This is a genomic window from Streptomyces sp. NPDC015661 (genome assembly GCF_043077765.1).
Taxonomy (GTDB): Bacteria; Actinomycetota; Actinomycetes; order Streptomycetales; family Streptomycetaceae; genus Streptomyces.
Map to the genome: position 1 here is coordinate 515186 of NZ_JBIBST010000005.1, position 57324 is coordinate 572509.

The following is a 57324-nucleotide window of genomic DNA, read 5'->3' on the forward strand; positions in this document are numbered from 1 at the left end:
CATGAAGGGCTCGCCCACCGCGCAGCTCCACTTCGACGGGGTGCGGGTGGCGGACGACCGGCGTCTCGGCGCGGAGGGGCAGGGCTTCACGATCGCGCTCGACGCCCTGGACTCGGGGCGGCTCGGCATCGCAGCCTGTGCCGTGGGCCTGGCGCAGGCGGCTCTGGACGAGGCCGTCGCCTACGCGCGGGGGCGTCGCCAGTTCGGCCGGCCGATCGCCGACTTCCAGGGGCTCCGCTTCCTGCTCGCCGACATGGCGACCCGGATCGAGGCCGGCCGGGCGCTGTACCTGGAGGCGGCGCGGCTCAGGGACGAGGGGCGGGCCTTCGGCCGGTGCGCGGCGATGGCCAAGCTCTTCTGCACGGATGCCGCCATGCAGGTCACGACCGACGCGGTGCAGGTGCTCGGCGGATACGGCTACACGGCGGACTTTCCCGTGGAGCGGTATCTGCGCGAGGCGAAGATGCTCCAGATCGTCGAGGGGACCAATCAGATCCAGCGCGTGGTCATCGCCCGTCACCTGGTCGGACCAGAATCCCGCTGACGCGCACGGTGCGGTCCGCCCATACCGGCCCGGCGGCGAGCCGGGTCCACTCCTGGTCGCGGTGGCCGGGCAGGGTGCGGCCCTGGCTCGCCCAGAGGGAGAGCACGTCCCGGTAGATGGGCGGGTCGGCGGGGACGGGGGGTTTCACCTGCGCCGGTCCTCCCGCCTGTCCCTGCGTCGGTACGGGGACCGGGACGGGCACGGGGACGGGCACGGGTACGGGGGGCGGTGCGGGTGCCTGCGTCTGCATCTGTGTCTGCGTCTGTGCGGGCGACGGCACCGGCACGGGTCCCTGTGCGTGCGTCTGTGCGTGCGCCTGTGCCTGTGCCGCCGATGGCGCCGTCGACGGCGCCATCGGCTGAGGAACCGATTCTTCGCCGCGCGGTTCGGCCTGCCGGTGCCGACCGTAACCGCTGGGAGTGGTGTACAGCGTGGTCATGCCCGGACCAACGCGCCCCGGCTGCCGTGGTCACCGCCGAGGGGATTCGAGCGGCAGTTCGCCCGGTACCCGGTGCACGACTCTGGCCCCTCGGGCGGGAACTGACGTACCGTCAGATCCCACTTGCCGATCAGGAGGTCAGCCGTGGACGACGACCGGCCCGTCGCGCTCGACGAATACCCCGTGCACCAGGCACCGCTCTCGATGAAGCACCACGTCAGCGGCGACCGAAACGCCTACGACCGGTGCATCTTCCACGTCTTCGACCACGAAGGCCGAGCCCTGCTCATCGCCGGTCTCGGCGTCTACCCCAACACCGGCGTCGTCGACGCCTACGCCACCCTGCGCACCGGCGACCGGCTGCACGCCGTCCGCGCCTCGGACGCCCTCGGCGACGACCGGATGCGCCTCTCCGTCGGCCCGCTGACCATCACCGTCGACGAACCCCTCAAGCGCCTCTCCCTGACCTGCGCGGCCGATCCCGACGACCCCGACGGGCTCTCCTTCGAGCTCACCTGGACCGGCGACTTCCCCACCGTCTGGGAGCCCCACCACACCCAGCGCCACGGGGGCAGGCTCACCCTCGAAGGCCGCCGCTTCGTCCAGGCCGGGCACTGCACGGGCACCATCAGGGCCGGCGGCGAGGAGTTCACCGTCACGGCGGGGGAGTGGACCGGTACGCGCGACCGCAGCTGGGGCGTCCGCCCCATCCCCGGCGAGGAACCCGGCCGCGCCGCCGAGTTCCGCCCCGAGGGCTTCCACTGGCTCTGGATCCCGATGCGCTTCGAGGACCGCTTCCTCATGGTCATCGCCCAGGAGGACGCCGACGGCTACCGCAGCCTCAACGAGGCCCTGCTCGTACGGAACGGCCGCCGCGACACCCAGCTCGGCTGGCCCCGCACCGAGATCACGTACCGACCCGGCACCCGCCACCCCGAACGGGCCGTCGTCCACCTCACCGACCCGGCCGGGAAGCCCCTGGAGATCGGCGTCGAGATCCTCGCCTCCTCCCCGCTCGCCGTCGGCGCCGGCTACCCGCCCGCCACCGACTGGCAGCACGGCACCTGGCAGGGCCGCGGCTGGACCGACCGCCGCGCCTACGACCTCTCCGACCCCGCGGCCCACCCCATGGCCGCCTACGGCGTCACCGACCACGCGGCCCGCTTCACCCTCGACGGCCGCACCGGCTACGGCATCTTCGAGCACGGCTCCTTCGGCCGCCACGACCCCAGCGGTTTCGCCGACCACACCTCGACAGCCAACTGAGGAGGCCGATGTGGGCACCGCCCAGCGCCCCCGCACCACCACCCGTGACCCCGAGGAGCTCGGCCGGCGGCTCACCGCCTGGCTGGACCGGCACCTGCCCGGGGCCAGGGTCGACGGCCTCGCCGTCCCCGGCTCCAACGGCATGTCCAGCGAGACCCTGCTCTTCGACCTCGACCACCCGGACGCCCCCGTGCGCGGCTGCGCCCTGCGGCTGGCCGCCGACCCCGCCGCGTACACCGTCTTCCCGGTCTACGACATGGCGCGCCAGCACCGGGTGATGCGCCTCGTCGGCGAGCACACCGACGTCCCCGTGCCGCGCGTGCTCTGGCTGGAGGAGGACCCGGAACCGCTCGGCGCGCCCTTCTTCGTGATGGCCCGCGCCGAGGGCCGCGTCCCGCCGGACGTCATGCCCTACACGTACGAGGGGAACTGGCTGCACGCCGCCACCGACGCCGAACGCGCCCACCTGGAGGCCGAGTCCGTCTCCGTACTGGCCAGGCTGCACGACCAGTTCCCCGCGAAGGAAGCCGAGTTCCTGCTCCAGGACGGGGCCGGAAGCCCGCTGCGCCGTCACGTCGACGCCCAACGCGCCTACTACGCCTGGGTGGTGGAGGGCCTCGCGCCCTCGCCGCTCATCGAGTCGGCCTTCGACTGGCTGGAGGAGCACTGGCCGGCCGACGAGGGCCCCGCCGTCCTCGGCTGGGGCGACGCCCGCATCGGGAACATCGTCTACGACGGGTTCACGCCCGCCGCCGTCCTCGACTGGGAGATGGCGTCGTACGTCCCGCGCGAGGTCGACCTCGGCTGGACCGTCTACCTGCACCGCTTCTTCCAGGACCTGACCGTCGCCTTCGGCCAGCCCGGCCTCCCGGACTTCCTGCGGCGCGACGCGATCGAGCGGCGGTACGCGGAACTGACCGGGCACACCCCGCGCGACATGGAGTTCCACACGCTCTACGCGGCCCTGCGGCACGCGATCGTGATGCTCAGGATCGCGTACCGCCAGGCCCACTTCGGTGAGGTCGAGGTGCCCGGTGACCCGGACGGGCTGATCCTGCACCACGCCACGCTCGCGGCGATGGTGCGGGGAAGCTACTGGTAGCCGGACGGCTCAGGCCGCGCGCCGCATCTGCGGCACCCGGATCGGACGCGAGCCCGGACCGCCGACGTGCGAGAAAGGCTGCGTGCGCCAGTCGAGGCCCTGGGGGAGCGTCAGGAGCAGCGCGGTGTCCTGCTCCTGCACGCCCAGGCCGTCGTCGGCGGGGCGGGCCTCGGAGGCGGCGAGGCCCGTGCCCGGGCAGACCGTCAGGACGAAGGGGTTCCACGGCGTCGGGCAGAGGGCGTGCTCCGGCAGCGCGTCCTCGTCCGCGAGCAGCGCGATCGGCTGCACGCACTCCGGGCAGACGACCCGGAACATCTCAAAGGTGTCGTACGCGTCGAGCTCGTCGGACGTGTCGACCGAATCAACAGGCTCCTGCATTGGGAATCTCCCCCTCGGCTGGGTCGGCCGGATCTGTGCGGCCTCGACCACAGCAAGCACTTCCCATGCGGAACTCCGCATAACCGTGAGGCGAGACTTCGGGCCCGGCGCAAACCTGTGGCGTTCGTCACATGCCTGTCGCAGGTGCCCCGTGACAGCCCATAGCGCCCTATATGGGCCGCCCCCGGCCGTGCCCGATTCCCTCCGGGGTCATAGGGTCACCGCATGGAGGAGCTGGATCGTCAGATCGTGGAGTTGCTCGTCAAGGACGGGCGCATGAGCTACACCGACCTGGGCAAGGCCACCGGCCTGTCCACGTCGGCGGTGCATCAGCGCGTCCGCCGCCTGGAGCAGCGCGGTGTCATCCGCGGCTATGCCGCCGTCGTCGACCCGGAGGCCGTGGGCCTGCCGCTCACCGCGTTCATCTCGGTCAAACCCTTCGATCCCAGCGCCCCGGACGACACCCCCGACCGGCTCGCCGACATCCCGGAGATCGAGGCCTGCCACAGCGTCGCGGGTGACGAGAACTACATCCTCAAGGTCCGCGTCGCCACCCCGCTGGAGCTGGAGCACCTGCTCACCCGCATCCGCTCCCAGGCCGGCGTCTCCAGCCGCACGACCGTCGTCCTGTCCACGCCGTACGAGGCCAGGCCGCCGCGCATCTGACACGTCGGGACCCTCTCGGGGGACCTGCCGGACAAACCGGGTCCCGGCAGGTCCTAGCCTGGTGGGCATGAGTGAGTCCATGCCTCCTGCGTCTCCCGGCGACCACCGCACCGTGCTGCTGCGCGGTGGAGAGGTCCACAGCCCCGCCGATCCCTTCGCCACCGCCATGGTGGTGGAGCGCGGGCACGTCGCCTGGGTGGGCTCGGAGGGCGCGGCCGACGCCTTCGCGTCCGGCGTGGACGAGGTCGTCGACCTGGAGGGCGCGCTCGTCACCCCGGCCTTCGTCGACGCGCACGTGCACACCACCGCCACCGGTTTCGCCCTCACCGGGCTCGACCTGTCCTCCGCCGCGTCGCTCGCCGAGGCCGCGGAGCTGATCCGGGCCCACGCCGCCGCCCGCCCCGAGGACCGCATCCTCATCGGCCACGGCTGGGACGCCTCCCGCTGGCCCGAGCGCCGTCCGCTCACCCGCGCCGAGCTCGACGAGCTCACCGGCGGCCGCCCGCTCTACCTGACCCGGATCGACGTCCACTCGGCCGTCGTCACCACCGCCCTCCTCGACCTCGTGCCCGGCGTCCGCGACCTCGACGGCTTCCACGACGGGCAGCGGCCGCTCACCGGCGACGCCCACCACGCCGTGCGCGCGGCCGCCTTCGCCGCCGTGTCGCCGCAGCAGCGCACCGAGGCCCAGCGCGCCGCCAGGCTCAAGGCCGCGTCCCTCGGCATCGGCACCCTCCACGAGTGCGGCGGACCGCAGATCTCCTCCGAGGAGGACTTCACCGGGCTCCTGGACCTCGCGCGCGAGGAGGCCGGGCCCAGGGTCGTCGGCTACTGGGCCGACCTCGACGTCGAGCGGGCGCGGGCCCTGGGCGCCCTCGGCGCGGCCGGCGACCTCTTCGCCGACGGCTCGCTCGGCTCCCACACGGCCTGCCTCCACGAGCCGTACGCCGACCACACCGGGCACCGCGGCTCGGCCCACCTGGACGCGGCCACCATCGCCCTGCACGTCGTCGCCTGCACCGAGGCGGGCCTCCAGGCCGGTTTCCACGCCATCGGCGACGCCGCGGTGACCGCCGTCGTCGAGGGCGTCAGGGCCGCCGCCGAGAAGCTCGGCCTGGCCCGTGTCCGGGCCGCCCGGCACCGCGTCGAGCACGTCGAGATGCTCACCCCCGAGACGATCGCCGCGTTCGCCGAGCTGGGCCTCACCGCCTCCGTCCAGCCCGCCTTCGACGCCCTCTGGGGCGGCGAGGAGGGGATGTACGCCGACCGGCTCGGCGCCGAGCGGGCCCGCACCCTCAACCCGTACGCGGCGCTCCTGCGCGCCGGTGTGCCGCTGGCCTTCGGCTCCGACAGTCCGGTCACCCCGCTCGACCCCTGGGGCACCGTCCGGGCCGCCGCCTTCCACCGGACCCCCGAGCACCGGATCTCCGCCCGCGCCGCCTTCACCGCCCACACCCGGGGCGGCTGGCGGGCCGTGGGCCGGGACGACGCGGGGACGCTGGTCCCCGGCGCCCCCGCCGACTACGCGGTCTGGCGCACCGAGGAGCTCGTCGTCCAGGCGCCCGACGACCGGGTCGCCCGCTGGTCCACCGACCCCCGGTCCGGAACGCCCGGTCTGCCCGATCTGTCGCCCGGTGTCGAACTCCCCGTCTGCCTGCGCACGGTGGTGTACGGGCAGACCGTGTTCGTACGGCCGAACGAGTGATGTGGGGACATTCCGCACCCCGTACCGCGGTCCCGCACGCTTGTCCCCGACCTGCGGATCTTCCCCTCCGGCCTGGGCTTTTGGGGAGTCTTCGCAGGTCAAGCGGGTGTTGACAGTCGCCGGTCGGGGACGGGTAGGTTCACGGCGTCCACCACAGGACGTCCGACCGGACCGCACCTCCACGCCGTAGCCGAACGCCGCCCGCGCCTCGGCCGCGAGGGAAGGTTTCTCCGGCGGAAGGTGCGACCCGGGTGGGGCCCGGACGTTCAGTAGACAACGGCTCTCGGTCGACCCGCAGCCAGCGGATCCCAGGTCGGACCGAAGGACGCCGGGCCCCGCACCGCACGTCACCCGGGGTGCGCCCCACGGGACCCGCCGCCTCACCCGTCCCACCCGACCCCGCCGCGCCGGAGCACTCCGGGGACCTCGCTATGGTGGGGGCCTGCGTATGTATCCGAAGGGGCAGTAGTGAACGACGGTGGCCAGAGGCGTTACGGCCCGCTCGGCAAGGCCTTGGTGATCATTCCGACCTACAACGAGGCGGAGAACATCAAGCCGATCGTCGCGCGGGTGCGGGAAGCCGTACCCGAGGCGCACGTTCTCGTCGCCGACGACAACAGCCCCGACGGCACGGGCAAGTTCGCGGACGAGATCGCGTCCGAGGACGACCATGTGCACGTCCTCCACCGCAAGGGCAAGGAGGGGCTCGGCGCCGCCTACCTCGCCGGCTTCCGGTGGGGCATCGAGCAGGGCTACGGCGTCCTCGTCGAGATGGACGCCGACGGCTCCCACCAGCCCGAGGAGCTCCCGCGGCTGCTCACCGCCCTCAAGGGCGCGGACCTGGTCCTCGGCTCCCGCTGGGTGCCGGGCGGCCGCATCGTGAACTGGCCGAAGTCCCGCGAGTTCATCTCCCGGGGCGGCAGCCTCTACTCGCGCGTGATGCTCGACGTGCCGATCCGCGACGTCACCGGCGGCTACCGGGCCTTCCGCAAGGAGACCCTGGAGGGCCTGGGCCTGGAGGACGTGGCCTCGGCCGGCTACTGCTTCCAGGTCGACCTGGCGCGCCGCGCGATCGCCGCCGGCTTCCATGTCGTCGAGGTCCCGATCACCTTCGTGGAGCGCGAGATCGGCGACTCGAAGATGAGCCGCAACATCGTCGTCGAGGCGCTGTGGCGGGTCACCGGCTGGGGCCTCACGGCGCGCGCGGAGAAGGTCGGCAAGCTGCTCGGCCGCAAGTCCTCCTGACCTCCGTCAGGGCCGCGTACTGATCTTTCCTTTACGACGTTCCGGCGGGGCGCCAGGCACACTGGGCACCATGACGACCGGCGCACCGCCTCCCCTCGCCCCGAAGCGCTCACGCGCGCGTACGTACCTTCCTCTCGGCGCCGCCGCCTGGCTGGTCCTGGAGATCTGGCTGCTCACGGTGGTGGCCAACGCTGCGGGCGGGCTGACCGTCCTCGCCCTGCTCGTCGGCGGCGCCGTGCTCGGTGCCGCCGTCGTCAAGCGGGCGGGCCGCCGTGCCTTCCGCAACCTCACCTCGACCTTCCAGCAGGCCCAGGCGGCCGCGCAGACGGGCGTGGCGCCCTCGCCCGCCGACCGGGCCGGCGCGGACGACCGCAACGGCTTCCTGATGCTGGGCGGCCTGCTCCTGATGATCCCCGGCCTGCTCTCGGACGCGGCCGGCCTGCTCCTGCTGATCCCGCAGGTCCGCTCGTTCCTCGGGCGGTACGCGGAGAAGGCCGTCGAGCGCCGGATGGGCGCCGCGCCTCCCGGCAGCCTCCAGGACGCCTTCCAGCAGGCCCGTATCCACCGGCCCGACGGCAAGGTGGTCCAGGGTGAGGTCATCCGCGAGGACGCGCCCCAGGGCCCGCGCCGGGCCGACGAGCAGCGCCCGCCCCTGATGCCCTGACCTCACCCCTGCCCCGGAGCTTTCCCGGCAAGGCTCCGGGGCAGCTGTGTCCCCGAGCTTTCCCAGGAAGGCTCCGGGGCGGCTGTGTCCCGCTTCGCGGTCGCGGGAAACGTTCCGGGCACGCGGGACAGGCACGTGGAACGCCGCGGGGCCCGGTACACGATGTGTGTACCGGGCCCCGCGGCGTTGTGCTCGTGCGGCGGACCGCTAGGCCGACTTGCGGCTGTCGCGCGGATGCACGGCGATGTTCATGGCGCCGGAGCGCAGGACGGCCAGCCTCTCGGCGAGGACCTCCTCCAGCTCCTCGCGGGTGCGCCGCTCCATGAGCATGTCCCAGTGCGTACGCGCAGGCTTGCCCTTCTTCTCCTCAGGTCCGTCCCCGTCCACCAGGAGTGCCTGGATTCCGCAGACCTTGCACTCCCACTCCGGCGGAATCTCCGCCTCGACCGAGAAGGGCATCTCAAAACGATGTCCCTTCTCGCATGCGTACTCCACCGCCTGGCGCGGGGCCAGATCGATGCCGCGGTCGGTCTCGTAGCTCGTCACCACGAGGCGCGTGCCGCGAAGAGCTCGCTCACTCATGAATCGTGCCTCCCGGGCTTGTCGCCCACAGGACAGGTGTCGCTGTCGTCGTTATCCGGTCAACGTCCGGTCGGCGGTAAAGATTCCCGTGCCGGGTCATGCGTCGCCCGTCGTGCCGCCCCTTGTTGTACCCACCAGTGCCCGTTTTGTCACATCTGACGGCAGATGTGACCCGGTGTCTTCACCAAAGCAGCACGCAGTAACGGTCCGCCTGGCAGGCCAAACGCGTACACTACCGCCCTTTCACCGCCACGTCTAAATACGGTCGGGTATCGGGTTCCCCGCGGCCTCCACCGCACGCCGGACGGGGACCCGGGCGAGCAGCGTGAAACCGACGGCGAAGAAGATCACCAGGGAGATGATGGCATCCCGGTAGCTTCCGGTCAGCTGATACGCGAGACCGAACACGAGCGGACCCAGCCAGCTGAGCCCGCGGTCGCTCATCTCGTACGCCGAGAAGTACTCCGCCTCCTTGCCGCGCGGCACCAGATGCGAGAACAGCGAGCGCGACAGGGCCTGGCTGCCGCCCAGGACGAGGCCGATCGCGGCCGCCAGGCAGAAGAAGAACACCGGAGAGTCTGCCGGCAGGAAGTAGCCCGCCGCCAGGATCAGCGTCCAGACCGCCAGCGAGGCCAGAATCGTCTGCTTGGCGCCGTACACCCGGGCGAGTCGCCCCATCCCCAGGGCGCCCGCCACCGCGAGCACCTGGACGAGGAGGACGGCCGTGATCAGCGTCGTCTGGTCCAGACCCAGCTCCTCGGAGCCGTACACGGAGGCCTGGGAGATCACCGTCTGCACGCCGTCGTTGTAGATCAGGTAGGCGAGGAGGAAGGAGAGCGTCAGCGGGTGCCGGCGCATGTCCTTCAGCGTCGCCCGCAGCTGGCGCCAGCCACTGCCCACCGCGCCCTCGCCGGTTCGCCCCGCCCCTTCCGGGCGGACCTGCCGGTCGCGCAGCCGGCGCAGCGGCACGAGCGTGAAGGCGCCCCACCACACACCGGCCGAGGCCAGGCAGATCCGGACCGCCTCGCCCTCCGTGAGGCCGAAGGAGTCGTGGCCCGAGTACAGGACCAGGTTCAGGACGAGGACCAGCGCGCCGGACGTGTAGCCGAAGGCCCAGCCGCGCGAGGACACCGCGTCCCGCTCGTCGGGCTCCGCGATCTGCGGCAGATAGGCGTTGTAGAGCACCATCGAGACCGACAGTGACGCGTTCGCCACGATCAGCAGGAAGGCGCCGAGGAGATAGCGCTCGCCCCCGAGGAAGAACATCCCCGTCGTGGCCGCCGCCCCCACGTACGCCGCCGCCGCGAGCAGCGGCTTCTTCCGGCCCGTGCGGTCGGCAGCCGCGCCCACCAGGGGCATCACCAGGACCGCCACCACGATCGACACGGACACGGCGTACGCGAAGAGCGAGCCCGCCCGCACCGGGATCCCCAGCGGGTGCACGAAGCCGTCGGCGTCCGCCGCCGCCCGAGCCACCGAGGTCAGGTACGGGCCGAGGAAGACGGTGAGCACGCTCGTCGAGTACACCGAGCACGCGAAGTCGTAGAAGTACCAGCCCCGCTGCTCGCGCCGCCGCTCGGCGGGACCGGCGGTGTACTCCTCCGGTTCGGTGGTGTCAGCGGTCACGGCCGCGCCCTCCTCGTTCGTCCCCGTGGCCCGGACGCGGCTCAGATCCACGCTCCCCGGTCGGTGAGCACGCCGCGCAGCGTCTCCAGGTGATCGGTCATGATGCCATCGACACCCAGGTCGAGGAGAGAGTTCATCCGGTCCGGATCGTTCACGGTCCACACGTGGACCTGGAGCCCGCGCGCGTGCGCCTCCCGGACGAACCGGCGGTCGACCACGGGGATCCCCGCCTGCCGCTCGGGCACCTGGGCCGCCACGGCTCCGGCCCGCAGCGCCGCCGGGATCCCCCAGGAGCGCAGTCGCAGCCCGGCCACCCCGCGCACCCCGTACGAGGTGGCGAGCCGGGGACCGGCGAGACGCTGGGCCCGCGCCACCCGGGACTCGGTGAAGGAGCCCACACAGACCCGGTCCCAGGCGCCGGTCCTGCGGATCAGGTCGACGAGCGGGCCGAGGGCCGACTCGGTCTTGAGGTCCACGTTCCAGCGGGCCCCGGGGAACTCCTCCAGGAGGTCCGCGAAGAGCGGCAGGGGCTCCTCGCCGGCCACTCGGGCCTCCCGCACCGCCGCCCACGGCAGGTCGCGGATCCGGCCCGAGGTGTCCGTCACACGGTCGAGGGTCGCGTCGTGGAAGGCCACGAGCACCCCGTCGGACGTGGTGTGCACATCGGTCTCGAAGTAGCGGTAGCCCGCCGCGGCGGCCCGGCGGAAGGCGGCCGCGGTGTTCTCCAGGCCGTTCGCCGTGCCGCCGCGATGGGCGAACGCGAGAGGGGAGGGATGGTCGAGGTAGGGGTGGCGTACGCGAGTCACGGCCGCAGTATGGCGCCTTCCGGTGTCCCGGTGGCGACCTCGGAGGGGACGGGGGCCGGATCCGGGACGGCGAACCGGCGCAGGAAGAACTGGGCGAGCGGTCCGATCGCGAGGGCGTAGAGGACCGTGCCGACGCCGACCGAGCCGCCGAGCAGGAAGCCGGTGGCGACCACCACCACCTCGATCGCCGTCCGCACCAGCCGGATGGACCGGCCGGTGAGCCGGTGCAGACCGGTCATCAGGCCGTCACGCGGACCGGGCCCGAACCGCGCCGCGATGTACAGACCGGTCGCGACCCCGTTGAGGACGATGCCGAGCAGGAGCACCGGCACCTGCTCGACCAGACCGTCGACGTCCGGGACGAGCGCCAGGGTGCCGTCCATCGCCAGTCCGATCACGAACACGTTGGAGACCGTGCCGAGCCCGGGCCGCTGCCGGATCGGGACCCACAGGAGCAGCACCACCGCACCGACGATGATCGACACCACGCCGATGGTCAGCCCGGTCTTCTCGGCGAGACCCTGGTGGAGGACGCCCCAGGGCTCCAGGCCGAGCCCGCTGCGCACCAGCAGCGCCGAGCTGACCCCGTACAGCGTCAGTCCGGCGTACAGCTGGACGAGCCGACGGGTGAGGTGCCGGCCGTGGAGGCCGGAGGCGATGGACAAGGAACTGCCCCCCAAGGTGGTGGTAGTGGACTGGCTCATGACACTCTGTGGCGGGGGATCGGATGTCGCCCATGGCCAATTCGAGGAAGGTGGACTGATTTCCATGGCTCAGTGGACTTCGGCGGTGGGACCGGCTCAGCTCGCCCGGCAGCTCCAGGCGCAGCAGCCCCGGCCCGCCGGACCCGGCGCCCGCAAGCCGCCCGCCTACCGCGCCCTGGCCGACGGCATCCGGCTGCTCGTCCTGGAGGGCCGCGTCCCGGTCGCCGCCCGCCTGCCCGCCGAGCGGGAACTCGCCGTCGCGCTCACCGTCAGCCGCACCACCGTCGCCGCGGCCTACGAGGCGCTGCGTTCCGAGGGCTTCCTGGAGTCACGGCGCGGCGCCGGCAGCTGGACCGCCGTGCCCGCCGGGAACCCGCTGCCCGCGCGCGGCCTCGAACCCCTGCCGCCCGAGTCCCTCGGCTCGATGATCGACCTCGGCTGCGCGGCACTGCCCGCGCCCGAGCCCTGGCTCACCCGGGGCGTCCAGGGCGCCCTGGAGGAGCTGCCGCCCTACGCCCACACGCACGGGGACTACCCGGCCGGGCTGCCCGCGCTCCGGCAGATGCTCGCCGACCGGTACACCGCGCGCGGGATCCCCACCATGCCCGAGCAGATCATGGTCACGACCGGCGCCATGGGCGCCATCGACGCCATCTGCCACCTCTTCGCGGGCCGCGGCGAGCGGATCGCCGTCGAGTCGCCCTCGTACGCCAACATCCTCCAGCTGATGCGTTCGGCGGGCGCCCGGCTGGTGCCCGTCGCCATGGCCGAGGGCCTCGGCAGCTGGGACCTGCCCCGCTGGCGGCAGGTGCTGCGGGACGCGGCGCCCCGCCTCGCGTACGTCGTCGCCGACTTCCACAACCCGACCGGCGCGCTCGCCGACGAGGACCAGCGGCGCCAGCTGGTCGAGGCGGCCCGCTCGGCCGGCACGGTCCTCGTCGTCGACGAGACCATGGCCGAGCTGCACCTGGACGAGGACCTGGAGATGCCGCGGCCGGTCTGCGCCTTCGACCCGGCGGGCGCCACCGTCCTCACGGTCGGCTCGGCCAGCAAGGCCTTCTGGGCGGGCATGCGGATCGGCTGGGTCCGGGCCGCGCCCGACGTCATCCGTTCCCTGGTGGCCGCGCGCGCGTACGCCGACCTGGGCACCCCCGTCCTGGAGCAGCTCGGTGTGAACTGGCTGATGCGGACGGGCGGCTGGGAGGAGGCCGTGAGCCTCCGCCGCGAGCAGGCCAGGGAGAACCGCGACGCGCTCGTCGCCGCCGTCCGCCGGGAGCTCCCGGAGTGGGAGTTCGCGGTCCCGCGCGGCGGTCTGACCCTCTGGGTCCGCACCGGCGGCCTGTCCGGTTCCCGGCTCGCGGAGGCGGGCGAGCGGGTCGGCGTCCGCGTCCCCTCCGGTCCCCGCTTCGGCGTCGACGGCGCCTTCGAGGGCTTCGTCCGGCTGCCCTTCACGGTCGGCGGCCCGGTCGCCGACGAGGCGGCCGTCCGGCTGGCCGCCGCGGCCCGCCTGGTCGAGTCCGGCGCCGGCAGCGGGGGAACGGAACCGCCGCGGTCGTTCGTGGCGTAGCCGGTCACGCCGACACGTACGAAGGGTCCCCACGCGCGTGCGTGGGGACCCTTCGTACGTCCTTCGTCCGGTCTCAGCCCTCCGCGGGGACCGGGGTGTGGAACGGGGCGGGGCCGGAGTCCGGTTCGGCGCGGGGCGCCGGGGCCGGTTCGGGGGCCGAGCCGGGGACCGTGTCGACCGCGGCGGCCGCGATCGAGACCGTGTCCGAGGCGGTGACGGCGGGCGGGGCGGTGGGCGCGGGCGGGGCCTTGACCAGGACGGCGGGCGCGGCCGGGGCCGTGAGCGCGCGGCGCTCCGGGAGGAGGTCGAGGACCGCCTGGCGGTGGGTCTCGCTCGTCGCGTCGTCGTACGGGTCGGGCGTCGCCGGCACCTGGAGCCGCAGGACCGGTCCGGTGCCCAGGCGCGCGTACCCACGGCCCGCGGGGACCTCGGGCGTCGGCGTGGTGTGCGGCCGGGCGCCGAGCACGGCCCCGATCTGCTCCGGGGTGGCGGGGCCGAGGACAATCCGGGCCCTGGTGTGGGTCCGTACCGACTCGCTCAGCGTGTCCGTGGAGTCGAACTGCTCGGCCACCACGACCGTGACCTGCGCCGTGCGCCCGTGCCGCAGCGGCACCTGGAGCAGCTCCTGGGGGTCGGGGCGGCCGTCGGCGGCGGCCAGGTGGCCGAGGATGCTCGGCCGGTCGAGCAGGATCCACAGCGGGCGGCGGGTGTCCTCGGGCGCCGGCTGCCCGGCCTGCCGGGCGCGGTTGGCGGCGATCAGCCGCCGCTCCGTCTCGTGCGCCGCCCACTCCAGGGTGGCGAGGGCGCCGGAGAGCCCGCACTCGACCGCGAGGACGCCGTCGCGGCCGGTCAGGCACGCGTACTCGCCGGTGCCGCCGCCCTCGACGATCAGCACGTCGCCGTGGGGGAGGGCCTGGAGGGCGATCGAGCGCAGCAGGGAGGTGGTGCCGCTGCCGGGCTGGCCGACGGCGAGCAGGTGCGGCTCGGTGGAGCGGGGGCCGGTGCGCCAGACGACGGCGGGCGCGTCCTCCGTGCCGTCCGCCGAGACGACGGGCACGGTCCGCTGCACGGCGTCGGCGTCGGTGAAGCCGAGGACCGTCTCGCCCGGCACCGTGACGAAGCGCTGGGCGGCGATGGTGGTGGGCAGGGCGGGCAGCACGCTCATGACGAGCAGGTTGCCCTCCTCGTCCCAGTCGAAGCGGTACTCGCGGCCGCGTCCCGACTTGGCGTGCAGCAGCTGCTCGATGCGGGCGCGGGCGGCGGGTTCGCCGTCGGTGAAGTACGGGGGGTAGGCGATGCGCAGCCGGGTGAGCCGCCCGTCCTCGTCGAAGGCGTACTCCCCGAACGCGCCGCTCCACTCCCCGCCGTGGGCGAAGAGCGGCGACGGGTCCTCGGGGACGGAGAAGTACGGCACGAGGGCCTCGTACAGGCCCTTGAGGCGGGCGATCTCCGCGTCGTCGGGCCCGGTCTTCACGACCGGGCGCTCGCGGCCCTTCCAGGCGGCCGCGGCCATCAGCACCACGAGCGCGAGGAGCGGCCCGTACGGCATGAGGGCGACGACCAGGACGCAGGCCGCGACCAGGAGCAGCGTGGGACCACGCCGTTCCTTGGGGGTCGCGGCCCACTTGGCGCGCGCGGTCGCGGCCAGTTTCCGCAGACCACGGGAGACCGTGATCAGTGGATGGAGCACGTCGGTGGCGCTGTCGGCGGCCGAGCGCGCGATCTCTCGACTACGAGCGATCTGTGCGCTGCCGCTGCTCAGAATGCGGGGGAGTGGTCGCCGGGCCACGAAGTACTCCTGAATCGCTGGAAGGGACTGGAGGGCGTCAGAACTTGATCCCGCCCAGGAGGCCGGCGAGGCTCTGGCCACCCGCCGTGATGCTCGGGGCGATGGCGGTGCCCGCGAGGTAGAAGCCGAACAGCGCGCTGACGAGGGCGTGCGAGGCCTTCATCCCGTCCTTCTTGAAGAACAGGAAGCAGATGATGCCGAGCAGGACCACGCCTGAGATGGACAGGATCATTGGTTGTTCTCCTGGTTGAGGGGACAGTCACCATGAGTCCTTCCAGGTTCACAGCAAGTATCTATGTGACTAAAGGTGCATTAGAGTGAAAAACGGCTGATTTCACTTGACCGGCGGACGCCGAACGCCCCGCCGGGTGGCGAAACGGCCGACGTGCGCTAGAGGCGGCCCCGGGGCGGAGCTGACGTGATCTTTGCCTCGGTCGCGCGCGGTCATGTCGCCGGACGGGCAGTACCCTGTCGATTCACTCGTACGGCCGCGCTTGCCGTGCACAGGCCAACAACGCAGGAGAGAGGCGGTCCCACCCGATGAGCGAGACTCCGGACCCCGAGGTCATCGAGCTGGCGTCCAAGGTCTTCGACCTCGCACGCACGGGTGACACCGACGCCCTCGCCTCCTACGTCGACGCGGGCGTCCCCGTGAACCTCACCAACGACAAGGGCGACACCCTCGTCATGCTCGCCGCCTACCACGGCCACGCCGCCGCGGTCACCGCCCTCCTGGAGCGCGGCGCCGAGGCCGACCGCGCCAACGACCGCGGCCAGACCCCGCTCGCCGGAGCCGTCTTCAAGGGCGAGGACGCCGTCGTCCGCGCCCTCCTCGCCGGCGGCGCCGATCCGGAGGCCGGGACTCCGTCCGCGCTCGACACCGCCCGCATGTTCGGCAAGACCGAACTCCTGGAGCTCTTCGGAGCCAGGTGAACGGCAGCTGAACCCCAGGTGGGAGCGGCGTCGTAAATGTGGTCGCGGTGGCGAAATGGGTGGGTCATCATGACGTCGGGCCCGGCAAAACGGGCCACCGACGAGAGGCTGAGGAAGATGGTCACTGGCAGGCGAATGACGACGACGGGCGGCCCCGAGTGTTGCCGCACGGCCTAGGCGTACGGGCGATGTACCGCCCGACCGGGTTCCCCCCGGTATCCCCCGGTCGTGTCGACAGCTTGATGTGAGGCGTCTTCCCATGTTCGATCCAGTCATAGCGCCGAGCGGCACCCTGCTCGGCCTGCTGCAGCGGGGCCGCGGCGACGGCACCCTGCACGCGCTCGCCGCGCCACGCGCCGAGGCCCTCGCGGCCCTCAACCACTGCGTTCTCGACGACCCCCGCCACGACTGGCAGGTCGAGAACCGCTCCCTGTACTACGCCCGTCTCTACCTGGACCTCCACGGAGGCCTGGACGAGATCGAGGCGCACCTCTTCGATGCCGAGGACCACCTCGACACCGAGGAGTCCCGGACCGGGCTCGCGCTCGCCGTCCTCGGGCACCTCGCCTCCTACGGACGCCAGGACGCCCTGCTGCTGCTCCGGCGGTACGCGGCGACCGGCGCCAACTGGGCCTGGGCCCTCGACGAGCTCGCCCTCCGCGACGACGACGCCGGACTCCGCGCGCTCGCCCTGCCCGTCCTCGGCCGCTTCCCGGCCGACGCGGAAGGCGACGCCGAGCTGGCCCGCACCGTCCGCGACGCCTTCGAGCCCCGGCCCTGGCGGCTCTGGGCCGAGGACCCGCGCGAGGCCGTCGGCGCCCGCGTCAGGGCCGCCCGGGAACAGGGCTCCTTCGACCGCTGGCAGCGCCAGATGCGCCCTGCCGGGCCCCGCCCCGGCTGGAGCGTCAAGGCCGTCCTCGACTGGGCGCAGGAGGGGTACGAGCGCGGTGCCGTGCTCCACGGCCCCGCCGCCCGCTGCCTGACCGCCGTCGCCGGGCCCGAGGACCGGCCCGAGCTGCTCGCCGCCGCCCGCCACGGCGCGGCAGGAGCCCGCGGCGCCGCCCTCCACCACCTCGCCGAGTCACGGGACCCCGCCGTCCTCGACCTCGTCGAGGCCGCGGCCGACGGCGACGACCGCGAGATCGCCGACGCCGCCGTCGCCGCCTACCGGCGGATGTGCGGCGACGACGCCGTCGCCCGCGCCCGCGCGTGGGTCCGGCGCACCGACGCCCTCGGGGCCGCCGCCGCCGAGGTCCTCGCCTGCCGCGGCACCGCCCAGGACGCCCCCCTCGTCCTCGGCGCCCTGCGCGGCACCGTGCGCTCCGCGGGCCCCGACGCCCCCGAGCTCGCCTGCCTCGTCGACGGCGCCGGACGCCTCGGCATCGCCTGCGCGGCGCCCGTGCTGCGCCACGTCTACCGCGAGACGACCTCCTCCCAGCTGCGCGGCCGCGTGGCCCGCGCCCTCGCCACCACCGACACCACCTTCGCGACCGGCTTCGCCGTCGAATGCCTGTGGGACTGCGAGGAGACCACCCGCGAGGTCGCGGCCCAGCACGCCGAGACCGGTGACGTCCGCGTCGCCGAACGATTGCGCAGGCTCGCCGCGGATCCGGCCGAAGAGGTCGAGGTCCAGACGGCGGTACGCAACCGGATAGGGCCGGACCTCCAGGTCTGACCCCGGCTCCGGGGCAGCGACAGGTCCGACCACCCCCTCCCGGCCCGACCTGCCGCCCCCGAGCCACCCGCCACCCGGCCCCCGGGGCGGCGCGGCCCGCGGCGGACGACCCGCCGAGCGTGGCCCCGCCCCGGGGGCCGGGGCGTATTTCCCCCCGCTTCGGCCCCCGGGGGAAACGCTCATGGGACGTTCCCTCCCCGTCAAGATCCACGTTGGCGGGGACACGCCGAGCACGACGACAACACCCGTATGCGTGTCGTCATCGTCACCGAATCCTTCCCTCCCGACGTCAACGGTGTGGCGCACTGCGCCCTGCAGACCGCGCGCCACCTCGTCCGGCGGGGCCACACCCCGCTCGTCATCGCCCCCGCCGTCGCCGACCCGGCCGCGGACGCCGACGCCCCCTGCGCCGTCGTCCGGGTGCCCTCCCTCCCCCTGCCCGGCTATCCGCAGGTACGGGTCGCCCTGCCCAGCCGCCGGGTCGCCGCCGCCATCGCCGCCCACCGCGCCGACCTCGTCCACCTCGCCGGACCGTTCGTCCTCGGCGTCCGGGGGATGACCGCCGCCGCCCGGCTCGGGATACCCGCCGTCGCCGTCTACCAGACCGACCTCGCCGGCTACGCGCGCACGTACGTCGGGACCGGCGAAGGCGCCGCCTGGCGCCGCCTCCGCGCCGTGCACGGCGCCGCCGACCGCACCCTCGCCCCGTCCTCCGCCGCCGTGCGCGACCTGGAGGACCACGGCATCGGCCGCATCCGGCTCTGGGGGCGGGGAGTGGACACCGTCCGCTTCCGCCCCGAGCTGCGCGACACCGCCCTGCGCCGGGAGCTCGCCCCCGACGGGGAGCTCCTCGTCGGCTACGTGGGCCGCCTCGCCCCCGAGAAGCGGGTGGACCTGCTCGCCGGGGCCTGCGCGCTCCCCGGCGTCCGCGTCGTGGTCGTCGGGGACGGGCCGAGCGAACCGGCCCTCCGCGCCGCCCTGCCGGGTGCCCGGTTCCTCGGCCGCCGCACCGGCGCCGACCTCGCCCGGATCTTCGCCTCGCTCGACGTCTTCGCCCACACCGGCCCGCACGAGACCTTCTGCCAGACCGTCCAGGAGGCCATGGCGAGCGGGGTCCCGGTCGTCGCCCCGGCCGCCGGCGGCCCCCTGGACCTGGTCGACCACGGCCGCACCGGGCTCCTCGTCCCCCCGGGCGACCCGGACGCGCTGCGCGAGGCCGTCGCCGCGCTCGCCGCCGCGCCGGGGACACGCGCCGCGTACGCCGCGGCCGGGCGGGCCGCCGTCGAGGGGCGCACCTGGGAGGCGCTCGGCGACGAGCTGATCGGCCACTACCTGGAGGTGCTGCGCGAGCGGACGGCGGTGGCGGCGTGAACGGCGCCGGAACGGGGAGAGGCCCCGGGCTCCGGATCGTGCGGCTCGCGAACTTCGTGACGCCCACCTCGGGCGGCCTCCGCACCGCCCTCGACCAGCTCGGCCGCGGCTACCTGGCCGCCGGCCACGAACCCGTCCTCGTCGTCCCCGGCGACGTCGCGAGCGACCACCGCACCGCGCAGGGCCGGGTCGTCACCCTGCCCGGCCCCGTCCTGCCCGGCACCGGCGGCTACCGGGTCCTGGCCGACCGGAGCCGGGTCCGCCGGCTCCTCGACGCACTCGCCCCCGACCGGATCGAGGTCTCCGACCGCACCACCCTTCGGTGGACGGGCGAATGGGCGCGACGCGCCCGCGTGCCGTCGGTCATGGTCTCCCACGAGACCGCCGACGGGGTGCTGCGCACCTGGGGCGTGCCGCCCGCGCTCGCGGCCCGGGCGGCGGACCGGATCAACCGGCGCACGGCGTGGGCCTTCGCACGGATCGTGTGCACGACGGAATGGGCGGAGCGCGAGTTCGTACGGATCGGGGCGCGCAACGTCGTACGGGCGCCGCTCGGTGTGGACCTGGAGCGCTGCCGGCCCGGCCGCCGCAGCACCGCGCTGCGGGCCCGGTACGCCGAAGGGGAGCGGGTGCTGCTCGTGCTCTGCTCCCGGCTCTCCGTCGAGAAGCGGCCGGGCACGGCCCTGGACGCCCTGGAGGAGCTGCGCGGCCTGGGGATCGCGGCGGCGCTCGTGGTCGCCGGGGACGGGCCGCTGAGGGGCTCCCTGGAGCGGCGGGCCCGCGAGCGGCGCCTCCCCGTGCGGTTCCTCGGGCACGTGGCCGACCGGGAGGCCCTGGCGGACCTCCAGGCGGCGGCCGATGTGTGCCTGGCCCCGGGGCCCGCCGAGACCTTCGGCCTCTCCGCCCTGGAGGCCCTCGCCTGCGGGACCCCCGTCGTGGTCAGCGCCTCCTCCGCCCTGCCGGAGGTCGTGGGCACGGCGGGAGCGTCCGCCGCCGACACGCCGGGCGCCTTCGCCGAGGGGGTACGGGGTCTCCTCGCGGCGCCGGAGAACGTGCGGCGCCGCGCCGCACGCGCGCGTGCGGAGGTCTTCTCCTGGGACCGCGCCGTCACCGCCTTCCTCCACGCCCACGACGCCCTCCCGGTGCCCCGGCCGCTCGTCCCCGAGGAGGCCCACCGATGACCCCGGACCCGCCGGTGCCGGGCGCGGGCACGGCACCGGCCGTGGCGGCCACGGCACCTGCCGTGCCCGGGGCCCCGGGCAGGGGGCCGGAGACGGGGTCGGGGCCGGAGTCGGAAACGGGGTCGGGGTCGGGGCCGGAGACGGGCTTGGGGTCGGGGACTGGGTCGGGGATGCCGGGCGCGCGGCTGGGGCCGGGGTCGGGGATGTCGGGCGCGCGGCTGGGGCCGGGGTCGGGGATGCCGGGCACGGGACCGGGGTCCGGGATGTCGGGCGCGCGGCCGGGGCCGCCGCCCGACCCGCTCGGCATGCCGTCCCCTCGGTCGGGCCCGCGGTCCGCTCCGTCCCGCGTCCCCGACGCCCGGGGCGGCGACCCCGCCGAGACGGATGTCCGCGAACCCCTCAGGTTCGTCGTGCTCGGGGACTCGTTCAGCGAAGGCGTCGGTGACCGGCTCGGCGGGGGCTGGCGAGGGTGGGCGGCACTGCTCGCCGAGGGACTCGCCGACGAGGGGCAGCGGACGGCGTTGCTCAACCTCGCCGTCAGCGGGGCCCTCAGCTCCGACGTCGCCGAGCAGCAGGCCCCCCGCGCCCTCGCGTTCCGGCCCCACCTCGCCTCCGTCGTCGTCGGCGTGAACGACACCCTCCGCCGGACCTTCGACATCGCGCTCCTCGCCCGCCGCCTGGACCGGGTCTGCGCCGACCTCGACGCCCGCGGAGCCGTACTCCTGACGGCCTGCCTGCCCGATCCGGGCCGGATGCTCGGCCTTCCCCCGCCCCTGGCGCGCCCGCTCGCCCGCCGCCAGCGCTCCGTCAACGCGGTCGTGCACGCGCTCTCCGCCCGGTACGGGGCCGTCCATCTGCACCTCGCCGACCCCGCCTGGACCGAGGACCGCGCTCTGTGGAGCGCGGACCGGCTGCACCCCGGCGAGCGCGGCCACCGGGCCGTAGCCGCCGGCTTCCACGGGCTCCTCGCCGCCCGGGGCCTCGCCCACGGCGCACCGCCCCCGACGGAGCCCGCCCAGCCGCCGCCGACCCGCACCCAGGCCCTGCTCTGGCTCGCCACCGCCGGCACCGGCTGGGTGCTGCGCCGCAGCCGCGACCTGCTCCCGCAGCTCCTCCTGCTCGCCGGCGCCGAACTCCGGCACTGGGCCGACGGCACCGGCACGGCACCGCTCGACGCCCGCGCGGACGACGCCCTCGCGGCGGCGCTCGCGGCCACAATGGGGAGATGACCGGGCGCTGGGAGTTCTGGATCGACCGCGGCGGCACCTTCACCGACGTCGTCGGGCGACGGCCCGACGGCCGGCTCGTCACCCGCAAGGTGCTCTCCCACGATCCCGCCCGCCGCCGGGACGCGGCCGTGGCCGGCATCCGTCTGCTGCTCGGCCTGGGCCCGGACGAACCCGTCCCCGCCGAGCGGATCGCCGTCGTCAAGATGGGCACCACCGTCGCCACGAACGCCCTCCTGGAGCGGCGCGGTGAGCCGACCGTGCTCCTGATCACCGAGGGCTTCCGCGACGCGCTCCGCATCGCCTACCAGAACCGGCCCCGGCTCTTCGACCGCCGCATCGTGCTGCCCGAGGCGGTGTACGCGCGCGTGATCGAGGTTCCCGAGCGGGTCGACGCCCACGGGGGCCTCGTCCGTCCGCTGGACGAGTCCGCCGTCGCCGAGGCGCTCGCCGCCGCGCACCGCGACGGCTTCCGCTCCGCCGCCGTCGTCCTCCTGCACGGCTACCGCCACCCCGAGCACGAGACCAGGGTCGCGGCGGCGGCCCGCGCCGCGGGTTTCGCGCAGGTCAGCTGCTCGCACGAGGTCAGCCCGCTCATCAAGCTGGTCCCGCGGGGGGACACCACCGTCGTCGACGCCTACCTCTCTCCGATCCTGCGCCGGTACGTCGACGAGGTCGCCCGCGAACTCGCCGGAATCCGCCTCATGTTCATGCAGTCCAACGGAGGGCTCCGTGAGGCGGCCCACTTCCGCGGCAAGGACGCCGTCCTGTCGGGACCGGCCGGCGGCGTCGTCGGCATGGCCCGCACCTCGGCGCAGGCGGGACACGACCGTGTCATCGGCTTCGACATGGGCGGCACCTCCACCGATGTGTCGCACTACGCCGGCACCTTCGAGCGTGAACTCGGTACACAGGTCGCCGGGGTGCGGATGCGGGCGCCCATGATGAGCATCCACACCGTCGCGGCGGGCGGCGGCTCCGTCCTCCACTACGACGGGCGCCGCTACCGCGTCGGCCCCGACTCGGCCGGCGCCGTCCCAGGGCCCGCCTGCTACCGCCGCGGCGGCCCCCTCACGGTCACCGACGCCAACGTGATGCTCGGGCGCGTGCAGCCCGACCACTTTCCCGCCGTCTTCGGCGACACCGGTGACCTCCCCCTCGACGCCGAGGCCGTACGGGAGCGGTTCACCGCCCTCGCCGAGGAGGTCGGCGGCGGCCGCACCCCCGAGGAGGTCGCCGCGGGCTTCCTGGAGATCGCCGTCCTCAACATGGCCAACGCCGTCAAGAAGATCTCCGTGGAGCGCGGCCACGACATCACCCGGTACGCCCTCACCAGCTTCGGCGGCGCCGGCGGCCAGCACGCCTGCGCCGTCGCCGACGCCCTGGGCGTCGACACCGTCCTCGTACCCCCGCTGGCCGGGGTGCTCTCGGCGTACGGGATCGGGCTCGCCGACGCCACCGCCATGCGGGAGCGGTCCGTCGAGGCCGAACTCGACGCCGCCGGCACCCATGACCGCGTGACGACCCTCTGCGCCGAACTCGCCGACCGCACCCGCGAGGAGCTGCGCGCCGACGGACTGCCCGACGAGGCCATCACCACGCACGCGCGTGTGCTCCTGCGGTACGCGGGCACGGACGCGAGCCTTCCCGTCGACCTCGCACCGGTCGACGAACTGAAAACCGGGTTCACGGACCTTCACCGCACGCGGTACGCCTTCACCCTGGACCGGCCGCTCGTCGTCGAGGCCGTCACCGTCGAGGCCGTCGGCACCGCCGGACCGCACGGCCCGGTCCTCGTGGACACCGGAGAGAGGACCGGCGCCCTCGCCCCCGTGGCCACCGTCCGGATGCACAGTGCCGGCACCCCCCACGACGCCCCGCTCCACCGGCGCGAGGACCTGCGGCCCGGCGACCGCGTCGACGGGCCCGCGATCCTCGCCGAGGCCGACGCCACGACCGTGGTCGACACCGGCTGGGGGGCCACCGCGACCGACGGAGGCCACCTCCTGCTCCACCGTGTCGTCCCCCGCCCCGCGCGCGTGGCCGCCGGCACGGATGTGGACCCCGTCCTCCTGGAGGTCTTCAACAACCTCTTCATGTCCATCGCCGAGCAGATGGGCGTCCGCCTGGAGAACACCGCCCAGTCCGTCAACATCAAGGAACGCCTCGACTTCTCCTGCGCGCTCTTCGACGCCGACGGCAACCTGATCGCCAACGCCCCCCACATCCCCGTCCACCTCGGCTCCATGGGGGAGTCCATCAAAGAGGTGCTCCGCCGGCGCGGGGACGACCTGCGCCCCGGCGACGTGTACGCGATCAACGACCCGTACCACGGCGGCACGCATCTCCCCGACGTCACCGTCGTGACCCCGGTGTTCGGCGAGGCGGGGGACGGACTCCGCTTCCTCGTCGCCTCGCGCGGCCACCACGCCGAGATCGGCGGCATCACCCCCGGCTCCATGCCCGCCTTCAGCCGGACCGTCGACGAGGAGGGCGTCCTCTTCGACAACTGGCTGCTCGTACGCGACGGCCGGCTGCGCGAGGCCGAGACCCGGGCCCTGCTCACCGGAGCCCGCCACCCCTCCCGCGACCCGGACACCAACCTCGCCGACCTGCGCGCCCAGATCGCCGCCAACGAGAAGGGCATCGAGGAACTGCGCCGCACCGTCGAGGAGTTCGGGCTCGACGTCGTCCAGGCCTACATGCGGCACGTCCGCGCCAACGCGGAGGAGTCCGTGCGCCGCATCGTCGCGCGCCTCGACGACGGCGCGTACCGCTACGAGACCGACGGGGGCGCGGTGATCCAGGTCGCCGTCCGGGTCGACCGCGAACGGCGTTCAGCCGTCCTCGACTTCACCGGCACCTCCCCCCAACTGCCGGGGAACGCCAACGCGCCCACGGCCGTCGTCATGGCCGCCGTCCTGTACGTCTTCCGCACCCTCGTCGACGAGGACATCCCGCTCAACAGCGGCTGCCTGGAGCCCCTGGAGGTCCGCGTCCCGCCCGGCTCCATGCTCGCCCCCGTCCACCCCGCGGCCACCGTCGCCGGGAACGTCGAGACCTCCCAGGCCGTCACGGGCGCCCTCTACGCGGCCCTCGGCGTCCAGGCCGAGGGCTCCGGCACCATGAACAACCTCACCTTCGGCAACGCGCGCGTGCAGTACTACGAGACCGTCGCGAGCGGCTCGGGCGCGGGTGACGGCTTCGACGGCGCCGACGCCGTCCAGACCCACATGACCAACTCCCGGCTCACCGACCCCGAGATCCTGGAGTGGCGCCACCCGGTCCGGGTCGACGCCTTCGCGGTACGGGAGGACAGCGGCGGGCGCGGCCGGTGGCGCGGCGGCCACGGCGTGGAGCGGCGGCTGCGCTTCCTGGAGCCGATGACGGTGGCCCTGCTCACCGGACACCGCAGGGTCCCGCCGTACGGGATGGCGGGCGGCGAGCCGGGCGCCCTCGGCGAGAACCTCGTGGAACGCGCCGACGGCACCGTCGAACACCTCGAAGGCGCCGCCACCACGGACGTGGGCCCCGGCGACGTCCTCGTCCTGCGCACCCCCGGCGGCGGGGGCTACGGCCCGCCGGCCCTCTGAGCCGTCGGCCCGCCGCCTTCCCGAGCCGCCACCTCCCGAGCCGTCACGTCCCCGAGCCGTCACGTCCCCGAGCCGTCACGTCCCCGACCCGTCACGTCCCCGAGCCGTCACGTCCCCGAGCCGTCACGTCCCCGACCCGTCACCGCACCGGGACGAACCGCACCGGCGTCCCCGGGACCGCCTGCGCCGCCGCGCCCAGGTCGGCCTCCCGCACCACCGCGACCACGGGATAGCCCCCGGTCGTCGGATGGTCCGCGAGGAACACCACAGGCCGCCCGTCCGGCGGCACCTGCACCGCGCCCAGGACCATGCCCTCGCTCGCCAGCTCGCCCGGCACGGCCCGCTCCAGGGCCGGGCCGTCGAGACGCAGCCCGATCCGGTTGCTCGCCGGCGACACCCGGTACGCGCGCGTGGTGAAGGCGCGCAGTGCCGCGGCGGTGAACCAGTCGTCCCGGGGACCCGGCCGGACCCGCAGGACGAGTTCGTCCGGCGGACCCGGCCAGGGGGGAGCGTCGACCGACCCCCGTACGGCCGTGGCCGCTCCCAGCGGCAGCACCGCCCCCTCCGCCAGCGGCGCCGGGCCGAGGCCCGACAGCAGGTCGGTGGAGCGGCTGCCGAGCACCGGCGCGACGGCGATCCCGCCGCCGAACGCCACGTACGAGCGCAGCCCGCGCACGGCCGCGCCGACCTCCAGGACGGAGCCCGCCCCGACCCGGAGCGCCGTCCCCCAGGCCGCCGGGCGGCCGTCCACCCGGACCGGGCACGGCGCGCCGCCCACCGCCACCGTCACCGCGCACCGGGGCCGCAGGGCGCACCCGTTGACGGTGGTCTCCAGGACCGCCGCGCCCTCCGCGTTGCCGACGAGCCGGTTGACGAGGCGCCCGGCCGCCGGGTCGAGGGCGCCCGAGCGGGGCACGCCGAGGTGCGCGTACCCCGTGCGGCCCAGGTCCTGCACGGTGGTCAGCGCCCCGGCCCGGACGACGGCGAAGGCCCGGTCGCTCATCGCCCGCCCTCCGCCGTGAACCGGACCCGGGTGCCGGGCGTGAGCAGGGCGGCCGGTTCCCGCTCGGCGTCCCACAGCACCGCGTCCGTGGTGCCGATCAGCTGCCAGCCGCCGGGGGAGGAGCGCGGGTAGACGCCCGTGTACGGCCCCGCCAGGGCGACCGAGCCGGCCGGGACGGCGGTGCGCGGCGTGGCCCGGCGCGGCACCTCGTACCGCCCGCCGAGCCCCGTCAGATAGCCGAAGCCGGGTGCGAACCCGCAGAAGGCGACCCGGAATTCGGCCGCCGTGTGGATCCGTACGGCCGCCTCCACGGACACCTCCCAGAGCGCGGCGACCTCCGCCAGGTCGGGCCCGTCGTAGCGGACCTGCACCTCGACGGCCTCGCCCACGCGCGCGGGGAGCGGCGCCGGCTCCCAGCCGGCCAGCTCGGAGGCGAGGCGCCCCGGATCGTCCACCCCGTCCAGGAGCACGGTCCGCGCCGCCGGCACGATCTCCCGTACGGCGGGCAGCGCGCCGGCCGCCCGCCGCCGCAGCAGCTCGGCGTGGAAGGCCTCGGTCGCCCCGCCGCCGTCCAGCTCCACCAGGAGGGCCCGGTCGCCCACCCTCAGCACCCTCACGCGAAGGCCTCCACGCGCACGCCGGAGGCTTCCAGCTGCTCCCGGACCCGCCGGGCGAGGCCCACCGCGCCCGGGGTGTCCCCGTGCAGGCAGAGCGACCGGGCCCGGACGGCGACGGAGCTCCCGCAGTGCGCCGTGACGACCCCGAACCGGGCCATGGACACGGACCGTTCGACGACCTCGTCCGGGTCCGTGACGACGGCCCCCTCCTGCCCCCGTGGCAGCAGGGAGCCGTCCGCCCGGTAGGCCCGGTCGCCGAAGGCCTCGGCGACGACCGGGAGCCCGGCCGCCGCGGCGGCCTCGTGCAGCCGGGACCCCGGCAGCCCGAGGACCGGCAGCGTGCGGTCCGCGAGCAGCACGCCGTCGACGACCGCCGCCGCCTGCTCCGCGTCCCGGACCACCCGGTTGTAGAGCGCCCCGTGCGGCTTCACGTACGAGACACGGGAGCCCGCGGCCCGGGCGAAGACCTCCAGGGCGCCGATCTGGTACGCCACCTCGGCGGCCAGCTCCGCCGCCGGCACGTCCATCGCGCGCCGCCCGAAGCCCGCCAGGTCGCGGTAGGACACCTGGGCCCCGATCCGTACCCCGCGTGCTGCCGCGAGCTCGCAGACCCGCCGCATGGTGGCCGCGTCCCCGGCGTGGAAGCCGCAGGCCACGTTGGCGCTGGTGACGACGGACAGGAGCCGCTCGTCGTCGGTCAGCGTCCAGCGGCCGAAGCCCTCGCCGAGGTCGGCGTTGAGATCGATCGGGACCCAGGTCATGTGGTGCTTCCTCTCCCACCTGGTGGTGCGGTGGTGCTCAGGGGTCGTGTCGTGCGGTTCAGACGGAGATCCGGTAGTGCTCGTCCCGGACGTCGGTGACGAACATCCGGCCCGGGGCGTGGGTGATGGCGAACGGCGGGCGCGAGGCCATCACGGCCGCCTGCGGGGTGACCCCGCAGGCCCAGAACACCGGCACGTCCCCCGGCTCGGCCTCGACCGGGTCCCCGAAGTCGGGCCGGTCCAGGTCCCGGATGCCGAGCGCCGCCGGATCGCCCGCGTGCACCGGGGCCCCGTGGACGGCGGGCAGCAGACCGCTGATCCGCCGCGCCACCGGGACGAGCCCGGCCGGGACCGGCCGCATCGACACCACCATCGGCCCGTGCAGCCGCCCCGCCGGCCGGCACGCCCGGTCGGTGACGTACATCGAGACGTTCCGGCCCTGCGTGACATGACGCAGCGGCACCCCCGCCCCGGCCAGCGCCCCTTCGAAGGTGAAGCTGCAGCCGATCAGGAACGAGACCAGGTCGCTCCGCCAGTACGCGCGCACGTCCGCCGGTTCGTCGACGAGCCGTCCGTGCTCCCACACCCGGTAGCGCGGGACGTCCGTGCGCAGATCGGCGTCCGGGGCGAGCGAGGTCGTCCAGGAGCCCGCGTCGGTGACGTCGAGCACGGGACACGGCCGTGGGTTGCGGGTGCAGAACAGCAGCACGTCGTACGCCCAGTCCGCGGGCACCGCGATCAGATTGGCCTGCGCGTGGCCCGGTGCCCAGCCGGCCGTCGGCCCCGCCGTCCCGGCCCGGGCACGCGCGCGTGCCTCGCGCGGATCGAGAACCGCCGTCCCGCTCATACGAGTTCCCTCCCGCGCGTCTCCGGCAGCCCGAACAGGGCCAGGACGGCCAGGCCGTAGCCGACGGCGCCGAAGACCAGCGCCCCGCCCACGCCCCAGCTCTCGGCGAGGAAGCCGACGAGGGTCGGGAAGACGGCGCCGACCGCGCGCCCCGTGTTGTACGTGAGCCCCTGCCCCGTGCCCCGTACCGCCGTCGGGTACAGCTCGGCGAGGAAGGAACCGAAGCCGCTGAAGATGGCCGACATGCAGAAGCCGAGCGGGAATCCGAGCAGCAGGAGCAGGGTGTTCGCCCCGGCGGGGATGTGGGTGTACGCGAGCACGGACGCCGCGGACAGCACGGCGAAGAGGGCGATGTTCTTCTTCCTGCCGAGCCGGTCGGTGAGATAGCCGCCGGTCAGATAGCCGGTGAACGCCCCGGAGATCAGCAGGGTCAGATACCCGCCGGTGCCGACCACGGTCAGGCCGCGCTCGGTCTTCAGGAAGGTCGGGACCCAGGTGGCCAGCGTGTAGTAGCCGCCCTGGACACCGGTCGAGAGCAGGATCGCGAAGAGCGTGGTGCGCAGCAGGCCGGGACGGAACACGGCCCGGAACGAGCCGCGCCCTGCGCCGGACCGGCGGGCCTCGGTCGCCTGCGGGGCGTCCTCGACGTTCCGCCGTACGTAGACGACGAGGAGCGCGGGCAGCGCGCCCGTCCAGAAGAGGATCCGCCAGGCGAGGTCCGCCTCGGCCCACTGGAACACCAGCGTGTACACGAGCACCGCGAGCGCCCATCCGGCCGCCCAGGCGCTCTGGACGGCACCGAGCGTCCGGCCCCGGTGCTTCGCGGAGGCGTACTCGGCGACCAGGATCGCGCCGACGGCCCACTCGCCGCCGAAGCCCAGGCCCTGGAGCGCCCGGAAGACCAGCAGGGTCTCGTAGTCGGGCGCGAAGCCGCAGAGGACGGTGAAGAGCGCGTACGTGACGACCGTGATCATCAGGGCCTTCACCCGGCCGACGCGGTCGGCGAGGACGCCGGCGAGCGCGCCGCCGAGGGCCGAGACGACGAGGGTGACGGTGGTCAGGAGGCCGGTCTGGCCCTTGTCGAGGCCGAAGTAGGCGGCGATGGCCACCATCGACAGGGGCAGGGTGAAGAAGTCGTAGGAATCCAGGGCGTATCCGCCGAAAGCGCCGCCGAAGGCGCGCCGGCCGCGCGGCCCGAGGCCGCGCAGCCAGGCGAACGCGCCCGTGTCGTCGGGCCGTTCGCCCTGGGAAGGCTGCCGGGTCTGTGTCGTGCTCATCTGCACCTCGCAGGAGTGGGAGGCGTGCCTGAGAGACGTACTGAGGAACCGTGCGGTGCCGTCAAGGTAGAGGATTGTTCAACGATCCGACAAGAGGCGTGTTGTCGCTTCCCCTTTTCTGCGGTTGACTCGGCCGCGGACGACGGAAGGGGCGAGGCGCTGTGGACCTGACTGGGGCCGGGGGACTGACGGACGACCGCGTGCTGCTGGGACGCACGAGCACGGCGGAGCGGGTCGCGGACATCCTGCGCACCCGGATCGCCGAGGGCTACTTCCCGCCCGGCGTGCGGCTCTCCGAGGAGAGCATCGGCGGCGCCCTCGGTGTGTCACGCAACACACTCCGCGAGGCCTTCCGGCTCCTCACCCACGAGCGCCTGCTCGTCCACGAGCTCAACCGGGGCGTCTTCGTCCGCGTCCTCGCGGTGGGAGACGTGGACGACATCTACCGCACCCGCCGGCTCGTCGAATGCGCCGTGGTCCGCGGCCTGGGGCAGCCGCCGTTCGCCGTCGACGGCCTCGCCGCCGCCGTCGCCGAGGGCGAGGCCGCGGCCCGCGCCGACGACTGGACGGGCGTCTCCACCGCCAACATCCACTTCCACCGCGAACTCGTCGCCCTCGCGGGCAGCGCGCGCACCGACGAACTGATGCGCGGCGTCCTCGCCGAACTCCGCCTCGCCTTCCACGTCGTCGACGACCCGCACGCGCTCCACGAGCCCTACCTCCGGAGAAACCGGGAGATTCTGGACGCCCTGCGCGCCGGTGAAAGGGCCTCGGCGGAGCGACTCCTCGCCCGCTACCTCGACGACTCCCGCACCCGGGTCGCCGCCGCCTACGCCCAGGCCGTCGACGATCCGACGGGCCCCACCGGCTGACGGCACAGCCCGTACGAGGCTACCGAGAGCGGCGGTCGCATCTGCGCCGTTTCGACCGTTGTCAGGGTGAGGACCTAATCTGTGCACCGTGACTTCGCCTGCCTCGACGGACCTCGCTCCGCCCCAGCTCAGCGCGGGGCCGCGCCCCGCGCAGGGCCCGGCCGCCGACGAAGGGCTCGCGCGGCGCCTCCGCGCGCTCGCGTGCACCGCCCCGCTGCACGACCTCGACGCGCGCAAGGCGAACCTGGCCGGCGAGTACACGGTCTACGCGATGGCCGAAGTGGCCCTCGCCGCGATCGACCTCATCACGCTGAACATGGACTTCGACACCGGCGCCGACCACGAGCAGATCGTCGCCCGCCTGCTGCCCCGCGTCGCCGCCCAGGCCCCCACCCGCCCCGCCGCCGAGCACGAGCGCGTGGCCCGCTGGGTCCTGGAGAACCTGATCAACGTCGGCAGCGTCGACCGAGGCTTCCGCGCCGTCTACGGCACCTTCGGCACCGACGGGGTCTACGTCCGCCGCGACTACGACTTCAAGCTCATCGAAGAGGTCCCGGGATACGGCGGCGGGGTCTACCTCCGCACCACCGACGAAGCGGTCAACGTCCTCGTCGGAGCCCTCGACACCGACGTCACCAGCGCCCAGATCGCCGCCGAGGTGAAGCTGGAGGTCCTGATCAACCGGGGCCGCCTCGCCGACGCCCAGCTCGCCGCCGAGCAGGCGCGCTACCGGACCGTGCAGTACGCCGAGACCCTCCGCAAGACCCTGGAGGCCACCCGGCGCAACGTCCGGGCCGTCGACTGGCTCCACACGGTCCCCGACATGATCGCCGAGGCGCTCGACCACGTGGCCGACCGCTACCGCCACGAGAACGCGATCCTCACCAACATCCGCAAGGCCCGCGACGAGGCCGAGGCCACGTCCGACGCGAAGACGGCGGAGCACAAGCGGCGCGCCGCCGAGCTCGTCGACATAGTCAAGGACTGCATCAGGCGCCACACCCAGCTCCAGTCCCGCCTCCTGGAGGCCGGGCCGCTCTTCCGCGCCGAGCAGGACCGGCAGGCCTTCGCCGCACCCACCGCGTACACCGGACTCGACCTGTACGGGCAGCTGGTCGCCCCCGTCCTGCCGCTCCCCGTCGAGCAGGCCACCCGCGTCACCGACGCCTTCTTCGCCCACGGCACCGGACTGCGCACCCCCGCCTCCGTCCGCCTCGGCGACCTCGTGGACCTGCTCCTCACCCCGCCCGTCGAGCGCGAGCACCTCGGCGCGGAGATGCCCGAGCCGGACCTCATCGCCACCCCCGACGACTCCCGCTTCAGCGAGGAGCAGCTCGCGAGCGCCATGCGCCTGCTCGACCTGGAGCACGACGCCCCGCGCCGCCTCTCCGGGCTGCTCGCCGAGGCCCGGCGCCTCGACGCCGACCTTCCGTACCTCGTCGCCCTCCTCGCCGTCCACGCGGCGAGCCCCCCGGTCGGCACCGCCTACCGCCAGGGCGAGGAGCGCCTCCTCTTCGCCGTCGACGACGGCACCCCGCTCGACGACCCCGAGTTCGGCGGCGCCGACCTGATCGTCGGTACGGCGCTGCTCGACGCGGCGGGCATGGCCGCGGACCGCACGGAGGCCACGTGACCCTCGTCCCCCAGTCCCGGACGAGCGCCGACCTCGCGCTCACGGCGGCCCCGGCCACCCCCGAGGCGCCGCCCGCCACCGAGCCCATGGACGTTTCCGCGTCCGTATCCGGTCCGGAGTCCACACCCGAGTCCGAGCCGAGCCCGGTACGAGAGCGGGAGCCCGTGCCTGCACCCGAGTCCGAGCAGACGCCCGCACCCGAGCGGATGCCCGCGCCCGAGCAGACGCCCGTACGCGAGCCGGAGCCCGTGCCCGTACGCGAGTCTGAGCCGACGCCCGTACCCGAGCCGACGCCCGCGCCCGAGTCCGAGCCGACGCCCGTACCCGGCCAGGAGACGCCCGCTCCGGACGCCGAGCCCGTACCCGAGGCCGAGCCGGCGCCCGTGCCCGCACGCGAGGCCGGGCAGACCCCCGCACCCGAGCCGGAGCCCGTGCCCGAGCTGCCGCCCGCGCGCGCAGCCGAGCCCGCACCCGAGGCCGAGCAGACGCCCGCACCCGAGCCGAAGCCCGAGCCCGAGCCCGCATCCGTACCCGAGCCGACGCCCGCACCCGAGGCCGACCGCGGGGGCCCCGCCCCCGTCGGGCGGCCCCGGTTCGGGACCGTGTCCGTGCCCGAACCGGTCCGTACCCCGCCCTCGCGGCGTCGGGACCTCCCGGCCGTGCGGGCCGTGCGGCTCACCGACGAGCCGCCCGCGCCCGTGGAGCGGCCCGGAGCGGCCGGCTCCGCCGCCGTCACCCCCGTCCCGCTGCCCGTACCCCGCGCCGTACCGACCGAGAGCCGTACCGAGGAGCCCCAGCCGTGAGCGAAACCCACGCCGAGTACGCCGACGCGTGGAGCGAGCAGGAGCCCCCGCAGCCCCCGGCCGCCACCTCCGCCTCCGCCGTCACCCCCGCGGACGCCGCCGACGCGGCCCGGCTCGTGTCCTTCGGACTCCAGCCCAAGCTGCTCCCGGCACGCGACGCCGAGTACACCGAGCTCCTGCGCCGCTACCGCGAGGACCCCGCCTTCGCGCGCCTCGCCGACGCCGTCGCCACCGGCCTCGGACTCGTCGTCCTGGAGGTGTCCCCGCGCGCGGGGATGGCCGTCACCGCGGGCGAGGACTCCGTCTTCGCCGTCCGCATGGGCGACTACGCCCGCCGCGCCTCCACGGACTCGGCCGACCGGTTCCTGCACGGCCTGGCCCACCTCGCGGTCGCCGCCATGGCCTTCCCCCGGCCCGAGGACCTCGCCGACGACGCGTACATCGGCCGGCTCACGGTCAACGGCGTCGACGCCTTCGTACGCCAGGCCTGTCTGCGCCTGGAGCAGCGCGCCGAGGAGCAGGGCGAGAACACCGACCCGGCCTCGGACGCCCCCGGCCTCGAGGCCGCCTGGCGGATCTACGCCCGCCGCAGCGCCACCGGAGCCACCAAGGACGCCCGCCGCCTCGCCGGTTCCACCACCGGCATCGTCGGCAAGGCGGCCGCGTTCCTCACCGACTCCGGCTTCCTCCAGCGCACCGGCGACGAGGGCGGCGGCTCCTACCGCACGACCGCCCGCTACCAGCTCCAGGTCCGCGACATGGCCGGCTCCGCCGCCATGGCCGAGCTCCTCGAACTCGGCGTCGTCCCCGTCAGCGACGGCTCTGCGACCCTCCTCCCGCCGCCCGAGGGCGACGACCTGGAACTCGCCGCCGACGCGGGCCTGCCCTTCCACGCCTGATCACGCCTGATCACGAACGAGACGACGAGAGTCCGCCCCATGTACGAGCTGTCCCGGGTCCGCCTGTACTCCATCGGTCCCGCCGGTGCGCGCTATGCCGACACCGTCCTGGACCTGCGCGGAGTCGGCGCGCCCGTGCCCCACCCCGCCCCCACCCAGGCGGAGTTCTTCGAGGAGGAGCCGGTCGGCCCGCCGCGCCGCCCGGCGCCCGCGGGCGTGCTCTTCCTGGAGAACGGCGGCGGCAAGTCCGTCCTCCTCAAGCTGATCTTCTCGGTCATGCTCCCCGGCCACCGCAACACCCTCGGCGGCGCCAGCTCCGGCGTGCTGCGCAAGTTCCTCCTGGCCGACGACTGCGGCCACGTGGCCCTGGAGTGGCAGCACACCCTCACCGGCGAGCTCGTCGTCGTCGGCAAGGCCAGCGAGTGGCGCGGCCGCCAGGTCTCCAACGACCCGAGGAAGTTCGCCGAGGCCTGGTACTCCTTCCGTCCCGGCCCCGGACTCAGCCTGGACAACCTGCCGGTCGCCGAGGCGACCTCCGTCCGCCCGCCCGTCGAGGGCGCCTCCGGCGCGAGCGGCCGCCGTCGCACCATGAAGGGCTTCCGCGACGCGCTCACCGAGGCGGGGAAGGCCTATCCGCACCTGGAGGTGGTCTGGGAGGAGATCCACGACCGCTGGAACGAGCACCTCGGCGACCTCGGCCTCGACCCCGAACTCTTCCGCTACCAGCGCGAGATGAACGCCGACGAGGGCGAGGCCGCCGGTCTCTTCGCGGTCAAGAAGGACTCCGACTTCACCGACCTGCTGCTGCGGGCCGTCACCGACACCCGTGACACCGACGGCCTCGCCGACCTCGTCGGCGGCTTCGGCAACAAGCTGGGCCGCCGCGCCGAACTGACCGCCGAGCGCGACTTCACGGCCGGTTCCGTGGACCTCCTCGGCCGGATCGTCGAGGCCGCCGGGACCCGTGCCCACGCGCGCGAGGTCCACTCGGGCGCCGAGCGCCGCACCCGTACGCTCGCCCGCCGGCTCTCCGCCCGCGCCGCCGAGGAGCGCGGCCGCGCCGCCGAACTCGCCCAGCAGGTCACCTCGGCCGGGCACGCCGTCGCCGAGGCCGAGACGGCTCGCAGCCGCAGCTCCCTGATCGCCGCCGAACTCGCCTACCGGCACGCCTCCCTGGCGCTGACCGCCGCCGAGAAGGGCGCCGCGGCCCAGCGCCGTGAACTCACCGACGCCCGCACCCTGCACTCCGCCTGGCAGGCGGCCGAGGCGGTGCTGCGCCACCGGGCCGCAGGGGACCGCTCCGCGCGCGTGGCCGCCGCCATCCGCGAGGCCGAGCGCGACGCCGCCCCCGCCCTGGCCGCCCGCGCCAAGGCCGCCGCCGATCTCGTACGGGCCCTGGCCGCCGCCGCCGAGGAGGGCGAGCGCCACGCGGCGGAGGAGGAGGAACGCTCCACGGCCCTCCAGGACGCGAGCGAGACCGCCCACCGCGACGCCACCGTCGCCGCCACCGAGGCACAGCGGGCCCGCAGCGAGGCCGGCCACCTGCGGCAGCGGCTCGCCGAGGTCGAGCAGGAGACCGCCGAGGCGGTACGGGCCGGCTGGCTCGACGACACCGCCCCCGACGCCGACCCGGCCCGCGCCGCGCTGGCCGCGAGCGACGCCGAGAAGACCACGGTCGCCGCCTGGGACACGGCCCGCGAGGCCGCCCGCACCGCCGCCGAGCGCGCGCGTGAGGCCGCCGGTGCCGAGTCCCGCGCCGAGCTCGCCGCCGCCCGCGCCGCCGACGCGGCCGAGGCCGCCGGGAACGCCTACGACGCGGAGCGCCGTGCCGCCGAGTCCCTCGCCTCCGAGGAGCGCCTGGCGGAACTCCTGAGCCTGCCGTCCTCCGGCTCCCCGCTGCCGGGCCAGCGCGCCGCCACCGTCTCCGACGCGGAGCCCGAGGAGGACGCCGGCCCCGGTGCGGAGCCCCAGGGCCCGCTCACCGTCACCGAGTTCGACCGGTACGCCGACGAGCTGCGCGGCCTGCTCGACCAGGCCGTCACCTCCGCCGAGCGCCAGCTCTTCGAACTGCGCACCGCCGCGGCCGACGACTCCCGCATCCTCGGTGCCCTCGGCGACGGTGGCCTGCTGCCGCCCGGCCCCGACGTCCTCGCCACCGTCGAGTATCTCGGCGAGCACGGCATCCCCGCCCTCCCCGGCTGGCGCTACCTCGCCCAGGCGGTCGACCCCGCCGACCACGCCCGGGTCCTGGCCGCCCGCCCCGAGCTCGTCGACGGCGTGGTGATCACCGACCCCGTCTCGTACGGACGCGCCCGCGAGGTCCTCGGCAGCGCCGCCCTGCTGCCCCGCTCCGCCGTCGCCGTCGGCACCGCCGCCGCCCTGCTCGCCCCCGTACCCGACCAGGAGACGGCCGAGGACACGGGGGTCTTCCTCGTCCCGCCGAACCCGGCCATGCACGACGAGCACGCGGCCGACGAGGAGCGCCACGCGCTGCGCGCCCGCGCCACCGCCCGCGACGAGGAGATCCGCACCCTCGCCGCCCGCCTCGCCGGCGACCGCGCCCTCGCGTCCCGGATCGGCGCCTGGCGCGCCGACTGCCCGTTCGGGATGCTCGCCGAACTCGCGTCCGTCGCCACGACCGCCCGCGAGACCGCCGAAGCCGCCGCCGCCACCCTGGAGGAGGCCCGCACGGCCCGTACCGAGGCCGACGAGGCCGCCACCGAGGCCGCCCGGCTGCGGGACGAGCGCCAGGAGGCCGCCCAGCGCGCCCGCCGGGTCGCCGACGCCCTCGCGGGCCTGGCGTTCCGGCTGCGCGAGCGGTCCGCCTGGCAGGCCAAGCTCCGCGAACTCGCCGACGACGCCACCGAGTCCGAGGCCCGCGCCCAGACCTGCCTGGAGCGCGCCCGCGCCGCCGACGAGGACCGCCGCGCGACCCAGCGCGCCGCCGACGACGCCCACCGCACCGCCCGCGCCCTGCGGGCCGAGCGCGCCGAGATCGCCGGCGCCCCCGACACCCTCCCCGAGGAGGACCCGGACGCGCCCCGCGCCGCGCTCCCCACCCTCCGCGAGGCCTACCGCGCGGCCTCACAGGTCTACGAGAAGGTCGGCGTCGGCGCCGACCTGCGCGCCGAGCAGGCCCGCGCCGAGAGCGACGAGTCCGCCGCCCTCGCCGAGCTCGACCGCCTCACCAACAAGGTCCGCACCCGCGCCGAACAGCTCCTGGAGTCCACGGACGGCGCCGACGGCCCGTCCCGGCAGGCCGCCGCCGCCCGCGCCGAGGCCCTCGTCCAGATGCTGGAGACCCGCGCCTCCGAGGCGAGCGAGAAGCTCGGCCGGCTCCGTGGCGAGGCCGAGCGCCTGGCTCCCGAGGACAGGGAGGCGCACACCGAGCTGCCCGAGGAGCTGGTGCCCGCCGACGCCGAGCGGGCCCAGGCCCTGCTCCGTACCGCCACCGGCGAACTCGCCTCCCGCACCGACGCCCTGGACGCGGCGCGCGCCGCCCACGCCGGACTCCTCCGGGACCACCGGGCCGCCGAGGACGCGGCCGGCGGCTTCGACGAGACGGCGGCCCTGCTGCGGGACCTGCTCCGCGACCACGCCGACGAGGAGCGGGAGGAGACCGAGCCGTACCCGGGCACCCTGGAGGAGGCCCGCACGACGGCCGCCGAGGCGCGGCGCGCCCTGCGCGGCTGCACCGCCGAGCTGTCCGCCGCCGACGCCGCCGTGCGCGAGGCGAGCGACATCCTCGTCCGGCACGCCAACTCCACCCGCTACGAGCAGGTACGCACCCCCGCCCGCCAGCAGATCCGCGAGCTGCCCGCGTCCGCGCTGCCCGAGCACGCCGCCAAGTGGGCCGAGGCCTTCGCACCCCGGCTGCGCGTCCTCACCGACGAGCTGGAGCAGCTGGAGCGCAACCGGGACTCGATCGTCGACCGGCTGCGCGGCCTCGTGGAGTCCTCCCTCGCGACGCTCCGCTCCGCCCAGCGCCTCTCCAGGCTCCCCGAGGGCCTCGGCGAGTGGTCGGGCCAGGAGTTCCTCCGGATCCGCTTCGAGGAGCCCGACCAGGCCACGCTCGCCGAGCGGCTCGGCGAGGTCGTCGACGAGGCGACCCGCGCCGCCGTCAGGAAGAACTCCGACCTGCGGCGCGACGGCATGTCCCTGCTCCTCAGGGGCGTCCAGGCCGCGCTCGAACCCAAGGGCGTCTCGGTCGAGATCCTCAAGCCGGACGCGGTGCTGCGCGCCGAGCGGGTGCCCGTGGGGCAGATGGGCGACGTCTTCTCCGGCGGCCAGCTGCTCACCGCGGCCATCGCCCTGTACTGCACGATGGCGGCGCTCCGCTCCAACGACCGGGGCCGTGACAAGCACCGGCACGCGGGCACGCTGTTCCTCGACAACCCCATCGGCCGCGCCAACGCCACGTACCTCCTGGAGCTCCAGCGGGCCGTGTCGGACGCGCTGGGCGTCCAGCTCCTGTACACGACGGGCCTGTTCGACACGACGGCGCTCGCCGAGTTCCCGCTGGTGATCCGGCTGCGCAACGACGCGGACCTGCGCGCGGGGCTGAAGTACATCAGCGTGGAGGAGCACCTGCGCCCCGGGCTGCCGCAGCCCGGCGCGGAGGGGGAGACGATCCACGGCGAGATCACGGCGACGCGGATGTTCCGCCGCCACCAGTCGGACGACCCGGCCGCCCCGACGGAAGCGCCCTAGGGCAAAGGTGAGCGGCCCGGCCCCCTCGGGGGACCGGGCCGCTCACCTTTCCGTGCGTGAAGCTCAGGCCGCTTCGGACAGCGGCACCGTCTCTCTCCGTTCCTCGCCCCGCCGCGCCCGTATCGACGGACGCGCCGTGCTGCTCGGCTCGGACACCACACCGTTGCGCTGACGCCACACCTGACGGGTGATCCACACGTCGAGGACGCTCCAGGTGGCCACGACGGTCGAGGCCACCGCGCTGATGGTCATCGGGAACGCCAGCCACGCGCCCGCGACCGACGTGTAGAAGGCCACCACGGCCTGGACGAGCGTCACCGACGTGATCATCACGGCCCGCACGGCGGCGTTGCGCACCGGATCGGGCATCCGCCGTCGGCCCCGCTCCTCATCCACCCACAACTGCCGCGCCGACCGCGCCTCGTGTTCCATTGTCCTGTCACTCCCCACCACTGAACGACTTCAGGGGTGACTGCCCGTCTTGCGCCCCTTTACGCGGACAGAACCCGCCCCGTACTCATTGACGCACGAGAGAGGGAAAAGGTTTCGTCCGGGTGGGGACGAAGATGGCCCATGTCCCTGCGGAACGAACAGTTCCAGCCATCCGCGCAGGCCGGAGAAATGGCACACCATCAGGTGTCCTACGCCACAGTGGCCAATCCCAACTCCCGTAATACCAGGACATCTCATGATCAACACTCACTCGACAGGCTGAAAATAGCTCGGACGCGCCTTCGGGATGGCCGTGATGCAGTAGTAGGCTCGCGCCGCCGTTTGTTGAAATTCAAGGTTGACGCCGCGTGTTGACGCCGGACGTCACGAACGTGAAGGACCCCCGTCGCGCACGGGGGCCGAGCTGGGGGAGGCCATGCGCTTTCGCGGGAAGTCCATCCGCAGGAAGATCGTGGCGTTGCTGCTCGTACCGCTCGTCTCCCTCACCGGACTCTGGGGTTTCGCCACGGTCCTGACGGGCCGCGAGGCCGACCAGCTCCTCGACGTCGGCTACATCGTCGAGAAGGTCGGCTACCCCCTGGAGGACACCGCCCGGGTCATCCAGATCGAGCGCCGCCAGTCGCTCATCTACCTCGCCGACCCCCGGGGCTCCGACGCCCTCGCCTCCCTGCAGGAGACCCGCCGCGCCACCGACCGGCAGATCGCCCGCATCCGCGCCAACGCCGCCGACCCCGGCGTGCGCGACGAGATGCGGCCCGTCACCACCCAGCGGCTCAACTCCCTCCTCGACGCGCTCGACGGCCTCGCCTCGCTGCGCCGCTCCGTCGAGAACCGCGGCATCGGCCGCATGCAGGCCCTCGAGTTCTACAACCGGCTCGTCGACCCCTGCTACAGCTTCCTCATCACCCTCCACGCCCTCGAGAACGTGGAGATGGACAAGCAGGGCCGCGCCCTCGTCGGCATCACGCGTGCGCGTGAACTCCTCTCCCGGGAGGACGCCCTCGTCCTCTCCGCGCTCGTCGCGGACCGCGTCACCGCCGAGGAGATCCGCGCGGTGTCCGACCTCGTCGCCAACCGCGAGCAGTTCTACGAGGTCAACCTCGAACTCCTGCCCTCCGCCGAGCGCGAGCACTTCGAGAAGTACTGGCGCAGCCCCAAGACCCAGCCGCTGCGCACCGCCGAGAACGCGATCGTCGAAGCCGGCCCCACCGACAACCCGCGCGCCATCACCGCCGAGCGCTGGCAGGACCAGGCGAGCCCCGTCCTCGACGACCTGGCCCGCGAGAACACCGCCGCGGGCGACCGCTACCAGGAACGCGTCAAGCCCGCCGCGTACAGCGTCCTCCTCAAGGTCGGCATCGCCGGCGTCCTCGGCTTCCTCGCCCTCATCGCCTCCGTCGTCATCTCCCTCCGCATCGGCCGCGCGCTCATCCGCGACCTGCGCCGCCTGCAGAAGGAGGCCCAGGAGGTCTCCGGAGTCCGGCTGCCCAGCGTCATGCGCCGCCTCGCCGCCGGCGAGCAGGTCGACGTCGCCACCGAGGTGCCCCACCTGCGGTACGGGGAGGACGAGGTCGGCGAGGTCGGCCAGGCCCTCAACACCCTCCAGCGCGCCGCCGTCGAGGCCGCCGTCAAGCAGGCGGAGCTGCGCCGCGGCGTCTCCGAGGTGTTCGTCAACCTCGCCCGCCGCAACCAGGTCCTGCTCCACCGTCAGCTGACCCTCCTCGACACCATGGAGCGGCGCACGGAGGACACCGACGAGCTGGCCGACCTCTTCCGCCTCGACCACCTCACCACCCGTATGCGCCGGCACGCCGAGGGCCTCGTCATCCTGTCCGGCGCCGCGCCCTCCCGTCAGTGGCGCAAGCCCGTCCAGCTCATGGACGTGGTCCGCGCCGCCGTCGCCGAGGTCGAGGACTACGAGCGGATCGAGGTGCGCAGGCTGCCCCGGCTCGGCGTCGGCGGCCCCGCCGTCGCGGACCTCACCCACCTCATCGCCGAACTCCTCGAGAACGCCACGGTGTACTCGCCCCCGCACACCGCCGTCCAGGTGCTCGGCGAGCGGGTGGCCAACGGCTTCACCCTGGAGATCCACGACCGCGGCCTCGGCATGAACCCCGACGCCCTGCTCGACGCCAACCTCCGGCTCGCCGAGACCCCCGAGTTCGAGCTCTCGGACACCGACCGCCTCGGCCTCTTCGTGGTCAGCCGGCTCGCCCAGCGCCAGAACGTCCGGGTCTCGCTCCAGACCTCCCCGTACGGAGGCACCACCGCGGTCGTCTTCATCCCGGCCGCGCTGCTCACCGACGCGCCCGAGACCCAGGGCGCCGGATTCCGGCTCGACCGCAAGACCCTGGAGCGCCCCGGGCGGACCGACGACGCCTCCGCCGACGAAGGCGCCCTGCCCACCCGCAGGCCGGCCCTCACGAAGGTCCCCGACGTGACCGAGGTACCCGGACCGCTGGACGGTCCCGTGGAGCTGGAGGCGCCGCTCGGCACCGAGGACTTCGACGTCCTCCTCGACCGCTCGGCCGACCTCCTCGACAGCGACAGCGAGCGCGGCGGCCTCTTCCGGCCCCGCGACCGGCGCCGCACCGGCCTCGCGCCGGCCGGCGAGCAGCACGAGCAGGCCCGGGACCGTACGACGGCCCAGGACGCCCCCGACGACGGGACGCGCCTCGCCCCCGTGCCGCTGCCGCGCCGCCGCACCCCGACGCTCGTCGTGGACCACGGCCGCCGTCTCGACGAGGCGGACGGCGCCCAGGGGCAGCCGGACCGCGCGCACCCGCAGGACGACGCGTGGGGAGACCGCCGGGACCTCCAGCAGGGCACGGGCCCCACGCTCGTCCCCGTACGGCCGGAGGAGCACGTACCGCCGGAGCTCCCGGACCCGTTCGGAGGTCTGCCCCGGCGCGTCCGCCAGGCCAGCCTCGCGCCCCAGCTGCGCGAGACCGAGGGCAGGGCCGGCCGTACGGGAAGCCGCTCCGACACCGGTACGGGCACCGGGGCGCCGTCCGAGGGACCCGATTCCTTCGAGCGCGACGCCGAGGAGGTACGCGCGCGCATGGCCGCCATGCAGCGTGGCTGGCAGCGCGGCCGGCGGGACAGCACAGAGCCGGACGACACGACAGCACCAGGAACGACACCCGAGGGGGACGGTCGATGACCGCACCGAACGCCGCAGCACCCAGCACGACCGGACACGGACACGGAAACGGCGAGCTGAACTGGCTCCTCGACGAGCTCGTCCAGCGCGTCGGGTCCATCCGGAAGGCCCTGGTGCTCTCCAGCGACGGACTCCCCACCGGCGCCTCCCAGGAGCTGACCCGGGAGGACGGCGAGCACCTCGCCGCCGTGGCCTCCGGCTTCCACAGCCTGGCCAAGGGCGTCGGCCGCCACTTCGAGGCGGGCAAGGTCCGCCAGACGGTCGTCGAGCTGGAGGACGCCTTCCTGTTCGTCACGGCCGCCGGCGACGGCAGCTGTCTGGCGGTGCTCGCCGACGCCGACTCGGACGTCGGCCAGGTCGCCTACGAGATGACGCTGATGGTGAAGCGGGTCGGGGCCCACCTCACGACGGCTCCCCGGACCGGCCTGCCCTCGGGAGGGTGAGTGGGACCGCATGAGTGACGAAGCCGAGCGGAGCCGGCGGAAGAGGGACCAGACCCCCGGCCCCCACCACTGGTTCGACGACGAGGCCGGGCCGGTGGTCCGTCCGTACGCGATGACCCGCGGCCGGACGAGTGCCGCCACCCGTCACCGGCTCGACCTGATCGCGGTGGTCGTTCCGGAGCCCGCCGCCGACGACCCCGGCCGGGACCAGACGCTCTCCCCGGAACACGTGGAGATCGTCGAACGCTGCTCCGAGCAGCCCCAGTCGATCGCCGAGCTCGCCGCCGGACTCGATCTCCCCGTCGGGGTGGTACGGGTCCTCGTCGGTGACCTCGTCGAGGACGAACTCGTCCATGTGACCCGCCCCGTTCCGCCGGCCGAGCTGCCGGACGTGAGCATTCTTCGCGAGGTGATCAATGGCCTTCGGGCGCTCTAGCCGCAAGCAGCCCTTCGTCGAGCCGGTGACCCTGAAGATCCTCGTCGCGGGCGGGTTCGGGGTCGGCAAGACGACGCTGGTGGGCGCGGTCAGCGAGATCAGGCCCCTGCGGACCGAGGAGATCCTCAGCGAGGCGGGGCGGCCCGTCGACGACCTGCACGGCGTCGAGACCAAGACGACGACCACGGTCGCCATGGACTTCGGCCGGATCACGCTCCGCGAGGACCTGGTCCTCTACCTGTTCGGCACCCCGGGGCAGGACCGCTTCTGGTTCCTGTGGGACGAGCTGGCCCAGGGCGCCCTGGGCGCGATCGTCCTCGCGGACACCCGGCGCCTGGAGGACAGCTTCGCCGCCATCGACTACTTCGAGCGGCGCGGCATCCCGTTCACGGTGGCGGTCAACTGCTTCGAGGGCGCCCGGCGGTTCCCGGCGGAGAGCGTGCGCGGCGCGCTCGACCTGGACCCCGAGGTGGAGCTGCTGATGTGCGACGCCCGGGACCGCGAGTCCGTGAAGAACGTGCTCGTGGCGGTCGTCCAGCACGCCCTCGTCCTCGCGGACCGGACCCCGTCCGCCGTCACGACCTGACGGGACGGGCGGTCCGCGGCGGTCAGCGTACGGCGATCACCGCCGAACCGTGCCCGAACAGGCCCTGGTTCGCGGTGATCCCGACCCGCGCCCCCGGCACCTGACGGTCGCCCGCCGTGCCGCGCAGCTGCCAGGTCAGCTCGCAGACCTGGGCGATCGCCTGGGCGGGCACCGCCTCCCCGAAGGAGCCGAGGCCTCCGCTGGTGTTGACCGGCAGACGCCCGCCGAGGGCCGTCGCGCCGTCCCGCAGCAGCTTGGCGCCCTCGCCCGGCGCGCAGAGCCCGATGTCCTCGTACCACTCCAGTTCCAGGGCCGTGGACAGGTCGTACACCTCCGCCAGGGACAGGTCCTCGGGCCCGAGCCCCGCCTCCTCGTAGGCGGCGCGGGCGATCGAGGCGCGGAAGGCGTGCTGGGCGGGGGAGACGGCCGCCGCCGAGTCGGTCGCGATGTCGGGGAGGTCGAGCACGGCCTTGGGGTACGTGGGGGAGACGGTGGAGACCGCCCGGACCCGGACCGGGTCGGGGTGCCCGTGGCGGCGCGCGAACTCCATGCTGGACAGCACCAGCGCGGCGCCCCCGTCCGAGGTGGCGCAGATGTCGAGGAGCCGCAGCGGATCGGCGACGACGGCGGAGGCCGCGACCTCCTCGGCCGTCACGCGCGCGCGGTAGCGGGCCAGCGGATTGAGCGCGCCGGCCGCCGCGTTCTTCACCTTCACCTGGGCGAAGTCCTCGGCCGTGTCGCCGTACAGCGCCATCCTGCGGCGCGCGGAGAGCGCGAAGTACGCCGGGTTGGTCGCCCCGAGCACCCGGAACCGCAGCCAGTCCGGGTCGCCGGGCCGTTCGCCGCCGGCCGGGGCGAGGAACCCCTTCGGCGTCGAGTCCGCGCCGACGACCAGGACCACGTCGGCGAGCCCCGCGAGGATCTGGGCCCGGGCGGTCCCGATGGCCTGGCCGCCCGAGGCGCAGGCGGCGTACACGCTGGTGACCCGGGCCCCCTGCCAGCCGAGGGCCTGGGCGAACGTCGCCCCCGCCACGTACCCCGGGTATCCGCAGCGCATGGTGTCGGCGCCGACGACCGAGCCGATCTCGGACCAGTCCAGACCGGCGTCGGCGAGCGCGGCGCGGGCGGCGGCCGTCCCGTACGAGACGAAGCTCCGTCCCCATTTGCCCCAGGGGTGCATTCCGGCCCCGAGCACGGCGATGTCGTTCACGACCGCTCCTCCCGTTCCGCCGGCGCCACCGGCCGCCAGTTCCAGGTGGTCCAGATGTGCTGTTCGTCCTCGTTCAGGACGCCGGGCACCACCTCGACCTCCGTCCCGACGGCGAGGTCGGCCGTCGTCACGCCGGGCGCCGCCTGCCCGAGCACCACCATCGCCTCGGCCGCGAGCTCGACCGCGACGAGGGTGTACGGCTCCCAGGGCGCGTCCGGGTCGGAGACGTACGGGGCGGGCGGGCGGTACCGGCCGTCGGTGTACGACCAGACCCGGCCGCGCGGCGACAGCGGGACCTCGGCCAGCTCGCCGCCGCCCGGGCAGCCGGGATTGCGGCACCAGTCGTCCTCGCGGGGGAAGAAGACCGACGCGCAGGCCGTGCAGCGGGTGCCGAGCAGCCGGAACTCCGCCTCGGGCACGGTGTCGTCGGTGAACCACCCGGCCACCACCGGTCTGCGCGTCCGTGCCATCGGGACCTCCCGTAATCTGACGAAGCGTCAGAAGTGTGCCACGGGAGGCCGGTGCTGAGAAGGGCTCAGTGGCCGGCCACCGACCTCCGCGCCACCGGGAAGTCGAAGAAGGTCGACGGGAACGGCTCCGGCTTGAACGTGAAGTGCCACCACTCCTCGGGCAGGTTCACGAAGCCCTGCTCGGCCAGCGCTCCCCCGAGCAGATCGCGGTTGGCCCGCTGCTCGCCCCGGATCCGCGGATCGTCGGTGTGCGAGAGGGTGTCGAAGCAGTCGAAGCCGGTGCCCATGTCCACGGAGTTGTCCGGAAAACGCTCCTCCCGCGGCGCGGAGCAGTCCACGAGCTCCTCGCCCGGCACGTACGCGCGCGTGGGTGCCGCCGGGAGCCGCACGATCGTCAGATCCACCGTCGAACCCCGGCTGTGCCCGGACTTCTCCGCGATGTAACCGTCCGCGAACAGCCTCGACTTGTCGACGAGCGGATAGAACTCCTTCTTCATCCGCTCGTCCTGCAGGTCCTTCGCCCAGCGGACGAAGTGATCCACGGCCCGCTGCGGCCGGTAGCAGTCGTACACCTTCAGCGTGTACCCCCGCGCGAGCAGCCGGAGCTGCGCCCGGTGCAGCGCCTCGGCCGCGGGACGGGTCAGGATGCACAGCGGCTGCCGGTAGCCGTCCACCGGCTCACCGACGAAGTTGTGGTCGGTCGTGTAGCGCATCTCCTGGAGGATCGTCGGGTCCACGGAGCCCAGGGCCACGAACTCCCGCGGCGCCTTGGGCTCCGGAGCGGCCGAGGCCGGGGGAGCGGGTGCGGCGACGGCGCCGGTGACGGCGAGGAGTCCGGCCGCGGCCGCGACGGCGAGGGTGCGGAAAGCGGTTGCGAGTCCAGTCATGCGCACCGTCTATCAGTTCCGGCAGCGCCGGGAAAGGGTGATCGCATACGGTCGGGTCGTGAAGGACTCCCACTGCTCCTCCTGCGGCGAGGTCTACCCGGCCGACGCCGGCTGGCCCCGCACCTGCCCGGCCTGCGGTCACACCGCCTACCGCAATCCGCTGCCCGTCGCGGTCGCCCTCCTCCCGGTCACCGAGGCGAAGGGGACGGGCCTCGTCGTCATCACCCGCACCATCGAACCCGCGCGGGGCGGCGTCGCACTGCCCGGCGGCTTCATCGACCACGGGGAGGACTGGCGCGCCGCCGTCGCCCGCGAACTCCGCGAGGAGACCGGCATCCCGGCCTCGGCCGACGAGGTCCGCCTCGCCGACGCGCTGAGCTCCCCGGCCGGCCACCTCCTCCTCTTCGGCCTCCTCCCGCCCCGCCCGGCCGCCGAACTCCCGCCGTCCACCCCGACGGACGAGACGAGCGGCCACCACGTCCTGAGGGAACCGGCGGACCTGGCCTTCCCGCTCCACACGGAGGCGGTACGGAAGTGGTTCGCGGGCGCTTACGGGTGACCGGCCCCTCGGGCGCGCTGGATCCAATCTCCAATATCCGCCTACTGGATATTGGATCCACCGCCCGGGGGATGGGATACGGCTACTGGATACCGGATCCACGTATTGGCTATTGGCTATTGGATCCGCCTGCTGGAGGTTGGATCCGCGTACTGGAGATGGATCCGTTTACTGGAGGTTGGATCCGTCTACTGGAGGTTGGATCCGCCCCACGGGATCCACCTCCCTCACAGCCCCCGCACCACCACCGGCAGCCCCGCCTCCTCCACGCCGTCGTCCGTGACGCGCTCCACCACCACCCGGCCGTCCACGAGCCGCGACTGGTAGCGCTCGATCACGGCCGGTTCCCAGCCGTCCCCGGTGTCCCGCACCACGAGCCCGCCACCGGTCCGGCCCGCGGCCGGCGCCCACACCTCCAGGACGAGCTCGTCCCCCTCGCCCCGCACGGGGAGCACGGCCCCCGCCCGGGCCAGGACCGGCACCCGGGAGAGCGGCGCGTCGAGGAGGACCTGCCCAGGACCCTCGTACGCCCGCCCCGTCGCCGTGTCGTACCACCGGCCGCGCGGCAGCCGCACCGCCCGCCGGTCCGCGCCCCGCGTCAGGACCGGCGCGACGAGCAGCGCGTCGCCCAGGAGGAACGCGTCCTCGCAGTCGCGCAGCACCCGGTCCTCGGGCGTCCCCCACCACAGCGGCCGGACGTACGGCGCGCCCGTCATCCGGGCGAGCCGGGCAAGGGTCGTGAAGTACGGCCGCAGCCGCTCCCGCTCGGCCAGCGCCACGCGCGCGTGCTCCAGGACCTCCGGCCCGAACTCCCAGGGCTCGCGCCGCCCCGCGTCGATCGCCGCGTGCGTACGGAAGAGGGGAAGCCACGCGCCCAGCTGGTACCACCGGAGGAACAGCTCCGGAGACGGACTGCCGTCGAAACCGCCCACGTCCGGCCCCGAGTACGGCACCCCGCACAGGCCCAGGCCCAGGACGAGGGCGAGCGAGGCCCGCAGCCCCGGCCACCCCGTCGACACGTCGCCGGACCAGGTGCCCCCGTACCGCTGCATGCCCGCCCAGCCGGAGCGGGAGAACAGGAAAGGCCGTTCCTCGGGCCGCAGCCGGCACAGGCCCTCGTACCCGGCCCTGGCCATCGCGAGCGCGTACACGTTGTGCGCCTCCCGGTGGTCGCCGCCCCGGCCCTCCAGCGCGTGCCGCGCCGAACGGGGCAGGGTCGGGTCACCGAAGGGGACGAAGGACACCGGCTCGTTCATGTCGTGCCACACCCCGGCGAAGCCCCGCCCCAGCCGCTCCTCGTAGAGACCGCCCCACCACTCCCGTACCGCCGGATCGGTGAAGTCCGGGTAGGCGCACTCACCGGGCCACACCACCCCGCGCACCTCCTCGCCCCGCGCGTCCTTCACGAAGGCGTCCGCCGCCGACCCGCCGTCGTACACCGGGTCGCCCGGCTCCGCCTTCACCGCCGGGTCCACGATCGACACCAGGCGCACGCCCTGTTCCCGCAGCTCCTCTGCCAGCCCGGGCAGATCGGGGAACCGCTCCCGGTCGACCGTGAACACCCGGTGCCCGTCGTAGTGGTCGATGTCCAGGTGCACGGCGGACAGCGGCAGCCCGCGCTCCCGGTACCCGGCCACCACCCGCCGCACCTCCCGGGCGCTGCCGAAGCCCCAGCGCGCGTGCTGCGGCCCGAGCGCCCAGGACGGCGGCAGCGCGGGCGCGCCCGTCAGGGCCGCCCAGCCGTGCAGTACGCGCGCGGGGGTGCCGACGACCACCCAGCAGCGCAGCGGCCCGCCCGACATCCGCACCTCGCTGGTTCCCGGCCGGTCGTGCCCCGACCCGGCCCCCTCCTCGCCCTCGGCCAGGGTGACCTGCCCGTCCCAGGTGCTGTCGTGGAACGCGAGATGCGTCCCGGCGTCCGAGACGACGAACTGCACAGGCATGGTGATGTACAGGGGGTCGTCCCCGGGGGCGAAACGGCCCTTGGGGTCGGTGTTCCACAGCCGGTACGAGCCGTCCCGCAGGCGCGGCCCCGCCGACCGCCCGCCGAGCCCGAAGAACCGCGCGTCGGCCGGCACCTCACTGCGCTGCACCCAGCGCGCGGCTCCCGAGACCTCACCCCCGGCCCCGTTGCCCGCGCTCGCCACCGGCTCCCACCAGCGCGGTGGCAGGTCCCGGCGGAGCAGCACCCCGCCCGGCGTCCGCAGCTCCACCGCCCCGTGCCGGGAGACCGTCACCGTCACCCGCTCCGACACGATCCGCCAGCCGCCGTCGGTGTCCGGTTCGAGGGAGGCGCGGGGGTCCGCGTCGGGCGCCTCGCCGGCCAGGGCGTACGAGGGCAGCGGCTCGGCCCCGTCCCACCCCCAGAACACCGTGCCGCCCGACGACACCCGGATCCGGAGCGAGGACCGGGCGAACCGGACGGTCCCCCCACCCGGAGCCGCCTCCGCCTCCACCGCGAGTCCCGGCACCCTGGCCCGCTCCGCCCCCAAGGGCGGCAGCCCCCACGCGTCCGTACGACGCTGCCGCCACGCCGACCGCACCACCCGCAAGCCCTGCACCGAACCGAACACCTTCATCGAACGCAGCAGTTCCCGACCGTCCATGCAGCTCACCCTGCCACCCGTCGGAGGCCGAACCTGCTCCGTTCAGCTGCCGTTCACCCATGGTGGGAGCACATGTTCAACTGCCCGACCATGGGCCGGCAGACCTGGTGCGAAAGACGATCACATGGCATCGTCCTGTCAGCCGCGTCACGCGCACACCCCAGCACGTGCGCGCGACACACGCAGACCCGCGTACAGCCAGGGAGCAGCCCTCATGACATCAGCAGCGCCGATCGAGCCCCTCTGGCAGCCGGACGAGGAACGCATCGCCACGGCCGCCGTCACCCGCTTCCAGGCCTGGGCCGCCGAGCACCACGGCGCCCCCGCCGAGGGCGGGTACCCGGCGCTCCACCGCTGGTCGGTCGAGGAACTCGAAGCGTTCTGGCAGGCCGTCGTCGAGTGGTTCGACCTCCGCTTCTCGACGCCGTACGAGCGGGTCCTCGGCGACCGCTCCATGCCCGGCGCCGACTGGTTCCCCGGAGCCACCCTCAACTACGCCGAGCACGCCCTGCGCGCCGCCGACGAGCGCCCCCACGACACGGCCCTGCTCCATGTGGACGAGACACATGAGCCGACGCCGATCACCTGGGGCGAGCTCCGCCGCCAGGTCGGCTCCCTCGCCGCCGAGCTGCGCGCCCTCGGCGTGAATCCGGGCGACCGCGTCAGCGGCTACCTGCCCAATGTCCCGCAGTCCGTCGTCGCGCTGCTCGCCACCGCGGCGGTCGGCGCCGTGTGGACCTCCTGCGCCCCGGACTTCGGTGCCCGCAGCGTCCTCGACCGCTTCCAGCAGGTCGAGCCCGTCGTCCTCTTCACCGTCGACGGCTACCGCTACGGCGGCAAGGAGCACGACCGCCGCGACACCGTCGCCGAACTGCGCGCCGAGCTCCCCCCCCTCCGCGCCGTGGTCCACATCCCGCTCCTCGGCACCCCGGCCCCCGAAGGCACCCTCGCCTGGTCCGACCTGGTCGCCGCCGACGTCGAGCCGGTCTACGAGCAGGTGCCGTTCGCACACCCGCTGTGGGTCCTGTACTCCTCCGGCACGACCGGCCTGCCGAAGGCGATCGTCCAGTCCCAGGGCGGCATCCTCGTCGAGCACGTCAAGCAGCTGGGCCTGCACTGCGACCTCGGCCCCGAGGACGTGTTCTTCTGGTACACCTCCACCGGCTGGATGATGTGGAACTTCCTCGTCTCCGGCCTCCTCACCGGCACGACCGTCGTCCTGTACGACGGCAGCCCCGGCTACCCGGACACCGCCGCCCAGTGGCGGGTCGCCGAACGCACCCGCGCCACCCTCTACGGCACCTCCGCCGCGTACGTGATGGCCTGCGCCAAGGCGGACGTCCACCCCGGCCGGGACTTCGACCTCTCCGCCGTGAAGTGCGTCGCCACCACCGGCTCCCCGCTGCCTCCCGACGGCTTCCGCTGGCTCCACGACGAGGTCCGCGAGAACCTGTGGATCGCCTCCGTCAGCGGCGGCACGGACGTCTGCTCCTGCTTCGCGGGCGCCGTCCCCACGCTCCCCGTCCACATCGGCGAGCTCCAGGCGGCGGGCCTGGGCACCGACCTCCAGTCCTGGGACCCCTCCGGGAAGCCCCTGATCGGCGAGGTCGGCGAACTCGTCGTCACCAACCCCATGCCGTCCATGCCGATCCACTTCTGGAACGACCCCGACGGCAGCCGCTACCGCGACAGCTACTTCGAGATGTTCCCGGGCGTATGGCGCCACGGAGACTGGATCACCATCACGGACCACGGCTCGGTCGTCATCCACGGCCGCTCCGACTCCACCCTGAACCGTCAGGGCGTCCGGATGGGGAGCGCCGATATCTATGAGGCCGTCGAGCGCCTCCCCGAGATCCGCGAGTCCCTGGTCATCGGCCTGGAGGAGCCGGACGGCGGATACTGGATGCCGCTCTTCGTGCACCTCGTGGAGGGCGTCACCCTGGACGACGAGCTGATCGACCGCATCAAGCGGACGATCCGCAGCGAACTCTCCCCGCGCCACGTCCCCGACGAGATCATCGAGGTCCCGGGCGTCCCGCACACCCTCACGGGCAAGCGCATCGAGGTCCCGGTCAAGCGCCTCCTCCAGGGCACCCCCCTGGCCAAGGCCGTCAACGCCGGCTCCGTCGACGACCTCGGCCTGCTCCACTTCTACGAGAGCCTGGCGGCCAACCGCCGCGGCTAGGCCGTCACGACAGGGGCCCCGCCGATCCGACCGGATCGGCGGGGCCCCTGGTGCTGCGGGTCAGCCCTTCGGCAGCTCACCGGCCGCAGGGGCGGCCGCCTTGGCGAGCACCGCGGAGACGCCCAGGACCGTCCCGGCCCGGCCGGCCGAGGTGGTCTCGGTGAGGACGGTGCGCTCACCGAGGAACGCCGACGTAGTCCGGTCGAAGATCCACTGGGTCTGCTCGCCGTGGGCGGTACGGGCCACGGCGACGCCCTCGCGCCCTGCCGCGTCCTTCGCGGACGGCAGGACGGTCACCCCGGGGATCCGCGCCGCCGCCTCGTACAGCCCGGCGGTGACCTTCGGCGGAGCCCAGGTCTCGGCGAGCAGGGTCCCGATCGCGGTGAACGCCCGCTGATCGGCGTCGCCCTCGCCCGCGCGCGTCTGCTCCCGGATCAGGCGCAGCATCGCTTCAGGATCCGTGGGGAGGGCCGCCACGTACGCGTGGGTCGGGTTCGTGACGGAGGGCGGCGCCGCCTCCAGGGTGGTCTTCCTCGGCGTGGCCCCGGGACCGTCCAGCTCGTACACGGGCGCCTCGGCACCCAGTTCCGTGTCGGCGGCACCGGGCTCGCGCAGCAGCCCCGGCCGGCTGCCGTCGACGGAGAGCCACACCTCGCGCTGATGCGCGGGCGGCAGCGTGGCGGGACCGCCGGCCGCGCCGCGCCCCGCGTGGGCGACGAGGCTCTTGACGTACACGTACCCATCGGGCCGGGCGTCCGGAGCGGGAGCGGCGGCCGCGGCGAGCGCGGCACCGGACAGGATCCGCACGGCCTCGGGCGAGGCCTGCTGTCCGACCGAGGTGCCGCCGTCCCGGGGTGCGAGCACGGCGACACCGGCGACGATCGCGCAGGCGGCCATCGGCGCGGCGATCCAGCCGAGCCGGAGCCCCTGGCGGTGCCGGCGCGCACGCACCGGGCGGGCCGTCGAGCCGTCACCGGCGGCGAGGGCGGTCCGCAGGACGGAGGCCCTGAGGTGCTCGTTGCGCTCCGCCGTCAGGTCGGGCACCGGAGGCGGGGGCAGCAGCTCGGCGAGCTCGGCACGCAGAAGCTCCTCCGCGTCGGCGTGCGGGCGGGGGGCGAAGGCGTTCATGCCTGGTTCTCCGGGGTGGGTCGGGGCGCGAGCGCCGGGCGGACGGTCGAACGGATGGTGGGGGAGCCGGGTACGGGTACGGGTTCGGGCGCGACCCCCGCCGCCTCGCGGCCGGGAGCGGCCCGCCCGGTCGAGCGGAGGGCGGTAGCGGCGGACCGTTCCCGGCGCCGCCCCGCGCGCAGTTCGGCCTCGGCGAGCTTGCGGAGGCGTTCACGGGCCCGGGACAGCCGGGAGCGGACGGTGCCGACCGGGATGCCCAGCGCCTCCCCGGCCGCCGCGTAGTCCAGGCCCGCCCACACGACGAGCGTGAAGACCTCGCGTTCACGCCGCTTGAGCCTGCCGAGCGCCACGCGCGCGGCGCGGATCTGCTCCCCGTCCGTCATCCGGGCGAGGACGTCGTCGGCGAAGTCCGGCAGCACGCCGCGCTCGGGGATCCTGGCGAGCGCCGCGTCCCGCCGGCGCGCCTCACGGGCCGCGCCGCGCAGGATGTTGGTCGCGATGCCCAGCAGCCACGGGCGCAGGCTGCCGCCGTCGGCGTGCACCTTCCCGCGACAGCGCCAGGCCTCCAGGAACGCGGCGGACACGACGTCCTCCGCGGCCGCCCGGTCCCCGCAGACCCGGTAGGCGTAGTGGTACAGCACGCGAGCGTGCTCGTCGTACGCCTCTCCGAGCGCCGCGGGGTCCCCGGCGCGGAAACGATCTCTCATAGGTGATTCCACATCTGGCACTGGGCGTTGGTTCGTCAGGGTTCCCGTGACCTGGACCACACGCGCCACCGCGCGCCCCGCCGATGTGGCCCAGGTCACGGGAACGCACCGCACGCCACGAGCAGTGCTGGGCATGAACGATTCCTCGACACCCCGGACCACCGACTCCCGGACCACCGACTCCCGGACCACCGACTCCCGGACCACCGACTCCCGGACCACCGATTCCGGGACCGCGGGCCCCCGCACCCCCGGCCGCCGCACCGTCCTGCGCACCCTGGCCCTCGCCGGAGTCCTCGCCGGCACGACCTTCTCCGCCCTGCCCCCGACCGCCGTGGCGGCGTCCGGCGTCCCCGAGACGTACACCCTGACGATCCGGCACCTCGACCGCGCGGGCGCCGCCACCGGCGGCTACAGCACCCATGTCACCGGCATCTCGGGCCCCGGGGTGCAGGAGGAGGCCACGCCCTACGACGAGTCCGGCACGGTCACCGTCCGCCTGCCCAAGGGGCGCTACCTGCTCGACTCCACGCTGTACGGCCCCGATCCGGCCACCGGCACCGACTGGGTCGTCCAGCCCCGCCTGGACCTGAACGGCGACACGACCGTCACCGTCGACGCCCGCACGACCGCCCCGGTGGACGTCCGCCCGCCGGAGTCGGGGGCGCGCTACCTGAACAGCATCGGGTTCGTCGAGGTCACCCACGAGGGAACCACCCGCTCCGCGAACATCATGACGGCCCGCGAGGGCCTGCGCGTCGCCCACCTCGGCCCGGCCTCCGAATCGGGTTCGGTCAAGGAGTGGTTCGACACCTACTGGTCCGGCGCGCGCGCCGACTACGGGCTCGGCTACCTCTTCACCTCGGACCGCGCCCTGACCGGCCTCGTCCGCCACCCGGCGGCCGACGGGCTGGCCACCCTCAAGATCCGCGGAGCCGCCCCCGAAGGCGCGACCGGGAAGGGGTTCGTCTCCGTCCAGCCCAGCGCGGGTCCCACCGTCGGTCTCGCCCAGTCCCTCGAACTCCCCGCCACCGCGACCGTCATGGTCAATCCGGAGCGGGGTCGCTGGGACGTCGAATACACCGGACCGTCCGCCCCCGAGACACCGCCCAACCGTTACGTCGCGAACGGAATCGCGGTCCACGCGGGCGCGACCACCACGCACACCTTCGACAACGCCGTCTTCGGCCCCGCACTCGACACGTCGCCCGGCGCCCGGCCGGCCGGCGTCCGCGACGGCGACCGGATCGCGCTCGACATCCCGCTCCTCGCCGACGGGGACGGCCACGCCCCCGGCGCACCGCGCTTCCACAGCGCGACCACCACGCTCCACCGCGACGGCGTCCTGATCGGCACCCGCCGGGGCGAGCCCGGGCGCGCCGAGTTCACCACCACGCCCGGAGCGGCCTCGTACCGGCTGACCGCCTCGGCGGTCCGGGGCGACGGCTTGGTGTCGAGCGGGCGCGTCACCGCCTCCTGGACCTTCACCTCGGCCGCAGCCGCCCGCCCGGCGGCCCTTCCCCTCAGCACCGTCCGCCTCACCCCCGACCTCGCCCTCGACGGCACCGCCCCGGCCGGAACCACGCTCCGCGTGCCGGTCACCGTCCAGGGCGCCGCCGCAGGCACCGGCGTCCGGTCCTTGAGCGTGTCGGTGTCCGCCGACAACGGCGCCACCTGGACCCGTGTCCCCGTCGTCGACGGCCAGGTGGCCTTCCGCACGCCGGCCCCCGGCCGGACCGTCTCGCTCCGCGCCGAACTCACCGACACCCGGGGCAACACCCTCACCCAGACCCAGCGCAACGCCTTCCGCACCCGCTGAACCACCCCGTCGGGCGCTCCGGGACAGGCCCGAGCCTGCCCCGGAGCGCCCGCGCGTCACCCGCCGTACGTCGCCTGCGCGTCCCCCAGGACCTCGGCGAAGTCGGCCGCGAGCCGCGTCGCGTCCCCGGGCGCGAGCCTCGCCGTGGTGATCCGTACCGCCGGCGGGGACGCCACACGGAACCGCGCCCCGGCCGCGACCCACCAGCCCTGCGTCCGCAGGCCGTTGACCACCGCCGACTCGTCCCGCACGGGCACCCACACATTGAGACCGCTCGCGCCGACCGCACGGATCCCGTGCGTGCCGAGTGCGCCGATCAGCGCCGTGCGCCGCTCCGCGTACGCCTCCTCGCCCGCCGCCACCAGGTCCCGTACGGCCCCGTCGGCGAACAGGCCGGTCACCGTCTCCTGCAGGACGTGACTGACCCAGCCCGAGGTCATCACCATCCGCCGGTCGTGCCGCGCCAGCGTCACCGCGTCGCACGCGACCCCGGCCCAGCGCAGGTCGATGCCGAGGTGCTTCGACACGGTCCGCACCTGTGCCCACCGGTCGAGCCCCGCCGCCGCGAGCGTGTACGCCGCGGCCCCGCCGACCTCCGCATTGTGGTCGTCCTCGACGACGAGCACCTCGGGGAAGCCCCGGAGCACCGCCACCAGTTCGTCCCTCCGCGCGCGCGTGAAGAACGCCCCCGTCGGACACTGCCCGCGCGGGCTGCACACCACCGCGCGCACCCCGCCCCGCAGCGCGGCCCGCAGCGACTCCGGTACGAGCCCCTCGCCGTCCACGGCCACCGGGACCGCCCGCAGCCCCAACGCGGGCACCAGGTCGAGGACATGGTGGAACCCGGGATCCTCCACCGCCACGGCGTCCCCGGGCCGCAGCTCCGTCGACAGGAGCCGCGCGATGCAGTCCAGGGCGCCGTGCGCGAACGTCACGTGCTCCGCCGACACCCCGTCCCGCTCGAACCAGGCCCTGGTCAGCGCCTCCAGGCGCGCGAGCCGGGGCGCCGCGCGATGGGAGCCGTACACCGGGTCGACGGCCGCCGGGGGCCGCAGTACGGGGAGGAAGGCCGGGTCCGGAAACCCGGCGGACAGGTCCACCAGGCCGGCGGGCACGCGCGGCGGACGCCGCGAGGCCGCCGAGGGCACCTCGGCCACCACGGTCCCGCCACGCCCGCGCGTGACGATCAGCCCCCGCTGCCGCAACTCCTTGTAGGCCGTCGCGACGGTCCCCGGACTCACCCCCAGCTCGTCGGCGAGCCGCCGCACCGGCGGCAGGGCGTCGCCCGGGGCGAGCCCGCCCTCGGACACGCCCCGCTCCACGGACGCGGCAATCCCCTTGGCCGTCGCCCCCTCGATCGCATATTGTGCTGCCACGTAATCAAGTATGTATCAATACAAAGAAGTTGGCAAGGGGGACCCATGAGCCGCAGCACCACCCGACCCGCCCGCCCGCCCCTCAAGGACCGCATCCCCGGCGGCACCGACGGCCGCCGCATGCTCGTCATCGGCTTCATCGACAAGTGCGGCACCGGACTCTGGTCCACGGCCATGGCCCTCTACTTCACCTACGTCACCGGCCTCGGCCTCGGCCAGGTCGGCCTCCTCATCGCCCTCTCCGGCGCCGCGGGCATCGCCGGCGCCCCCCTCGGCGGCCGCCTCGCCGACCGCTTCCCCCTCGTCCGCGTCATCATCTGCACCCAACTCCTCCGCGCCGCCGCCCTCCTCGCCCTCCTCACCACCGACGACTACCTGCTGCTCGTCCTCTTCTCCGCCGCCGGCGCCCTCCCCGACCGCGCCACCAACGTCCTCACCAAGCTCTACGCGGCCCGCGTCGCCGGCCCCGACCGCGTCCGCTACCAGGCCATCAACCGCACCACCTCCAACCTCGGCTGGACCCTCGGCGGCCTCGGCGCCGCAGCCGCGCTCGCCATCGGCTCCACCACGGCCTTCCAACTCCTGCTCGTCGGCGACGCCCTGTCCTACCTCGTGATGGCCGCCCTCACCCTCCGCTGCGCCGAACCCCCCGCCCCCGCCACCTCCCGCGTCGCCGCCTCCTCCACCGACCCGGCACCCACGACCAGGCCCTCCAACCCCTGGCGCGACCGCGGCTTCCTCGCCTTCACCGCCGGCGAGGCCGTCTTCTTCCTCCACGACTCGATCCTCCAGGTCGCCCTGCCCCTCTG

At 74.4% G+C, this 57324-nt stretch carries 48 protein-coding genes (2 of these 48 only partly in view); 27 read left to right on the forward strand and 21 right to left on the reverse strand.

Features of this window, described 5'->3' with window-relative positions; genetic code table 11:
* On the forward strand, positions 1–544 hold the final stretch of the coding sequence (locus ACF07V_RS16885) for an acyl-CoA dehydrogenase family protein (RefSeq protein WP_392154837.1). 629 nt of this gene lie to the left of the window's left edge; only the last 544 of its 1173 coding nucleotides appear in the window; its start codon lies off the left edge, out of view; its stop codon occupies positions 542–544.
* Here the strand turns inward: ACF07V_RS16885 and ACF07V_RS16890 are convergent.
* The gene (locus ACF07V_RS16890) at positions 507–692 is read right to left on the reverse strand and encodes a hypothetical protein (RefSeq protein WP_392154839.1); all 186 of its coding nucleotides are present in this window, start codon (positions 690–692) and stop codon (positions 507–509) included. The two genes, ACF07V_RS16885 and ACF07V_RS16890, sit on opposite strands and share 38 nt — an antisense overlap.
* Positions 693–1187: 495 nt before the next feature.
* On the opposite strand from ACF07V_RS16890, the gene ACF07V_RS16895 reads away from it, so the two are divergent.
* Together ACF07V_RS16895 and ACF07V_RS16900 are read left to right on the forward strand one after the other, a co-directional pair.
* Entirely contained in the window at positions 1188–2249 is a 1062-nt protein-coding gene (locus tag ACF07V_RS16895) for a hypothetical protein (protein WP_392154933.1), read from the forward strand.
* A 10-nt stretch (positions 2250–2259) separates the two neighbouring features.
* Positions 2260–3351, forward strand: a complete 1092-nt coding sequence (locus ACF07V_RS16900) for a phosphotransferase family protein (protein ID WP_392154841.1) — start codon at positions 2260–2262, stop codon at positions 3349–3351.
* A gap of 9 nt (positions 3352–3360) precedes the next feature.
* Here ACF07V_RS16900 and ACF07V_RS16905 read toward each other — a convergent pair whose 3' ends face one another.
* Positions 3361–3729 carry a hypothetical protein gene (locus tag ACF07V_RS16905; RefSeq protein ID WP_392154843.1) on the reverse strand — a complete coding sequence of 123 codons (369 nt, stop codon included), beginning with the start codon at positions 3727–3729 and terminating at the stop codon, positions 3361–3363.
* Between the two features lie 225 nt (positions 3730–3954).
* Between ACF07V_RS16905 and ACF07V_RS16910 the strand changes: the two genes are divergently transcribed.
* The 4 genes from ACF07V_RS16910 to fxsA all read left to right on the forward strand — a co-directional run bounded on the left by ACF07V_RS16910 (position 3955) and on the right by fxsA (position 8009).
* On the forward strand, positions 3955–4395 hold the full coding sequence (locus ACF07V_RS16910; RefSeq protein WP_030691308.1) for an Lrp/AsnC family transcriptional regulator: 441 nt from the start codon (positions 3955–3957) through the stop codon (positions 4393–4395).
* A gap of 67 nt (positions 4396–4462) precedes the next feature.
* On the forward strand, positions 4463–6100 hold the full coding sequence (locus ACF07V_RS16915; protein ID WP_392154845.1) for an amidohydrolase: 1638 nt from the start codon (positions 4463–4465) through the stop codon (positions 6098–6100).
* A 468-nt stretch (positions 6101–6568) separates the two neighbouring features.
* A complete protein-coding gene (locus ACF07V_RS16920) occupies positions 6569–7345 on the forward strand; it encodes a polyprenol monophosphomannose synthase (RefSeq protein WP_392154846.1) in 777 nt (258 codons plus the stop codon).
* 70 nt (positions 7346–7415) lie between these two features.
* Positions 7416–8009 (forward strand): FxsA family membrane protein, encoded by a 594-nt coding sequence (gene fxsA, locus ACF07V_RS16925; protein ID WP_392154848.1) that lies wholly within the window; start codon positions 7416–7418, stop codon positions 8007–8009.
* A gap of 207 nt (positions 8010–8216) precedes the next feature.
* On the opposite strand, the gene ACF07V_RS16930 is transcribed toward fxsA, so the two are convergent.
* The 4 genes from ACF07V_RS16930 to ACF07V_RS16945 form a co-directional block, all read right to left on the reverse strand.
* Positions 8217–8591, reverse strand: coding sequence for an RNA polymerase-binding protein RbpA (locus ACF07V_RS16930; protein WP_015032218.1), 375 nt, complete (start codon positions 8589–8591; stop codon positions 8217–8219).
* 255 nt (positions 8592–8846) lie between these two features.
* Entirely contained in the window at positions 8847–10217 is a 1371-nt protein-coding gene (locus ACF07V_RS16935; RefSeq protein WP_392154849.1) for an MFS transporter, read from the reverse strand.
* 41 nt (positions 10218–10258) lie between these two features.
* Complete coding sequence (locus ACF07V_RS16940) at positions 10259–11023, reverse strand: glycerophosphodiester phosphodiesterase (protein ID WP_392154850.1); 765 nt, start codon at positions 11021–11023, stop codon at positions 10259–10261.
* On the reverse strand, positions 11020–11688 hold the full coding sequence (locus ACF07V_RS16945; protein WP_392154851.1) for a YitT family protein: 669 nt from the start codon (positions 11686–11688) through the stop codon (positions 11020–11022). The genes ACF07V_RS16940 and ACF07V_RS16945 overlap by 4 nt, the downstream gene beginning before the upstream one ends.
* 103 nt (positions 11689–11791) lie before the next feature.
* On the opposite strand from ACF07V_RS16945, the gene ACF07V_RS16950 reads away from it, so the two are divergent.
* Entirely contained in the window at positions 11792–13294 is a 1503-nt protein-coding gene (locus tag ACF07V_RS16950) for a PLP-dependent aminotransferase family protein (protein ID WP_392154852.1), read from the forward strand.
* Positions 13295–13367: 73 nt separating this feature from the next.
* Here ACF07V_RS16950 and ACF07V_RS16955 read toward each other — a convergent pair whose 3' ends face one another.
* Both ACF07V_RS16955 and ACF07V_RS16960 read right to left on the reverse strand, forming a co-directional pair.
* Complete coding sequence (locus ACF07V_RS16955) at positions 13368–15083, reverse strand: hypothetical protein (RefSeq protein ID WP_392154854.1); 1716 nt, start codon at positions 15081–15083, stop codon at positions 13368–13370.
* Between the two features lie 37 nt (positions 15084–15120).
* Complete coding sequence (locus ACF07V_RS16960) at positions 15121–15315, reverse strand: hypothetical protein (RefSeq protein WP_015032212.1); 195 nt, start codon at positions 15313–15315, stop codon at positions 15121–15123.
* A 308-nt stretch (positions 15316–15623) separates the two neighbouring features.
* Here ACF07V_RS16960 and ACF07V_RS16965 point away from each other — a divergent pair, with 308 nt between their 5' ends.
* The 6 genes from ACF07V_RS16965 to ACF07V_RS16990 all read left to right on the forward strand — a co-directional run bounded on the left by ACF07V_RS16965 (position 15624) and on the right by ACF07V_RS16990 (position 25062).
* Entirely contained in the window at positions 15624–16016 is a 393-nt protein-coding gene (locus ACF07V_RS16965; protein ID WP_392154855.1) for an ankyrin repeat domain-containing protein, read from the forward strand.
* A 259-nt stretch (positions 16017–16275) separates the two neighbouring features.
* Positions 16276–17691 carry a HEAT repeat domain-containing protein gene (locus tag ACF07V_RS16970; protein WP_392154856.1) on the forward strand — a complete coding sequence of 472 codons (1416 nt, stop codon included), beginning with the start codon at positions 16276–16278 and terminating at the stop codon, positions 17689–17691.
* 249 nt (positions 17692–17940) lie between these two features.
* Positions 17941–19062, forward strand: a complete 1122-nt coding sequence (locus ACF07V_RS16975) for a glycosyltransferase family 4 protein (protein ID WP_392154858.1) — start codon at positions 17941–17943, stop codon at positions 19060–19062.
* Positions 19059–20243 (forward strand): glycosyltransferase, encoded by a 1185-nt coding sequence (locus ACF07V_RS16980; protein ID WP_392154859.1) that lies wholly within the window; start codon positions 19059–19061, stop codon positions 20241–20243. The genes ACF07V_RS16975 and ACF07V_RS16980 overlap by 4 nt, the downstream gene beginning before the upstream one ends.
* A 305-nt stretch (positions 20244–20548) precedes the next feature.
* The gene (locus tag ACF07V_RS16985) at positions 20549–21472 is read left to right on the forward strand and encodes an SGNH/GDSL hydrolase family protein (RefSeq protein WP_392154861.1); all 924 of its coding nucleotides are present in this window, start codon (positions 20549–20551) and stop codon (positions 21470–21472) included.
* A complete protein-coding gene (locus ACF07V_RS16990) occupies positions 21469–25062 on the forward strand; it encodes a hydantoinase B/oxoprolinase family protein (RefSeq protein WP_392154863.1) in 3594 nt (1197 codons plus the stop codon). Before ACF07V_RS16985 ends, ACF07V_RS16990 begins: the two co-directional genes overlap by 4 nt.
* A gap of 139 nt (positions 25063–25201) precedes the next feature.
* Here the strand turns inward: ACF07V_RS16990 and ACF07V_RS16995 are convergent, their stop codons facing one another.
* The 5 genes from ACF07V_RS16995 to ACF07V_RS17015 are packed head-to-tail and all read right to left on the reverse strand — an operon-like array spanning position 25202 to position 29567.
* Positions 25202–26065, reverse strand: a complete 864-nt coding sequence (locus ACF07V_RS16995; RefSeq protein ID WP_392154864.1) for a biotin-dependent carboxyltransferase family protein — start codon at positions 26063–26065, stop codon at positions 25202–25204.
* A complete protein-coding gene (locus ACF07V_RS17000; protein ID WP_392154866.1) occupies positions 26062–26682 on the reverse strand; it encodes an allophanate hydrolase subunit 1 in 621 nt (206 codons plus the stop codon). The genes ACF07V_RS16995 and ACF07V_RS17000 overlap by 4 nt, the downstream gene beginning before the upstream one ends.
* Complete coding sequence (locus ACF07V_RS17005; RefSeq protein ID WP_392154868.1) at positions 26679–27443, reverse strand: LamB/YcsF family protein; 765 nt, start codon at positions 27441–27443, stop codon at positions 26679–26681. The genes ACF07V_RS17000 and ACF07V_RS17005 overlap by 4 nt, the downstream gene beginning before the upstream one ends.
* A 58-nt stretch (positions 27444–27501) precedes the next feature.
* The gene (locus tag ACF07V_RS17010; RefSeq protein ID WP_392154869.1) at positions 27502–28290 is read right to left on the reverse strand and encodes a putative hydro-lyase; all 789 of its coding nucleotides are present in this window, start codon (positions 28288–28290) and stop codon (positions 27502–27504) included.
* Entirely contained in the window at positions 28287–29567 is a 1281-nt protein-coding gene (locus ACF07V_RS17015) for an MFS transporter (protein WP_392154871.1), read from the reverse strand. Before ACF07V_RS17015 ends, ACF07V_RS17010 begins: the two co-directional genes overlap by 4 nt.
* Positions 29568–29728: 161 nt before the next feature.
* Between ACF07V_RS17015 and ACF07V_RS17020 the strand changes: the two genes are divergently transcribed.
* From ACF07V_RS17020 to ACF07V_RS17040, 5 genes are all read left to right on the forward strand, one after another.
* Positions 29729–30439: a GntR family transcriptional regulator gene (locus ACF07V_RS17020; protein WP_392154872.1), complete on the forward strand. Its 711-nt coding sequence runs from the start codon at positions 29729–29731 to the stop codon at positions 30437–30439.
* Positions 30440–30527: 88 nt separating this feature from the next.
* Positions 30528–32072: a hypothetical protein gene (locus ACF07V_RS17025; protein ID WP_392154874.1), complete on the forward strand. Its 1545-nt coding sequence runs from the start codon at positions 30528–30530 to the stop codon at positions 32070–32072.
* Complete coding sequence (locus tag ACF07V_RS17030) at positions 32069–32875, forward strand: hypothetical protein (protein WP_392154875.1); 807 nt, start codon at positions 32069–32071, stop codon at positions 32873–32875. The genes ACF07V_RS17025 and ACF07V_RS17030 overlap by 4 nt, the downstream gene beginning before the upstream one ends.
* Positions 32872–33774, forward strand: coding sequence for a hypothetical protein (locus ACF07V_RS17035; RefSeq protein WP_392154877.1), 903 nt, complete (start codon positions 32872–32874; stop codon positions 33772–33774). Before ACF07V_RS17030 ends, ACF07V_RS17035 begins: the two co-directional genes overlap by 4 nt.
* A gap of 39 nt (positions 33775–33813) precedes the next feature.
* Positions 33814–38484: a hypothetical protein gene (locus tag ACF07V_RS17040; protein WP_392154878.1), complete on the forward strand. Its 4671-nt coding sequence runs from the start codon at positions 33814–33816 to the stop codon at positions 38482–38484.
* 63 nt (positions 38485–38547) lie between these two features.
* On the opposite strand, the gene ACF07V_RS17045 is transcribed toward ACF07V_RS17040, so the two are convergent.
* Positions 38548–38916: a hypothetical protein gene (locus ACF07V_RS17045; protein ID WP_392154879.1), complete on the reverse strand. Its 369-nt coding sequence runs from the start codon at positions 38914–38916 to the stop codon at positions 38548–38550.
* A 436-nt stretch (positions 38917–39352) separates the two neighbouring features.
* Here ACF07V_RS17045 and ACF07V_RS17050 point away from each other — a divergent pair, with 436 nt between their 5' ends.
* The 4 genes from ACF07V_RS17050 to ACF07V_RS17065 are packed head-to-tail and all read left to right on the forward strand — an operon-like array spanning position 39353 to position 43565.
* Complete coding sequence (locus tag ACF07V_RS17050; protein WP_392154880.1) at positions 39353–42100, forward strand: nitrate- and nitrite sensing domain-containing protein; 2748 nt, start codon at positions 39353–39355, stop codon at positions 42098–42100.
* A complete protein-coding gene (locus tag ACF07V_RS17055; RefSeq protein WP_351189285.1) occupies positions 42097–42543 on the forward strand; it encodes a roadblock/LC7 domain-containing protein in 447 nt (148 codons plus the stop codon). The genes ACF07V_RS17050 and ACF07V_RS17055 overlap by 4 nt, the downstream gene beginning before the upstream one ends.
* A 10-nt stretch (positions 42544–42553) precedes the next feature.
* Positions 42554–42979 carry a DUF742 domain-containing protein gene (locus tag ACF07V_RS17060; RefSeq protein WP_392154881.1) on the forward strand — a complete coding sequence of 142 codons (426 nt, stop codon included), beginning with the start codon at positions 42554–42556 and terminating at the stop codon, positions 42977–42979.
* Positions 42960–43565, forward strand: a complete 606-nt coding sequence (locus tag ACF07V_RS17065; protein ID WP_392154882.1) for an ATP/GTP-binding protein — start codon at positions 42960–42962, stop codon at positions 43563–43565. The genes ACF07V_RS17060 and ACF07V_RS17065 overlap by 20 nt, the downstream gene beginning before the upstream one ends.
* A gap of 22 nt (positions 43566–43587) precedes the next feature.
* On the opposite strand, the gene ACF07V_RS17070 is transcribed toward ACF07V_RS17065, so the two are convergent.
* From ACF07V_RS17070 to ACF07V_RS17080, 3 genes are all read right to left on the reverse strand, one after another.
* Positions 43588–44745, reverse strand: a complete 1158-nt coding sequence (locus ACF07V_RS17070) for a lipid-transfer protein (protein WP_392154934.1) — start codon at positions 44743–44745, stop codon at positions 43588–43590.
* 26 nt (positions 44746–44771) lie between these two features.
* A complete protein-coding gene (locus ACF07V_RS17075) occupies positions 44772–45245 on the reverse strand; it encodes a Zn-ribbon domain-containing OB-fold protein (protein WP_392154883.1) in 474 nt (157 codons plus the stop codon).
* A gap of 65 nt (positions 45246–45310) precedes the next feature.
* Positions 45311–46132, reverse strand: a complete 822-nt coding sequence (locus tag ACF07V_RS17080; protein ID WP_392154884.1) for a M15 family metallopeptidase — start codon at positions 46130–46132, stop codon at positions 45311–45313.
* Between ACF07V_RS17080 and ACF07V_RS17085 the strand changes: the two genes are divergently transcribed.
* Positions 46131–46691 (forward strand): NUDIX domain-containing protein, encoded by a 561-nt coding sequence (locus ACF07V_RS17085; protein WP_392154886.1) that lies wholly within the window; start codon positions 46131–46133, stop codon positions 46689–46691. The two genes, ACF07V_RS17080 and ACF07V_RS17085, sit on opposite strands and share 2 nt — an antisense overlap.
* A 227-nt stretch (positions 46692–46918) precedes the next feature.
* Here ACF07V_RS17085 and ACF07V_RS17090 read toward each other — a convergent pair whose 3' ends face one another.
* Positions 46919–49297 carry a glycoside hydrolase family 31 protein gene (locus ACF07V_RS17090; protein ID WP_392154888.1) on the reverse strand — a complete coding sequence of 793 codons (2379 nt, stop codon included), beginning with the start codon at positions 49295–49297 and terminating at the stop codon, positions 46919–46921.
* Between the two features lie 214 nt (positions 49298–49511).
* On the opposite strand from ACF07V_RS17090, the gene ACF07V_RS17095 reads away from it, so the two are divergent.
* Positions 49512–51485 carry an acetoacetate--CoA ligase gene (locus ACF07V_RS17095; RefSeq protein ID WP_392154890.1) on the forward strand — a complete coding sequence of 658 codons (1974 nt, stop codon included), beginning with the start codon at positions 49512–49514 and terminating at the stop codon, positions 51483–51485.
* A 60-nt stretch (positions 51486–51545) separates the two neighbouring features.
* Here ACF07V_RS17095 and ACF07V_RS17100 read toward each other — a convergent pair whose 3' ends face one another.
* Together ACF07V_RS17100 and ACF07V_RS17105 are read right to left on the reverse strand one after the other, a co-directional pair.
* Entirely contained in the window at positions 51546–52613 is a 1068-nt protein-coding gene (locus ACF07V_RS17100) for a CU044_5270 family protein (protein WP_392154891.1), read from the reverse strand.
* A complete protein-coding gene (locus tag ACF07V_RS17105; protein ID WP_392154893.1) occupies positions 52610–53320 on the reverse strand; it encodes a sigma-70 family RNA polymerase sigma factor in 711 nt (236 codons plus the stop codon). The genes ACF07V_RS17100 and ACF07V_RS17105 overlap by 4 nt, the downstream gene beginning before the upstream one ends.
* A 133-nt stretch (positions 53321–53453) precedes the next feature.
* On the opposite strand from ACF07V_RS17105, the gene ACF07V_RS17110 reads away from it, so the two are divergent.
* Positions 53454–55139 (forward strand): serine protease, encoded by a 1686-nt coding sequence (locus ACF07V_RS17110; protein ID WP_392154894.1) that lies wholly within the window; start codon positions 53454–53456, stop codon positions 55137–55139.
* Between the two features lie 56 nt (positions 55140–55195).
* On the opposite strand, the gene ACF07V_RS17115 is transcribed toward ACF07V_RS17110, so the two are convergent.
* Positions 55196–56515, reverse strand: coding sequence for an aminotransferase class I/II-fold pyridoxal phosphate-dependent enzyme (locus ACF07V_RS17115; RefSeq protein ID WP_392154895.1), 1320 nt, complete (start codon positions 56513–56515; stop codon positions 55196–55198).
* A 45-nt stretch (positions 56516–56560) separates the two neighbouring features.
* Between ACF07V_RS17115 and ACF07V_RS17120 the strand changes: the two genes are divergently transcribed.
* Positions 56561–57324: the 5' portion of an MFS transporter gene (locus tag ACF07V_RS17120; protein ID WP_392154896.1), read on the forward strand. Its footprint extends 526 nt past the window's final position; the window shows 764 of its 1290 coding nt (coding positions 1–764); its start codon is at positions 56561–56563; the stop codon falls past the right edge of the window.

Excerpts from the sequence above, each read along its gene's own strand:
- ACF07V_RS17085 (WP_392154886.1), top strand. The coding sequence starts at position 46,131 with ATGCGCACCGTCTATCAGTTCCGGCAGCGCCGGGAAAGGGTGATCGCA.
- ACF07V_RS16965 (WP_392154855.1), top strand. The coding sequence starts at position 15,624 with ATGAGCGAGACTCCGGACCCCGAGGTCATCGAGCTGGCGTCCAAGGTC.
- ACF07V_RS17075 (WP_392154883.1), bottom strand. The coding sequence starts at position 45,245 with ATGGCACGGACGCGCAGACCGGTGGTGGCCGGGTGGTTCACCGACGAC.
- ACF07V_RS17060 (WP_392154881.1), top strand. The coding sequence starts at position 42,554 with ATGAGTGACGAAGCCGAGCGGAGCCGGCGGAAGAGGGACCAGACCCCC.
- ACF07V_RS16985 (WP_392154861.1), top strand. The coding sequence starts at position 20,549 with ATGCCGTCCCCTCGGTCGGGCCCGCGGTCCGCTCCGTCCCGCGTCCCC.
- ACF07V_RS17105 (WP_392154893.1), bottom strand. The coding sequence starts at position 53,320 with ATGAGAGATCGTTTCCGCGCCGGGGACCCCGCGGCGCTCGGAGAGGCG.
- fxsA (WP_392154848.1), top strand. The coding sequence starts at position 7,416 with ATGACGACCGGCGCACCGCCTCCCCTCGCCCCGAAGCGCTCACGCGCG.
- ACF07V_RS17065 (WP_392154882.1), top strand. The coding sequence starts at position 42,960 with ATGGCCTTCGGGCGCTCTAGCCGCAAGCAGCCCTTCGTCGAGCCGGTG.
- ACF07V_RS16905 (WP_392154843.1), bottom strand. The coding sequence starts at position 3,729 with ATGCAGGAGCCTGTTGATTCGGTCGACACGTCCGACGAGCTCGACGCG.
- ACF07V_RS17005 (WP_392154868.1), bottom strand. The coding sequence starts at position 27,443 with ATGACCTGGGTCCCGATCGATCTCAACGCCGACCTCGGCGAGGGCTTC.
- ACF07V_RS17100 (WP_392154891.1), bottom strand. The coding sequence starts at position 52,613 with ATGAACGCCTTCGCCCCCCGCCCGCACGCCGACGCGGAGGAGCTTCTG.
- ACF07V_RS16950 (WP_392154852.1), top strand. The coding sequence starts at position 11,792 with ATGGCTCAGTGGACTTCGGCGGTGGGACCGGCTCAGCTCGCCCGGCAG.
- ACF07V_RS17080 (WP_392154884.1), bottom strand. The coding sequence starts at position 46,132 with ATGACTGGACTCGCAACCGCTTTCCGCACCCTCGCCGTCGCGGCCGCG.
- ACF07V_RS17095 (WP_392154890.1), top strand. The coding sequence starts at position 49,512 with ATGACATCAGCAGCGCCGATCGAGCCCCTCTGGCAGCCGGACGAGGAA.
- ACF07V_RS17110 (WP_392154894.1), top strand. The coding sequence starts at position 53,454 with ATGAACGATTCCTCGACACCCCGGACCACCGACTCCCGGACCACCGAC.
- ACF07V_RS17045 (WP_392154879.1), bottom strand. The coding sequence starts at position 38,916 with ATGGAACACGAGGCGCGGTCGGCGCGGCAGTTGTGGGTGGATGAGGAG.
- ACF07V_RS16995 (WP_392154864.1), bottom strand. The coding sequence starts at position 26,065 with ATGAGCGACCGGGCCTTCGCCGTCGTCCGGGCCGGGGCGCTGACCACC.
- ACF07V_RS16930 (WP_015032218.1), bottom strand. The coding sequence starts at position 8,591 with ATGAGTGAGCGAGCTCTTCGCGGCACGCGCCTCGTGGTGACGAGCTAC.
- ACF07V_RS16915 (WP_392154845.1), top strand. The coding sequence starts at position 4,463 with ATGAGTGAGTCCATGCCTCCTGCGTCTCCCGGCGACCACCGCACCGTG.
- ACF07V_RS17015 (WP_392154871.1), bottom strand. The coding sequence starts at position 29,567 with ATGAGCACGACACAGACCCGGCAGCCTTCCCAGGGCGAACGGCCCGAC.
- ACF07V_RS17070 (WP_392154934.1), bottom strand. The coding sequence starts at position 44,745 with ATGCACCCCTGGGGCAAATGGGGACGGAGCTTCGTCTCGTACGGGACG.
- ACF07V_RS17090 (WP_392154888.1), bottom strand. The coding sequence starts at position 49,297 with ATGGACGGTCGGGAACTGCTGCGTTCGATGAAGGTGTTCGGTTCGGTG.
- ACF07V_RS16970 (WP_392154856.1), top strand. The coding sequence starts at position 16,276 with ATGTTCGATCCAGTCATAGCGCCGAGCGGCACCCTGCTCGGCCTGCTG.
- ACF07V_RS16990 (WP_392154863.1), top strand. The coding sequence starts at position 21,469 with ATGACCGGGCGCTGGGAGTTCTGGATCGACCGCGGCGGCACCTTCACC.
- ACF07V_RS17050 (WP_392154880.1), top strand. The coding sequence starts at position 39,353 with ATGCGCTTTCGCGGGAAGTCCATCCGCAGGAAGATCGTGGCGTTGCTG.
- ACF07V_RS16960 (WP_015032212.1), bottom strand. The coding sequence starts at position 15,315 with ATGATCCTGTCCATCTCAGGCGTGGTCCTGCTCGGCATCATCTGCTTC.
- ACF07V_RS16895 (WP_392154933.1), top strand. The coding sequence starts at position 1,188 with ATGAAGCACCACGTCAGCGGCGACCGAAACGCCTACGACCGGTGCATC.
- ACF07V_RS17055 (WP_351189285.1), top strand. The coding sequence starts at position 42,097 with ATGACCGCACCGAACGCCGCAGCACCCAGCACGACCGGACACGGACAC.
- ACF07V_RS17010 (WP_392154869.1), bottom strand. The coding sequence starts at position 28,290 with ATGAGCGGGACGGCGGTTCTCGATCCGCGCGAGGCACGCGCGCGTGCC.
- ACF07V_RS16975 (WP_392154858.1), top strand. The coding sequence starts at position 17,941 with ATGCGTGTCGTCATCGTCACCGAATCCTTCCCTCCCGACGTCAACGGT.
- ACF07V_RS16910 (WP_030691308.1), top strand. The coding sequence starts at position 3,955 with ATGGAGGAGCTGGATCGTCAGATCGTGGAGTTGCTCGTCAAGGACGGG.
- ACF07V_RS17040 (WP_392154878.1), top strand. The coding sequence starts at position 33,814 with ATGTACGAGCTGTCCCGGGTCCGCCTGTACTCCATCGGTCCCGCCGGT.